Below are 57,671 nucleotides of genomic sequence, written 5' to 3'. Positions count from 1 at the left end.
CTGAATTTAATTACCAAAATTACAACAGAGTATTAGATAGGGTGTCAGCAGGGTACTCTTCAAGTTTTAAACTAAAAAATAATAAATACTCAACCTATAATCAAAGAGTACACTTTACTCCAATATGGTATCCAGACGGAACATATAACGTTTATGCACAGATTATTGATACATGGACACCAGATGGAATGCTGTCAATAAACTTAAATGATTATGTGAATATAAAAGGAAGTTTATATGACGATTGGCATATTGGTCCTAAAAATTAAAGGAGATGAAATAACATGAGAATATTAATAATTGAGCCACAAAAAGTACCTTATGAAGCAGAGATTAATAAGGAGTTACGTTCAATGCAAAAGATAGTTGGAGGATTAATTCAAGCTGTAGATTTAGATGAAAATACAAGCCTTGTATGTAATGAAGAAGGAAAATTAATAGGATTAGAAGGTAATAGACGTGTTGGCAGAGATATAATTGCTGGCACGTTTTTTCTTTGTGGATTTAATGAGGAAGGACAATTTACATCCTTAAATGATGAGCAGATAAAAAAGTGCTCAGAAAGATTTAAAGAGCCAGAACACTATGGCTTTTATGATGTGAAGGAAGCATCAACAATAGAAGTGATGCCTTGGGATGAAGCAGAATTTGAAATTTAGGAGGTACAACATGAAGTCTATTATACCCATTATTATGATTATAGTTTGTTTAATTGGAGGAGGAACTTTAGTTTTTCTTAAAAAAGATAAGAGAAAATCTAAAGAAACCATAAATAAAGATGAGCAGACAGCTAATGAGTTTGTAAATGTAAAAGATATTAAAGACCGTTTCCTTTATACAAGGGACGGTCAAATTATTATGTACATCAAAATTAATCCTATAAGTATAGATTTATTTTCAGAGAGAGAAAAGAAACAATTAAACAAAACACTTACAGCAGAACTTTCCAGTGAGCAGAAGCCTTTTAAATTTCTTGCTATTTCAAGACCAGTAGATATATCACCACTTATCAATGAATATACACAAATTATTGCAAGTACATCAGACCAAAGGCAAAAAGATTTATTAAGAAATGAAATGCTTGTAATGAGCAATTATGCTTTATCAGGAGATGTGGTTGAAAGACAGTTTTATATTATGATCTGGGAGAAATATGAAGAGGGAATAGAAAGAGATTTAGTTAAAAGATGCTATGAATTTGTATCAAAGTTTGAAAGTGGCAGTATACGCTGTGAAATATTAAAAGAGCAAGATATAGTAAGGCTTTGTAACCTAGTAAATAATCCTGCTTATTCAAATCTTGAAGATACAGAATTTGAAGCAACAATACCTATTTTATCAAATTAGATGAGGAGAAAACACATGAAAAGAAAACAACAAATAGAAACAATGCCAATTAATAATGCATTGTTAAATATAATAACTCCAATGGGGCTAGAAATTAAAAGAAACAGTCTTATTATTGGAGAAAATACAGGAAAGGTTTATGGAATAGTAAAGTATCCTCAGAAAGTTGACTACGGTTGGCTTTCTAAAATAACAAATATACCAAGTACCATTGTCAGTGTATCATTCACACCTATTGACAATGGTTCTTTTATTGAGAGCCTGTCACGAAGTGTTATTCAGAATCGTGGAGCTGCTGAAAGTGCAAAAGATCCTTTAGCACAAAAAAGAGCAGAAAGGGCAGCATTAGATGGTGAAAAAATAATGGTTCAAATAGATCAAAATGGTGAAACAGTAGGATTGCTTGGAATAACTATTATGCCAATATCTAAAGATGAAGAAACTTTTAATAAAGTTTGCAGAAAGACAGAAAGTACTTGTGCAATGAATAAATGCAAACCAAGAACCCTTGCAAATTTGCAAGAACAAGCTTTTAAAACACTTTCACCATTTTATACAGCAGATGAAAACATAGAACAAATAGTGTCAAGAATTATTCCCCTATCAACTTTTGTAGGGGGATTTCCTTTTTCATCAAGTGGATACAATGATGGAACAGGTTATTACTTTGGGCGTGATACCAGTGGTGGATTAATTGTTCTTGATACTTGGAAAAGAGGTAATGACAGAACCAATACAAATATGGTTATTATGGGTGTTGCAGGTGTTGGTAAAAGTACAGCAGTAAAGCACATAGCACTTGCTGAATATATGAAAGGTACCAAAATAATTTTTGTAGATCCAGAAAGAGAGTACAAAGAATTATGTGAAGCTCTTGAGGGAGATTGGATTAATGCAGGTGGTGGAAGTAATGGAAGAATAAATCCATTGCAAATAAGACCTACTCCTATAGATGATGATGATGAGGTATACAAGGATGAAGGCTTTGGTATGGGTGATATGGCAATCTACATTAAGAATTTAGAAATATTCTTTAACTTATACCTTCCTTCAATTACTGACAGAGAAAGGGCTATATTAAAAGACTGCATTATTGAGTTGTATAATAACTTTAATATAACTTGGGATACTGATATTACAAAATTAAATAATGAAGATTTCCCTATATTTTCTGATCTATATGAGTTAGTAAACAAGAAAGCAAATACAAAAGAAAAAACACGCAAGGAAAGTGAACAAAATATATTCGCTGACCTTGCGTTATTGCTTAAAGATATTGCTATGGGTAGTGATTCTTTTTTATGGAATGGTAAAAGTTCAATTAAAACAAATACTAGATGTATATGCCTAGATACCCATGATTTACAAAATACCAGTGATAATATAAAGAGAACTCAATATTTTAATATTCTTACCTGGTGTTGGCAGGAAATGAGCAAGGATAGAAATGAGAGAGTTTTACTTATTTGTGATGAAGCCTATTTAATGATTGATCCTAGTGTACCTCAAAGCTTAGTATTTCTTAGAAATGTAGAAAAAAGAGCAAGAAAGTATGAAGCAGGAGTTGCTATTATTAGCCACTCAGTTGTAGATTTTCTTGACCCACAGATTAAAATGTATGGTCAAGCTTTATTAGATATACCATGCTTTAAGATAATAATGGGTACTGATGGTAGAAACCTTCATGAAACAAAGGAGCTTTATAACCTAACAGATGCAGAAGAAGAGCTACTTGCAAGTAAAAAAAGAGGAAATGCTTTAGTTATGATTGGTTCAAAGAGATTACATGTAGTTTTTGAAATACCTGAATATAAATTTAAGTATATGGGGAAAGCTGGTGGAAGATAAGATAAATTGGGTTATTTTACAGTTTATTGTGATTTATATTTGAAATAGTGGTATAATTTAGGTGGATAAGTTTGTTAAGAGAGATGGATATTAAGTAAATTATGTCTATAATGGAAAGCTAGGATTAAGATAATTAGGAGTGTTAAGGATTACGAAAATAATGAATATTTGATATAGTTAACGATGCATATTTTATTTTTCTATATGAAATGAATTGCTGCACAAAATAGATATATTTTGCATAATAATATCGAAATAGTATATATAAAATTTAGGAGGTGGCTTTATGAATTACTTTAAAACTGAAAATTACATTAAAACAACTTTTGGCAAAACTGATGCTTATATATTCCTAATGGATATAAATAGTATTATGCCAATTTATTATGTTGCAGTAAGAGGAAGAGATAAAATTGAAGGTGCAGTGCAAAGAGTTTTAAATAAGCGTAGACTTACTTCAATTTCTGACTTTGTGTTACAAGGTAATATGTTCTTTAATACCTTTATATTAAATTGGACTGATACAAATTACTCTCCAGAAATAACAGAGAGGTATATAAAGATACCAATTGTAAGTGCTTCTGCTCAAGTTATTGATGGGCAACATAGATTAGAAGGTCTAAAGATGGCATGTGAAAAAGATAAAAGTATAGGTAATAACAAAATAATAGTAGTTATGACCAATAAAATTACTACCCAAGAAGCTGCAAATATTTTCTTAAATATTAATACAGAGCAAAAGCCAGTACCAAAAACCCTTGTGTATGATTTATTTGCAGAACTGAAGCCGAAAGATTACTATTTAGTACGAGCTAATGATATAGCTGAAAAAATGCATACCGAAAAGGATTCACCATATTATCAATCAATTAAGGTAGCAGGTGCTGCCCAAGGAATAGGAAAGGTTGACTTTTCTACGGTAGTAAATGCTTTTAAGCAATATACTACAGATGAGGGAATATTTCAACAATACAACTTAAGCGACCTAGAATCTCAATATAAAGTAGTAAATAATTTTTTTCAGACCATTAAATTTTACTATGAATCAGAAGGAATTTGGTTAAAATCTCAAAATCCATTTATGATGAATGCTGGATTTCATGCTGCTATTAAGTTTTTGTGTGAAGATTTAATACCTAAATGTGCTATTTTAAAATCTTTTGAAATTACTACAATGAAAGCCATTATGGCCATGGATGAGCAGGGATTGATATACCGAGATGATATTAAGAATTTACAAGGTAAAGAACAACGCAATGAGATTTATAAATTCCTCAAAAAATTAGTTCTTAGGGAAGTGCCAAATACAAATGAGTATAAATTTTGATAGAAATCGAACACAAAAAGCATATGAACGCATTGTAGGTATTTTCAGTCCTGAAGAGTTGAGTTTAAAAGCAGATGATTTTAAAAGTCATGTTCTAACAAAGGGAGAGGTTAGTGTTCTTAAGAGTTTCTTAAATGATGATGCCCTTGACTATTTCTATAATGGAATTATTAGTTTTTCGGAAGGTATTGATTCAATTTTTTTAAAACGGTTTTCATGGGCAACAATAAAATTATATTATTCGGTATATTATATGATAAGGGCTTCCTTGGCCTGCAGAGGACATGCTTTATTGCAGTTCAATGGTATGTATAGACTACATTTAAAAGAAAATGAACTTCCTTATAAAACTAGAAATAAAAAATATAATGCAACACATGGAGGTACCATAAGTCATTATATTGATTTATTTAGTAATGATGATAAATTATTATCAAATACAATAGATACCAAAATTTCTTATGAATGGTTGCAAGATGCTAGAGAGATTGTAAACTATAGAGCGGTTTCTTTCCAAGAACCTATGTGGTTAGACATATGGGATAAGTTTGCTGAAGCTTTAGATGGTGGTAATCTGAATGAATTACTTTTAAAAATTCAAGATGATGGAGACTACATATATTGTTTTCAAGAGGAATATGCTGTTGTTGGAGTACCTATAAAGAGAGTTTCTATTACAATTAAAGATTTTATAGACTATGGACTACTTAATAAGTTTGATTTAAGCAAAAGATTTTATACAAAACAATTAGTTAAATACGATGAAAGGAATATGAATATATTAAATGAATTTTTTGACACAACAGCTATATGAATCATTATGAAGTTTATTATAAAAAATATACTATACTTTGTATTTTTCGTGTATAGTGATTATGACCTTCCCTCATATTATATTTACTACCAATAGGAACTTTCTTCAACTACTTATTATCCATAAAACTGGACAGAATATGCCTATAATGAGTAGTTTCAAAAATGAACTAGTAGAATTTTTAACAAAGCCTTTTAGGTATTTACTAAAATATTAGAATATATAAATTATATGCAGATATTAAATGTTAAAGAGATTATTGTCATAAATAACTATTAATTGGAATAAAAAACGAACCCTAAAAATACCGTAATCATACGGAATACGGGTTAACATATAATTTAAATAAAAAATTAAAAAAGTGGGGAAACATAATGAAATTTTTACAAGAACATCCAAATTTTAAGAGCTACGATGATAGTAAATATCATACTAAAGATATGCCTAGAGAGATAATACGTGCATTAGAAGGAGTAATACCGGGAATGTGTTGTGAAGTATCTTTAAATGAAATAGTAAATATATTGTTTAAAAATATACCACATCCTCTTACCAGTGAGAATGCATATCCTTTCTTAATTGATCAATTAGATTACGGTTTTAGAGAACTTCAGCAGAATAAGTTTAATAAATTGATGGATGCTATTTTGGAAATAAGTGAGCAATTAGGTATCATAGAAGAGTTTAATGAGATTTTTGAAGAAAATGATTTTGGCTATTATATTGAAAAAAATTTTTTATATTATAGCTGGGTTCTTAGAGAGGAAGTTGATAATTCAGTTCAGGAAGATATAACTAATGCTATTCAAGTTACAAAAGGAATATGTGAACAAACACAGCAACATTTATATGAATTAATTAATGGTGTAAGAGAAGGGGCATTAGATGGTCTGAGAAGCAGAAAAGATGCTATTAGAGATGCAGTTTCAGCTATGGAGTCGTTTATGAAAAGTATTACAAATGAAGCTGATATAAAATCTGCTGATAAAAAATTAAGAGGAGATCAGAAATGGGGAGATACACACATATTAAAAGATGGAATCTTAATTTGGAAGAGAATTCATGAAGGTTTTCCAGATGTTAGACATGGTAACCCTGATATAACTGATATATCTATCGAAGACGCTGTATATTGGATTGAAAGAATAATGACATTTATTAGTTATTTAGCTAAAAAGTATAATCAGGTTTGATGAAAAAATTAATATATTTCACAACTATGATTTCTATTTAGCAGACATGCCTTAGTTAAGTGGAGTAACACCAAAGTTTAGGTACGTAGCCAATCCAAAACATTAGAGGATACTTTGATATTGGACATGAATTTTAGAAGCTAATTTTAGTAGTTAGTCTTTATATTCTTGTAGTATATAATTAACGAATATATCTATAATGGGAGCCTGATAAAAGTATGTTACTGTTTAGTTTCGTGACAAAGTTAATATGAAATCATAAATTGAAAGTATATTTATGAAGGTAGATTAGACTAAAATAATTGTATGTTTAATTTATAAGAAATAATAATAAGTGGTAAAAATGGAATGTATATATTTTTACAATAACAATAAATATAGAATATTTTTCATGTGTAAATAAATGGTTTCATAGTATACAATTTTAAAGAAGTTGGCAAAACTCATTGGGGATGATGTATCAACAAGTAGGTACAATATACGAGAGGATGATGAAAAATGAGCAAAGTTAAAACAATATTCACATTAACTATGGTTATTATATTTGTATTGAGTACTTATTTTATGATAATTTGCTACAGTTCACTTAATATCAATGTACTATCAATTTTTGAAGATAGCATAATAATATTATGTATTCCAACTCTTATTATCGTAGTATTTAAAAGTATATTCAATTTTAAAGATAATATAAATATGGATAACTTGCGTCAAGCAGCATTTAGATATATATACATAATTGTTGTCTACTTTTATACAAAATGTGGTTTGAAAATGTTCGACTTAGAAAAGTTATCGATAAACAATGTTGTATATATATGTATTTGGATGTGTTTTTTAACTATTGGTACATTCTTTTTTTTGATAGATAGGAAAGGCTATAATAAAATTCAAATATCTAATGATGAAAGATTTAATGGCAAATTAAAGAAATTTGTTAAAAATAATAAGGATGCTACAAATTTATATTCATTTGTTATAAAGGAGCTGCCACTTATTTTATATAATATATTTTTATTATATTATTCTACTAAAATAGTGAGCAATTTGCATCTAGTTACAAGTAAGATTGATAGTAGTATTAAACCATCAAATTTCCAACTAATTTGCTTAGTGATTGCATTAAATGTAGTTCCATATGTATTTATAAAATTTGTTAAAATAGCATTACCAATATCAATGATGATATATAGTTCTATATTAATGATTTCATCATTTTTAAGTGATAAAAGTACCACATTTGAAAGAAAATTATATAGATTATTTGTTTTGATACTCGGAATAGTATTACTATGTGGTATATCATATTCATATCTATATATTGTTGATAGTGATTCTTTTAAGGATTTGATTATAAATTTTCAATTGACACCTTTCGGGATTATAAAATTGATATCACATTTCTTTTATTTTAGTTTGGTTACATTTACAACTACTGGATATGGAGATATTACGCCTACATCTCAAATGGCACAATGTATGGTACTAATTCAAATGATTATCGAAATAGTGACAATAACAATTTCCATAGGTATTTTTTTTTATTGGGAAAATGAAAATAAAATAAAAAGCGAAAAGTATGAAAGTATATTTACAAAAGTGATAATATTCATTTGGGAAAAAATAACTATATTAAAATTTAAATCTAAGTATACTGAAAGAATAGTTGCTCTATTAAGTATAATTGTATTTGAAGTTTTCTCCTTTGCAATAATATATAATTTGACCAGCAAGTGGTTCTTTGTAAAATCTGGTTCGAATAATCTTTTTACATTTTTATATTTTAGTGTAACGACGTTATCAACGATTGGGTTTGGTGACATATATCCTAGTAGCTTAATAACTAAGTTTTTGGTGTCACTACAAATGTTAACTCAGATGAGCTTAGTCTTATTTGGTATAAACATTATTAATTCTAATTTTAAAAAAAACAATACTGTAAATAAGTCAATGATTGTTAAAAATCTCAAACAAGATTTTGCGATTGTAGAACTAGAAAATAGAAAAGTCATTAATATACCAAAGCAATTATTACCAGAAGGTATAGGTAAGGGGGAGCTCATAGAGATTCAAATTGAAATTAAAAAGTAGAGCTTAAAGGATGAAAATGTAATTGATTGTTTGTAGCAAGATCATCTTCTTTTTATTAGTATCTCCGAGGTTAAAAGTGCACTTGTTATATTCAAACTATATTATAGGAATTTGGAGTAATGTACTGTGGTAATTTAAATTCTAATTATCTATCCATAGTATATTCATTTGAAATTTAAAACTAAATAATCAAGAAAATAGCATCTGTCAGAACTTAGGTGCTATTTTTATTCCTTCAAAATAAAAAACAGGAGGCGTTTATATGGCAATAGAACTTAAAACAGCAGCAACTCTTGCTAAAATAGCTGTACAAGCTGTAAAAGATGAAGAAGCAAGGTATAAAACAATACTTATTATTTTAGCACCGTTAATATCGGTGCTTTTTATTTTGACTTTTATGGTGTATATTCTGACCAATCCTTTTGAAGCAATAAAGCTTCATTTTTCAGGAGCTGAGATAGCTAAGGTTGAAAGTCTTGTAAATCAATATAGCTATGAGCAGTTAATAAATCCAAATGATAAAAGCTATATAGAAAGTAGTGGACTAGACTTTTCAGGTATATCTTTTAAAGATGGATCTACGGAAGTAGCTTATTATAACCAAGCAGACGCAAGATGGAAAGACAAACCATATGGTAGAACAGGAACTATAGGAAGAAGTGGCTGTGGTCCAACTTCCCTTTCAATAGCAATTTCAAGTCTTACAGATAAAAAAGTTGATCCAGTGCAGATGAGCCAGTGGGCTTATGATAATGGATATTATTGTGAAGGTGCAGGTTCTTACCATACTTTAATTCCAGATGGAGCAAAGCATTTTGGATTACAAGTAGAAGGTTGTACAGCAGATGAACCTCAAAGGCTAATAGATGCTCTTTCTAGTGGAAAGTTGGTTATAGCAATAATGGCTAAAGGACACTTTACAAGTTCAGGACATTTTATAGTGCTTAGAGGAGTAACCGGAAATAGAAAAATTCTTGTTGCTGATCCTGTAAGTAGAAAAAGAAGTGAACAAGAATGGGATTTGTCAATTATTTTAAATGAAGCTAACAAAGGTGCTGATGCAGGTGGTCCATTTTGGATAATAGGAAAATAAATTATAAAAAGGAGCATGGAGATGAAAAAGAAATCATTAATAGAACTTTTTATTTATATCATAATCGTTTTGGTAGGAATTATTCTTTTGTTTACTTTTAAACCACAAAATAAACCTATTAAAATACCCTCAGATTTTAAGATTGCAGCAAGGGGGGAGTACAATGCTTTTGTATATATCAAGTAATGAAAATATAGGAATATTTGATTTTCTAATGAATGAGAAAGGTTTTATTATAAAAAAGTTATCAGGAGAGTTTTATTTAAATAAGTTTGTTATCCATGACATGAGAAATTTAAGTCATTATAGTTATGTAGCAATTGATTTGAAAGCATTAAAGGATACAAATAAAGAAATTATTGAGGCTTTGAGGGCTTTTAAAGTTATGTATGATTCAAGAATTATAGTGTTTGCTGAAGGAAAGGAAAAAGAAGAATCTTTAATAAAGGATTTAATTGATGAAAAAATTTACAATATTATAACAGCTACTAATATAGCAGAAATTAAGGAACAAATTCTAAAATGCATAAGTGATGAAGGAATGACATATGAAGAACATTTTACAAGAGATAGTAATACTTCAGACGGAATTTCACAACATATATTTAAGCATAAAGATATAAAAATTGCAGTTGCAGGAGTATCAAGAAAAGTTGGTACAACTACAACTGCTTTTAATTTAAACAATTATCTGTATGAATTAGGGGCTAAGGTTAGTTATACAGAAGCCAATTGTAACAATCATCTAAAGAATATTGCTGATTATTATGAGTTCATAAAAGATGATGGAGAGAGCTTTAAATACAAAGGGGTAGAATATTATCCAGATAAGCAATTTCCTAATGAATATAATTTTAATGTTTTTGATATAGGAGTATTAAATGCTGCAACAATATCTATATTTAAGACTTGTGAAGTAAGGATTCTTTGCAGCACAGCTAAACCTTATGAGTTAGAAGGTCTTAAAGAAGCATTAAATATAAAAGAAGGAATTAATACTTGCACATTATTATCATTTGTACCTGAGGCTGCTAGAACAAATTTGAAGAAATTAATAGAAAGTGAAAATAATGAAGTGTTTTTCTCAGGATATTCGCCAAGTTTATTTGATGGAAAAGTAAATGAAAAGATATTTAAGGAAATATTAAAGGATTATATTATTGAAATTTAAGAGTATGAAGGAGGCTGTTTTTCAATGAAAAAGTATGAATTATTAGATAGAGTATATAAATCAGATTTACCAAGTAGAGCAAAGCAAGTGATCTTCTATCTTATAAATAGAGCTAATGGTGAGGGAACTTGTTTTCCCTCAATTAAAACCATAGCTAGTGATTGTGGAGTATCTACAAGAACTATTCAAAGAACTATGATAATTCTTTTAGAAGCTGGCTTTGTAAAGAAGGACAGCCGATTTAGAGAGAAAGGAGGACAAACTTCAAACCTTTACACATTAGATTACCCTTCAAAAAATAATGAGGATGATAATAAAGAAGAGTTTAACAAAGAAGAAATAAAAGTTGAAGATAATAAAAAATCAAATGACTATGAAGAAATAGAAAAAGTAAGTTTCTTAGATTATAAGAAAAGTGATGATAGCATAAATGATAATATTAATTATGAATTGTTAGAGGACAATGAAGAATCAATTAGTGATATACCAGAAGTAAGTTATAAGGGTGACAGATCTTCTATACTGAAAAAATGTCACTCTATTTTTATGCAATTTAATAATGATATTGATAAGAAAAATTATATAGATTCAATGATTAATATCCAATGTCATTGGGAGGGCGACAATTTGTATCCTCCATGAATTGTACAGTCTAAGATATATAGGGTTATTGAAAAATAAGTATATATATCTTTAACTAAACTTATATATATTTAGTTAAAGATAATAGATTGTTATAATAGGAGGAGTTCTAATACTTTTACAAAACCCATGCTAAGACATAAAATTTAAATTTGTTTAAGAACTCAAATGAATATACATTGAGTTGGTAATGCAATAATGTCTCTAGTGGGATCAAGGACTCACCAAATTGCAAAAACTTTGAAATGCTTAATACTAGAAGTTAAAGAAGAGTTCTATAACACAATAAGATGTCATTATATTCTGTTAGTTTTACAAAAAATAATACAACAGCTTGAAGGAAAGAAATGAATGGTAGCAAAGGATTTGATAATGACTTTTAAAACTGAGATTATTACAAAGAATGTGGATGAGTTTCAGGTAGTATATTTTAAAGAGAAATATAGCTGCTGTTTAATGTGAGAATTAGAGATTGTAGCTATTATTTTATATGTTTTTATGATTATTTAATAAAAATATACACTTAGAGTTTTACAACTATCTTGTATTTTATGGAATTTTAAACTTTTATTGAAAGTTTACATTGTAGAATTATGATTAAAATTATATAATTTAATGAAAGACTATATAGCTTTTAAGCATGGATATATGAAGATTATTTGTGAGTTAAGATATTTTATATGATGTTATTAATTTACATGGAATTAGTGGAGTTAGGTAACAATTAATAATAAAAGGAATTATGAAGAAACTGAAAAATAATAAAACTATATATTATTTACTATTTTTATATTCTAATTTTGTATTGAATATTTAACATTACAATATAAAGACATCTAGGAGGATATTATGCAAGAGTATTCAGGTGGGTTTACATCAGAAAGACTTATACAGAATGAAATGAGGCAGGTTATTGAATTATATCTTGAAGGTAAGACTAAGGATGAAATTAGAGATATTGTAATAGATAGTAATCTTTTTAATATGAGAAGTGTTGCAGCTATCAAAGAAAATTTAGGTAAAATTAATAGAAGGATAACTTTTTTAGATGAAGAGATGATGACGTTTTATGTAAAAGGAAACATTAATGATAGTTTGGTAATTTTATTTTACACATTTTTAAGATCATTTAGAATAGCAAGGGAATTTGTATTAGAAGTCATTCGTTATAATTGGATAAACCGTAAAAAAGAAATCAGTATAATTGATATAAATACTTTTTTTGATGAAAAAGCAAAACAAAGTGATGTTGTAGCTGGATGGACTGTGAACACATCAAAAAAGGTACGAAGTAGAGTGTTAGAATTTTGTACTCAATGTGGGTTGGTAGAAAAGCGAAATAAAGAATTCTTAATAACTCCAATTCAAATAAGTTATGATTTAAAGATGTATATAAAAGATCATAAAGAGTACAGAAAGATTTTAATTTATATTCTTAATGAATAGGGGTACTAATATGAAGGAATTATATAATTTTATACATAGTGATAGGTTTTTAAAAAGTGATGGTTTGGCTAATGAAGTACCTTATTATATATACGACTATAATCCTAAAGAAGAATTGATAATGAGGGAAAAGATAGAATTAATTATAGCAAAGTCTAAAGTGAAAATAATAAATATTAACTTACTGGTACTTATTCTTGAATATTTTGAGGATGAAGGTCAAGAGGCATTATTTGAATGTGAAGAATACGATGGAACAAAATTATTTATTAGGGATGTTATATCTCCAATAATTGAAGACGGAAGCTTAATGGAGCTGTTAGTAAGTAAAATAGAAGGATATGATGTTCTTTTTATAACAGGGGTGGGAAGTGTATTTCAGTTTATAGGGTTGCACGAAGTTTTCAGTAAGCTAGGTGACAAAAAAGTAAGTATTCCAGTAATAGGCTTTTATCCAGGTACATATACCATGGAGACACTAAGTCTTTTTAATATTTTTGAAAGTAAAAATTATTATAGAGCATTTAAGATAAATAGATAATATGGAGAGTGAGATGGAATGGATTCGAAGATTTTTATTGGAAATTTATTTAAAAAAGATATAAATAGGAATATTCAGGGAGTAATTCAAGCAGGTCAGCAACAAGATGATATCGTTTTTGAAGAACTAAGTGAATATGTTATGACTAAAGAGGGAACAAGAAGGCTAGAAGAATTTTATGAACATTATGTGTCAACTTTAAATAAGAATACAGATAAGATGGGTGTATGGATATCGGGTTTTTTTGGATCAGGTAAATCACATTTTTTGAAGATATTGTCATATATTTTAGGTCATAAAATAGCTAATGGTAAAAGTGCTTATTCTTTTTTTGAAGAAAAGACAGATAATAAATACCTATTGGATTTAATGAAGAAAGTAGATGAATCTCCAAGTGATGCAATACTATTTAATGTTGAGTCCAAAACCACTACAAATGCTAATGATCAAGAAAAAATACTTGATGTATTTTTAAAGGTTTTTAATAGTTATCTTGGATATTCAACAACACCTTGGATAGCAGATTTGGAAAGGAAATTAGATGAAGAGGGTAAATATGAGGATTTTAAAGGAGAGTTTAGAGAAGCTACTGATTCAAGTTGGGAAGAAAGTAGAAGTAAGATAGCTTTAAAAAGAAAAGTATTTGCAGATTCTTTAATACGGATAGGGTATGATGAGGATACAGCTAGAACTTTCTTAGATACTATTAGACAAACATTTTCTATTGATTCAGAAAGCTTTGCAAAATTAGTAGCAGCTTACTGTAAATCAAAAGGAAAAGACTATAGGTTAATTTTTCTTATTGATGAAATTGGACAGTATATTGGTGGAAATACAGGATTAATGCTTAATTTACAAACAGTTATTGAGGATTTAGGTAACTATACAAAGGGTCAAGCTTGGGTAATTGTAACTTCTCAAGAAAAGATTGATGCTGTAAAAGGCGATGATTTTTCAAAAATTCAAGGAAGATTTGCAACAAGGTTATTGTTATCTGGTTCAAATGCAGATGAAGTTATAAAAAAGAGATTATTAAAGAAAAAAGGACCAGAATTTGATTTTTTAAAAGCAAAATATGAAACTCAAGAGCAATCCATTAAAAATATGCTAACCTTCGATAATAAGAGTGATAGGCTTATTTCTGGGTATTCTACAAGTGATGAGTTTGCAGAGAGCTATCCTTTTGTTCCGTATCAATTCTTATTGTTACAGGATGTTTTTGAGAAGGTTAGAATAAAAGGAGAAGCGGGAAAGCATCTAGCTTATGGAGAGCGTTCATTATTAAATGCCTTTCAAGAAATAGCAAAGAAAATGCAAAAAGAAGATACTGATAGAATATCTATATTTGCAGAATTTTATGATACTATAGAAAAATTTCTAGACAGTAGTGTAGTTAAGACAATTAATAGATCCGCAAGAACTGAAATAAGTGATTTTGACGTTAAAGTATTAAAGACCCTATATATGATAAAAGACCTTGATTATATAAAATCAAGCATTGAAAATATAACAACACTATTTATAAATAACATAAATTCAGTTAGGAACAATATTCAACAAGAAGTTGTTAAAGCACTTAATCATTTAGAAAGTAAGATGTTTATTGAGAAGTTAGCTGATGGTACATATAGATTTTTAAGTGATGAAGAGCAAGAAATGAATAATGAAATTAAAAGAATCTATATAGAGGATGACAAAATAAAAGCAAAGATAGCCAATGTATTATTTGGAGGCATTTACTCTAAAACGAGTATAAGAGTAGAGGGAGGCTATGATTTTTCTTTTAATAGAAAATTTAATGATTATGGAAAGGGAAATGCAATTTATAATATCACTCTTCAAGTTTATAGTAGTGATATACAGGAATCCAAGGCTAAGATGGATTCAACAACTGGTAATATAGTAATGTTACTTCCTACTAACTGTGAAGATTATGAAGAAGCATTCACATATTCAGAACAATTAACTCAATATAGTAGAAAAGTTAGTTCTAATATTACATCTTCTCAGCGAAAAATACTTGATCAAAAATTAGAACAAACTAGTGAATTCGATAAAAAGGGGCAGCAGGCATTAGAAAAAGCATGTAAGAATGCAAGGTTTTATATTCAAGGTAAGGAGTTTAGTTACTCTGGAGAAGTAGTAAATCAAATAGATAAAGCACTTGAGGAATTAATTAGAAACACATTTACTAAGTTATACTATATTAATGATAATATACCACTTAAAATTGCTAAACAGACTATTTTAGATTATGTGAAAAATGGCAAAGTTGAACAGGTTGATATAAGTGGACAGAGAAGCAACTATCTTGCACTTGAAGAAGTTAAGGAGTTCTTAATTTCATCAAACTCATATGAAAAAAAGACTGTAAGAGATGTAATTAATAATTTTTCAGGAATACCATTTGGATGGAATGAAAATGATACTTTAGGACTTTTAGCATTACTTATAAATGAAAATAAAATTAAACTAAAATATTTAGGAGAAAATTTTAATATTAATCATCCACAATTTATAGATCGATTAATGAAAATTGCAGAGCAAGAAAAAATCATTGTGGAATTAGAGGTTGAAATACCAAGAGAGATAAAAAATAAAATTACAAGAGTAATGAAAAACTTATTTAGCATATTTGAAGTAGGGGAAACTTATGATAGAATTGCACAGATAATAAAAGATAATGTAATTGAACAAATGAGCAACCCAATTAAAGTAATAAAGGAAAGACAGAAAAAGCAAAATAATAATTATCCTTATCCAGGTAATATGTTGATGATGAAACTTGAAAATGAAGTGGAAGAATTAAAATATATTACAGATCCAGAGCAGCTAGTAAAAGAATTAATTGAGCGTGAAGAAACTTTAGAGGATTGGTTTGATAAGCTGGAAGATCTTAATAGTTTCTATAACAAAACACCTATTGAGTTATTCGATAATGCAGTAGATTTTTTAATTAATAATAAAGAAGAAATAGCTATTCTTTCTTCAAGAAATAGTAATATTCATAATTTTAAAGTAAATATTGAATCAATATTGAAGGATGAAAAATCCTTCAACAGAATACCAGAAACTAGAATTTCAATAAGTAATATGAAAATAGAAATGGATCAAGAAAAAGAAAATGAACGAATAAATCAAAGAAAATATATAGACGAAGTTATTCATGAGATAAAATCAATTGAGGATTTCTATTCCAATGTTGAAGGTATATTAGATATAATTCAAGAAAAAAAGAAACCTTTGTTAGCTACTATTGGTGGATTTGATAAGTTAAATAGCTTTGCAACCATATTAGCTACATCTTCATTGTTAAAGAGTCAATTAGAGACATTCAAGAAAGCTATAGATGATTATGTTAGCAATTTAAATAATCAACCAGAGGTAAAGGACCCTTCTGGAGATACTTATAAAGCAAAACCTAAAAAAGAAATATCTATATCAGAAATACTTGCAAATATAAAAATGGATGAAATAGAAGTTGATTCATTACAAAAGCTTGATGGATATTTTAATACACTCAAAGAGAAGTTGAAGAATCAATTAATTTCTGTATTGAAAGATAATGATTTGATTATAAAAAAATAAACTAGAGGTGATAGCGTGGATAAAAAGGCACTGAGGGATTTTTCAGTATTTGCAAGAACCGAACTGATTAATCAAGTTGAAGTTAAAATTAATAATTTTGGTATTTTTAAAGATAAAAATGGGGAATTAAAAATAGGAGAAGATTTTGTACTCATTAGTGGTAAACAATATCCGAAAGGTTATGAAAAGTCATATAAAAAACTTATAGCAGAACAAGATAGAATCGGATATGAAATGCTAATTGAACAAGTTGCTTATACTTGGTTTAATAGATTTATTGCTTTAAGGTATATGGAGATTAATGACTATTTACCTTCTCATATCAGGGTTTTATCTAGCGAAGTTGAAGGAAAATCAGAGCCTGATATTATTAAGTATTATAATGAATCTGGATTAGATATCGATACAGTAGAAATAGAGAGTTTATTGAGAGATAAGAAAGAGGAAGAAGCCTTCAAAAAGCTTTTAATTGCTCAATGTAATGAGTTAAGCACAATGCTTCCATTCCTTTTTGAAAAAATAAATGATTATACAGAAATGCTATTACCAGATAATTTGTTATCACCAACTTCTGTTTTAAGCAAACTTGTTTCTGATTTAGGAGAAGATAACTTTACTGATGTAGAAGTAGTAGGCTGGTTATATCAATATTACATTTCTGAGAAAAAGGATGAGGTAATAAAGGCTAAAAAGAAATATAAAAAAGAGGAGATACCCTTTGCAACTCAGCTTTTTACTCCTGATTGGATAGTAAGATATATGGTGCAAAACTCATTAGGAAGGTACTGGATAGAATCACATCCAGAACATGAAGATTTAAAAAAAGAGTGGGAATTTTATCTTGAAAATCCTAATCCAGAGCCAGATTTTGAGGAGAAGCTTACACCATATATAAATAAAGAGTTGAGAGTCGAGCATATTAAATGTTTTGATCCGGCATGTGGATCAGGTCATATATTAGTTTATATGTTTGATGTGTTATATCAGATATATGAGAAATGTGGGTATATGAGTAAGAATATACCTAAGCTTATTATTGAAAATAATCTTTATGGTTTAGACATAGACGATAGAGCATATCAGCTAGCTTGTTTTTCAATAATAATGAAAGGTATGCAATATAATAATAGGCTATTAAGAAATATAGAAAGAGAAGCTGAAAAAACAGAAGAGGAAGGAATAAAGCTTAATATAGCTTCTATTCAAGAGACTAATGAATTTAATAATGATGATATTATTTATTTAGCAGGTGAATCATTAGGTGAAAATTATGAAAAAACTAAATCTTTCATAAAACATTTTAATAATAGTAAAATTTATGGTTCATTAATAAACATAGATGAATTTGACGTCAAATTTTTTAATAATAGGCTTCAATACATAAAAAGAAATCCTGGAAGAGATTTATTTGAGCACAAAAGTAGAGAAAAAATTGAACAAAAGTTAGATAACTTAATAAAGCAAGCCGAAATAATGGTGAATGTTTATGATGTAATAGTTACTAATCCTCCGTATTTATCAAATAAATATATGAATACAGAATTAAAAGAATTTATAAATAAACTGTATACAGAAGTAAATACAGATTTATTTGCAGCTTTTGTAAGTTTCAGTATGTGTAAGATTATACAGAATGGTCAAATTGGTTTTATTACTCCTTATGTTTGGATGTACTTATCATCATATGAAAGTTTGCGTAAAAACCTAATTACAAATAAAAATATTACATCTTTAGTACAACTTGAATATAATGCATTTGAGGTTGCTTGTGTACCTGTATGTACATTCACATTGAGAAATTATAATAGTAATACAAAAGGTGAATATATCAGGTTATCAGATTTTAAAGGTAGCGAAAATCAATCAATAAAACTTTTGGAGGCAATTAATAATAATGTAAACTATAGATTTTCAATTGAAAGTGAGAAGTTCGCCCTAATACCTGAATATACTATAGCTTATCAAGCTAGTGATAAAATACTCAGTCTTTTTAATAAATGTACATCACTTGGTGAATTATATAATATCAAGAAGGGAATTGATACCGGAGAGAATGATGTGTTTGTAAGGTTTTGGTTTGAAGTTAATAAAGATAATATATTCTTAGAGTTTAATAAACATAGTAAAGATATATATAATTTTAAATGGTATCCATACTTAAAAGGTGGAAAGGCAAGAAAATGGTATGGAAATTTTGATTTTATTGTAGACTATGAAAACAACGGATCTAGGATTAAGCAACATAAAAAATCAACTATAAGAAATGAGCAGTATAATTTTCGAAAAGGAATTACTTGGTCAGATATAACAACAAATTATTTTTCTGCGAGATTTTTTCCTGAAGGTTTTATTAGGGATAATAGGGGACCAGCGATATTTGGAACTAAAGACAACTTATATATCATTCTTTCGTTTTTATGTAGTAAATTGTCTATGGTTTTTCAAGATGCTATAAATCAAACAATGTGCTTTCAAGTTGGTAATTTAAAACAATTACCTGTAGTGGAATCTCTATTTTCTCATAGAGAACTTGAGGTGTTAGCTAAAGAAAATATTGAGATAAGTAGAAGTGAGTGGGATTCTTTTGAAGTATCATGGGATTTTAGGAGAAATCCATTATTGAATTTCAATGAGAGTAAAAAGACGATAAGAGAAGCTTTTGAAGAATGGAAGATACTAAGTGAAAATAGGTTTAATCAAATTAAACATAATGAAGAAAAAATCAATGAAATAATTATAGAAAGTTATGGTTTAAGCTGTGAATTAAGTGCTGAGGTAAATAAGGAAGAAATTACGATAACTATGGCAGATAAATTAAGGGATATAAAATCTTTTATTTCCTATGCTGTTGGTTGTATCTTAGGTAGATACTCATTAGATCAAGAAGGTATTGTATTCGCTGGTGGTAAATTTGACCTATCAAAATACACCACGTTTAAAGCTGATAAAGATAATATAATGCCAATTCTTCAAGATAGCTACTTTGAATATGATATAGTTGATAGATTCTCTGAATTTGTTAAAGTTACGTTTGGTGAGGATACCATATCAGAAAATCTTGATTTCATTGCAGAAACTCTAGGGAAGAAAGAAGATGAATCGTCTAAAGATACTATAAGAAGATATTTCTTAAATGAATTCTATAATGATCATGTTCAAACGTATAAGAAAAGACCTATATATTGGCTAATAGTATCAGGTAAGCTTAAAGCATTTAGTTGTTTAATTTATTTGCATAGATATAATTCTGAAACTTTGGCGACAATTAGGTTAAGCTATTTACATGAATTACAGGTTAAATATGCTAATGAAGAAAAACAAATTTTAAGGCTTTTAGATAACCCTTCATTAACTACAGCTGAAAGGAAAAAAATGAATAAGAAACTGCAGCTTTTGAAACAAATGCAGAATGAATTATTAGTATTTGATAAAACTTTAGCTGAACTTGCTAGTGAAAAAATCGAATTAGATTTAGATGATGGTGTAGTTGAAAATTATAAGAAACTTCAACCTATACTTGCAAAAATTAAATAAGAGTTATAGCATAGGATTAGCGTCCTATGCTTTTTAAAAACTAGAATTTTTAAAGAAGGTGTGAAAGTGGATTATATAGATAAACTAAAAGAAAAGTTTAGTGTTAAGGACAATAGAAATATAGTATTTTGGTATGATACAAATTCTTCTAGAGATATAGATCTAGTTATAAATGAACTGTTTGAACTCGGTGTGAAGTTGTGGGAGATTAAAGAAAATAATACTTTTCAAACTAGGTGCCAACTGGAAATTATAGATAAAAGTAGTGACTATCTATTATATGCAAACTTTCAAAAGCCAAATAATAGAGAGAATCCTCTTATAGATATTTTATTGTATTCACAGGAATTTAGTGCTGATGATATAGCTCTTATAATAAATAGATATGGATTAGAACATTTAAATGTAAGGGAATTTATTAGCAATAATATTAGGTTCTTTAATGATAAAAAAAGATGTAAAAAGCTTGAGGAAATACTTACAACTAATCCTTCAATGGATCAATTGGCTTTAGGTATGTTATGTGTTCTTACCGGTACAAATTCATTGAGAATTGAAGAAGTAGTTAAAGTTACTTTAACCAAAGAATTAGATGAAACTAATGATGCTATTAAAAATATATCAAAGTTATATGACATTGATAGTTTCTGGGATGTAGTGTATAACCATTTTGGAATAAAATATAAAGATAGATCATTAGAGATCCTTTTAAACACACTAATATATTGCAACTTGAATTCAAATATAGGATTTACTCTTCCAGCAGATTTTAAATATATATATGAGTCTAGTGCAATAAATGTATGTAATATTTTTTTTGAAGATTTGATTAAATCTAATGACAAGAATAAATTTGTACTTAATTATTTAGCCAATATTGAAAGTAAGTGGCAGATTGAAGATATCTTTATTCAACAGTCATATTTAAATTTTTATAGATGCAGCACTTTTAAAGTTATTGATAAGTTGTTGATGAAAAGATTTATAGAGGAAATTGTAAATGAAACAGCAAATTATGATTCTTGGAAGAAGATATTAGATTATAGAAATCTATCTATATGGATTTTTGAAGAGAAGATTAATAATTATTATGAGATATTAAACTACTCACTAAAACTTTACAATGAAAAGCAAAAATTTAAAGGTACATATATGCCTAAAAATGCATCTGAATGGGTTAATTCTTATTTTAATCAGCAGTATAATATAGATAAAATATACAGAAATCTAGTAAGAGAATATACTAGTGCTGGTCAACCAGACTTTTTTTTCACTTTAGTACAACACTTTAGTGAATGGTATAGTAATTATTTTCTTGATAAATTGGCACAATGGACAGATACAATTATTAAAAATGAACTTTCTGAAAATTGGAATATAGATAAACTCTTAAATCAATTTGATTTTTATAATAAAAAAATTAAACCTTTAATTGATAAAACTTCTGAAAAAGTATTTGTTATAATATCTGATGCATTTAGGTATGAATGTGCTAAAGAACTAGAAGAGAAATTAAGAGATAGGATAAATTCTAAAGTAGAAGTTATGCCAGCTTTAGCTACCATACCTTCCTATACACAGCTTGGTATGGCAGCGTTACTTCCAGGAGTTAATATATCCATAGATGATAAAGGTGTAGTTTATAAAGATGATATCAGTACAAAGGGTTTAGAAAATAGGAATAAGATATTGAAAAAGAATATTGATGAAGCTATAGCTTTATCTTTACCTGAGTTTATGTCATTAAAAATAAGTGAAGGACAAGAACTCATTAAGGGGAAAAGGTTAGTTTACCTATATCATGACAGAATTGATGCTACAGGGGATAGCTTTAAGTCAGAGGGATATACGTATGAAGTTGTTAGTGATGCAATAGATGAACTTAAATCTTCACTTTTAAAACTTATAGGGAGCTATAGTGCTGTAAGAATATTTGTAACTAGTGATCATGGATTCATTTACCAGACAGAAAAGATAGACGAAAAATATAAAGCTATTTCTGTAGAGGGTACTGTAGTTGATGGAAATAAAAGATTTGCTATAGGAAAAGGATTATCAATACCAGAGGGATCTAATAAAGTAAATATGAATTATATTGGAATAAGTCTTGATACAGTTATCACATCTAGATTAAATAGATTTAAATCAAAAGGCGGAGGATTAAGATTTGTTCATGGAGGAGCGATGCCTCAAGAAGTAATAATCCCAGTATTGTCTTATAAGGAGATAAGGGGACAAAATAGAAAGAAAGAAGAGCAAAGAGTATCAATAATAATAACAAATGAAAGAATAATAACAAATTACAATTTTAAAGTAATATTCTTTCAAGAGCAAAAGGTAGATAGTAATTATGGAAAGAGATCTTTAAAGGCTGCCTTTTACCAAGGTGAAAATAGAATTTCCAATGAAATAAATATAACATTTGATTCAGATGAGGAAGCAAATAAAAGAGTAAATTATGTATCGTTTATAATTCAAGAGAAATCCTATAAAATTGGTGAGATAGTGGTATTGAGATTGGAAGATATAAAAGATAATTCAATATATAAAGATGTTGAATATGAAATGAGAATTTATGATTCTTTTTAAAATGTAAGGGGTAATAATTATGATAAATGTAGGTGATATAGTCAGAGGGAGTAGCTGGCCTGAAACTGTTGAAATTAAGAAAGTGCAATCTATTGACGAAAACTTTTTTATTATTGAAGCTTTAGGAAGAAGCAGCAATAAATATTATGAAACAATGATGGAAAGCTTTCAGCTACAGTCGATGGAAAAATTAAACATACCAGAGGTTATGAGTGATTATATTTCTGGCAGTGAATTTCAAAGATATCTAGAATACTTCTACTTTAAAATAGATGAAAAATATTCAATGGTTAGAGCTCTAGGTAGTAAAAAAGTTATACCATTACCACATCAAATAGAGGCAGTTTATGGAAACATGCTTCAAGTACCACAAGTAAGATATTTACTAGCTGATGACCCAGGAGCAGGTAAAACTATTATGACAGGTATGCTTATTAGAGAATTAAAGGCTAGAAATTGTGCTGAAAGAATATTAATACTGGTTCCCCCTTTAGTTTTAAAGCAATGGCAGGAAGAGCTTAAAACAAAATTTGATGAAGAGTTTAAAATTATTACAAGAACAACATTAAATGATTTTGATAGTAGGAATCCATTTGATGAATACCCCCTTTGTTTGGCCTCATTATATTGGGCATCCAGAAGTGATGTTAAGGATCTTATTATTGAGGCTAATTATGATATGGTAATTGTAGACGAAGCTCATAAAATGGCAGCATATACACAAGGAAGCAAAGTAAAAAAGACAAAAAAAACAAAGATATATCAATTAGGAGAATCTTTGCTGAAAAATACAGAGCATAGATTATTGCTTACAGCAACTCCTCATAAAGGTGATGTAGAAAACTATAGACATTTATTAAAATTAGTTGATGAAGATATATTCGCCAATATATCTTCAGATGAAACAATAAAAGAGAAAAGTAATCCTTTTGTAATTAGAAGACTAAAAGAGCAAATGGTTAACTTCGATGGTACTCCAATATTCCCAGAACGAAAAACTAAAACCATAGAATTTGATTTAAGCTTAGAAGAGTTGCAACTATATAGAGATGTTACAAATTATGTGAGTGAACATTTTAATCGAGCGGAACAAAGAGGAAATAAGGGTACAAGTTTTGCAATGATGCTACTGCAAAGGCGATTAAGCTCTTCTGTGGAAGCAATTTATCACTCTTTAGAAAGAAGAGAAGAGGGGTTGCGGGAGCTATTAGATAAAACAATTATAGAACAAGAAGATATAATACGAAGGTTAGATGAATTAGGTTTTGAAGATTATGAAGACGAGGACTATGATGAACAGGATGAAATTGAAGATTTATTAGAAAAAAGTGCTGATTCACTAGATATTGATGAACTTAAGAAGGAAATGGAAATAGTAGATGATCTTGTATTAAAGGCGGATGTTATAAGAAAGAGAGCAGTAGATAGAAAATATAATGAGTTGGAGAAAACCCTATTTGGTCCTCAGGGATTGATCGAAAAGGGAGAAAAAATATTAATATTTACAGAGGCAGTTGATACTTTAAATTTTCTAGAAGCAAAATTGAAAGAAAATGTTTCTGTTATAGCTAAGATTATTGGTAAGTATTCTATGGATGAGAGAAGAACTCAAGTTGAACTATTTAGAAACAGTGCTCCAATTATGCTTGCTACTGATGCAGGGGGGGAATCTATAAATCTACAATTTTGTAATCAGATGATTAATTACGATATTCCATGGAATCCAAATAAGCTAGAACAGCGAATGGGTCGTATTCATAGAATAGGGCAAAAAAATAATGTAGTTGTCTTCAACTTAGTAGCAAAAAATACTAGAGAAGGAGATGTAATGTCTAGACTTCTTTCAAAAATGGAGCAAATGAAGGAGGATATTGGTAGGGACTTGGTATTTGACTTTATAGGGGATGTTTTGGAAGATAATAATATTAGCTTAGCAACTCTTATGGAGGAAGCTGTAAGAAATAGAACAAACTTGGATGAGTTGATAAGTAAAATGGAAAGAGTGTTATCAGAAGAACATGTAAAGCTAATAGCCCTTGCTAAATCCGAGAGGCTTGACGACAATAGTTTTGATTTACCAGGAATAAGGAGTACTCATAATCAACTAGTGTTAAATACCCCATCTCCAAGAATGTATTCTCAATTTGCTAATTCTACATTAGCTAATAAGAATGTTAAAATCTATGATACTGAAAAAGTAACACGTATTGAAAGATTACCTAAGTCAATTAGAGATTTTGCAAAAAGAAAATTAAATATAAACATGAAAGAATCATTTCTAAAATATTCAAAGTATGATATTGACTTTGAACAAGATCCATTAAAACATGTTGTAATTATGCAAAACGATCATCCTATTTTTAGGCTTTCAATAGCGTTAACAGAAAAAGAACTTGAAGCTATTGCAATTGAAAAAGTAGAGTTACCTTACTCAACAAGAGAGAAATTGGAAGTGGAAATATATGAATTAAATATTGTAGATGGTACAGGAAGGGAGCTTCTTAAAGAGCTTGTTTACCTAGCTAGAAATAATGAGAATGAAGTATTTGAACTTGATAGTTATTTTATTCAAGGAATAAATACTGAAAATAAAGTTAGAGTATTGAAAGATAATAACAATAGTACACTTTTATCAAATGCTATTAAGTATTCTCATAGAAAATTGATAAATGAGAAAAATAGTAGAAACATTAAGCTAGATAAGAAAAGTGAATTTCTTAAGAGAACCTTTGAAGCTCAATACAAAGATACTTTAGAAAAACTATCAAAATATAGGGCAACAAATATTGATACTAATAACTCTGCATTAATCAATCAAATGAATGCACGGCTCATAGAGATTGAAGAAAAGCAAGAACTAAGAATGGAGGAAATAGAAAGAGAAAGAACTATTCAAATGAAACCTCCTAAATGTATTCTCAGAATGAGCTTGATTCCAGATAACTCACCAAACAAAAGATTGATGATTAAAGATTATAGACATGTAGTTGAGCAATATGAACTAGAGAAAAGAAGTCAAAATATAAAAGAACAGAAACTATTTGGATTAGTGGATTTTTATGCTGAAACTGTTGATGGAGATCCTAAATATATAATTCTAATTGATAATTTATCTTTTAAGCTTTCTGAAGAACATAAGATTGATTTGATTCCTATAGTAGATAATCTTTACTTTTACTTTATTAATAGTAATAATAGAATTTCTGAGATAGATAAACGTTTGTATATTAACAATTCATAACTAGGATTATAATATGATGCTGGTATCAAGCTGTAGTTTTGTGAAAACATTACATATTATATCAAAGGTTATAAGGAATATAGATGGAATTCAATTTGAAAGAGAGGGGTAATAGAAATGGCAGATATTAAATGAAGTGATAGTTTTGAATATAGATTTTCCTAAAAGTTAACTTCAAATATTGAGACAAACTTATTATCACCATTAGGAATAATTATTGATAAACCTCAGAAAAAAGGCAATAAAGTTGTTTTAATATTAAGAAATGATGAGTGAAATCAACTTCTAATTATCCATAGAATTAGGATTATTCCAATACTAAGAAATAAGTTAATCAGTTTGATAAGAATCGGCTATGTCCAATTACTACTTCTAAAACATATAAAAAGAAAATTTAAAAATGCTTACTATGCAAAATCGCATAGTGAGTATTTTTTTATCTATGTTAAAAACTTTTCTAAAATAACAAATAAAAATTTTTATTGCAATTAATAATTATAGACTTTAAATCTAAGCTAGTTTTCAATGAGCACTTGACCTAATATTAGATTAGCATAAACAGGAAATTCTACAACCATTCCCTTTGATGTAGAGGATAAAGAAGCGGCACATAAGGTATTACTATCTTTATGTGAAACAGTAAGTATGAGATTAAGAGATTCTAAGAACTGCTGCAAGGTGGTTTCAATATCAATAAGAGGTAGTGATTTTATATCTTATTCACGCCAAAAGAAGCTAAATACAGCTACAGACTCCACTAGAAAAATATATGAAGTAGCTTGCTATCTATTTGATAATGTATGGAAAGGTAACCGAATAAGACATCTAGGAGTTCATGTAACAGATTTCTGTAATAATGACTTTTATCAATATACTTTATTAGATTCTTTTGATTACCATATGGATAAAAAGCTAAACAAGGTAGTTGATGAAATTAGATTAAAGTATGGTAATAAAGCTATCTTAAGGTCATGTTTTTTACATTCAGGTTTAAGTCCAATGTGTGGAGTGGCAGGAGAAGAGGATTATCCTTTAATAAGTTCTATGTTATAGGGGGAGGTGGGCATTATGAAAATTATAGCACAACCCATTGAAGTAGTTTCTTATACAGATATGAGGGGTATATAAGACCTTTAAGATTTAGACTGCAAACAGAAGATGAGATTATGAAGGTAATAAAAGTAGATAAGGTTATTGTAAAAGAAACTGAAAAACTAGCAGGTAACCTATGTTTGTATTAAAGTGCCAAAGCCTAATTAATAATGTAGTGAAACCATTTGAAATTAAGTATGACTTAAGAACCTGTAGGTGGATGCTATATAAAATTTAGTAGATAATTAATGATAAATTTGTGGGAGAAATTTTAATTTCAGTGTAAAAGTTCAAGTGATTTGATATAATTAAAGTAAGTAACATAGGGAGTGATAAAGTGAAGAAGAATAAAATATATCATGAACATGATGTAGGTTATAAACATATATTTTCTCATAAGAGTACATTTTTAGAACTCATAAGAAGCTTTAGTAGAAAAGAATGGTCAAATCAAATAAATGAAGAAGATCTGATTTTAGTAGATAAATCCTATGTACTTTCAGATTTTGAAGAAGAGGAATCAGATATATTATATAAAGCTAACATAGATGATAAGGAAGTTATATTTTATCTTTTACTAGAATTTCAGTCCAAAGTGGATTTTCAAATGCCTATGAGATTATTATTCTATATGACAGAAATATGGAGAGATGTACTAAAAAATGCTGATAAAAAGGAAAGAAGAAGGAAGAATTTTAAACTACCAGCAATTATTCCTATAGTGTTATATAATGGTAAAAATAAATGGACAGCGCATACAAGTTTTAAAGAAATATTAAGTGGCTATGAATTATTTGAAGATAATATACTAGATTTCAATTATATCTTATTTGATATAAATGGGCATTTAGAAAAAGAATTATATGAAATGTCAAATTTAGTATCAGCAGTGTTTTTGTTAGATCAAGAAATGAGTGAAGAAGAATTAATAAAAAGACTAAGAAAGATTATATATATTTTAAAGAAGATATCACCAGAGCAATTTAGTGTATTTAAACAATGGCTTAAAAAAATAGTAAAACCTAGATTAACAGGAGAAGTGCAAAAAGAAGTAGATGAAGTGCTTGATAAATCTAATCAAGAGGAGGTTGAAATTATGGTGCATAAGCTAGAAAAGACCTTAGATAACATAGAAAAAAGAGGAATAGAAAAGGGAATAGAGAAAGGAATAGAAAAGGGAATAGAGAAAGGTAAAATTGAAGTGGCAAAGAACTTTCTGAAGATGGGGTTAAGTGTAGAACAAGTAGCTGCAGGTACAGGATTAACAATAGAAGAAGTCAGAAAGCTAAAAAGTGATACAGTTATGTAACAAGCTGGGATAGACGTATGTTCTAGCAAGTGTATTAAGTGAAAAAATATCTACTACTATTTAAATAGCAGTAGATATTTTTTGTGTTTTTATTTATGTATATTAACTGTAAATAATAGTTATATGATTAGTATAATATAGTTTAATATAGTTCAATATAAATTATGGGATGTGATACTTTGCGAAAAATAATATCAAATATAGCAGATAGATACGGTTTACATAGTCTTCATAGAGAATATAGTGAAAATGATCAGTTTAAATATGTGAAAGAGGAAGTTTGTGAACTTAATAGTGATTTCTTAAAATTTTATAATAAGCCAATTTTGCCAAAAATACATTTTGAAAAACTTAAGCTTGAAAATAGTTATGAGACGGGTAAATTAAAATTTTTAAGTCAAGTTGATAATGGAATCAGCAATAAGGATGCTGTATTTCACTATAGTAAGTGTACAGTTAAAAATAGAAATATAAATATTATTTTTGTACATGGTTGGAGAGCGAAGATTTTAAATAGATTGGAGAAAGTGTTTTTAGATAGTTTTATTGAAAGGAGCTATAACGTTTATAGCTATGTCCTACCCTTTCACATGGAAAGATCACCAAATACATCTCTTTATAGCGGGGAATATTTTGTAAGTGCAGATGTAAGCAGAACTTTAAAATCTGTGCAGCAATCTGTAAGTGATATTAGAGCTTTAATTAGTTATATTAAAGCTGTAAAAAAAGGAAAAATAATAATTATAGGCTTGAGTTTAGGAGGAATAATTACTAATTTATTATGTGAAGTTGAAGAGAATATTGATGCACTAATATCCTTGTTTTATGCTAATAATTTATCATTTACTGTGTTTGAAACAGAAGCAGGGAAGTATATAAAAAAAGATTTTTTGAAAAACAATTTTAGTTATAGTTTATTAAGTAAGAGTTGGGAAGTCATCAATCCGAGCTTAAGGAAGCCAATACTAGATATTAATAAAATACTTCTTATATCAGGTAAGCACGATAAATATGTTTTAAATAAGGATACAGATATCTTATGGGAAAATTGGGGAAAACCAGAAAGATATATGTATAGTTGTGGTCATTCTGGAATTGTACTTTCTAAAAATAAAATTAAAAGAGATGTTATAAAATTTATAGATAAGAGAGTGTAGCTTTATGGCAATTGTATGGATATTATTATGGATATGGGCGTTTATCATGATTATAAAAGACTATAAAACTGAATCAACTGTATGGATGTCAGTGGTAGCTTTTTTTTCAGGGTTAGGGGCATTCTCTGTAGTTTTTGAAGAAACTATTATTAAATATTTTATAGTACAATATGGAATAAGCAAAAGAACTATAAATTTAATGCATTTCATAGATGCCATTATTATGGCTATTGTATATAGTATAGTACCTTATTGTATGCTACTTTATGGCTTATCTTATGTAAAGATAAGCCATAAAGATAAAAAGAAGATGGTATATGCTATATTATTTATACCACCAGTTTTAAATTTTATATTCTTACCAATAAAGAGTAACTATTTGAAAACATCTGAGGAATTGATGTTATATTTTAGACAATTAGCAATATGGGTTGTGCCATATGTAATGGGAGCAATTTTTTTATTAGTTTACTCCTATTTTAAAGAAAAATCTTATTTGATGAAAAAGTATAAGCTATTAACTATAATTATTGTTGTGCCATGTTTTAGTTATACAGTTTTATCTAATATTATATTTAGGGCTTTTGGGTTACAGAATAATTGGAGATATTTTGCTCTATTAATTCCTGTACAGTTTATAGGTTTTTTATATTTCGCATTTAAATATGGTATATTGGGCGTTAGACTAAAATTTCATAGATATAAGTTTGCATTTGAAAATATAATGGAATTTGTATCAGATTCAATTATTACTTTGGATGAAAGTCTTGATGTTGTAGAATTTAACAAAGAATTTAAAAAAAATTTTTTAATAGACAATAAAAAATATAAAAATTTCAATGAAACCATAGGTTTTAGTAAAATATCTGAATATAAAGATAGCTTAATAAATATAATAAATGACTCAAAAAAAAATAATACTAAAGCTATGGAAATATTAATAAATACTAATGTTGAGACAAAATATTTTGAAGTACACGCCAATCCCATAATATTAAATTGTGAATATCTTGGTTCTGTACTTGTATTTAAAGATATTACTGTTCATAAAAAAAATTTGGAGCTTATAAAACAAAATCAATTTCAACTTATTGAAAAAGAACGACTTTTATCTTTAAGTCAATTAATAGGGGGAGTAGCACACAATCTCAAAACACCTTTAATGAGTTCATCTGGAGGTATACAGATAATTAAGAGAGATATAGGAAAGATATACGAATATATACATAAAGATTACAAAGATGCTGCTGAAACAACAAAATTAATAAGTGAAATTAATGATTGGGGACAAAGAATAACAGAATATTTAGTATACATGTCTAATGTAATAACTGCAGTAAAAGGGCAAGTAACTGAATATAGTGAAACAGAAGAATGTTATTTTTCTATACAAGAACTTGAAGAAAAAGTTACCTTATTAATGGCTTTTGAAATTAAAAAAAGTAAATGTGAATTTGTAAAAGAAATAATCATAGATCCTAAACAAAATATTAAAGGTGATGTTAACTCGCTTATACAAGTTTTGAATAATCTTATAACTAATGCCATAGAAGCAAGTAAAGAGGGAAATAGAATAACTTTTGGTGCCTATAAAATAGATCATAATGTTGTTTTCTTTGTAAAAAATTTCGGAAATAAAATTTCTGAGAAAATTCAAAGCAAAATATTTAATAAGATGGTTACCACAAAAGGTAAAAATGGAACTGGACTTGGGCTATACATATCTAAATCAATAATAAAGGTTAGATTTAATGGTGAAATATACTTTGAGACTAACGATAAAGAAACAACTTTTTTTGTAAAGATACCATTAACGGAGGAAATATAATATGGAGAACAGTGGGATAAAGATAATAATTGTTGATGATGATTCTGGAATAGTTGATTCAATAAAAAGTTTTTTAGGAGATAAATATTATATTCAGGGCTTTACAAGTTCTAGGGAAGGTCTGAAACAACTACAAAAGGAAAAGTTTGATATCTTAATCTTGGACTATTATATAGATGAGCTTAACGGCAATGATGTAATAGATGAAATAAGAAAATATGATAACGATTTATATATACTACTTCTTACTGGTTTTGGTGAAAAAGTACCTGGTATGAAATCATTAGAAACCTTAAAAATACAAAATTATTATGAAAAAAGTGGTGATTTTGAAAAATTAATAATATTTATAGAAGGTATTATTAAGTCAATAGAATTTTTTAATAGAGTAAAGTATACAATAGGTGAAAGGCTAAAAGCATTAAGAAAGTTAAATAATTTAAGTCAGGATGATGTTGCTAAATATTTAGAAATACAAAGAACAACTATATCACAGTATGAATCTGGTGACTTGATTCCACCAACTTTAAATGTTATAAAATTAGCTAGGTTATATAATGTTACTACTGATTATATTCTTTGTTATGAACTTAATATTGAAAAAATTAATATTCAAGTTTCAAAAAAATAGATTGTTGGCGATACAGTTTATTTTTTTGTTATGTTAGGTATTATTGATTATATATGCACATAAAATTGGTTGGGTACTCGAGGCAAGACAATTATCCTTATATGGATTTATTTTTTAGATAATAGAAAAGATGATGTTTTTTTAATGGGATAAGATTATTGTAACTCTACTTGATAGTAGTGATATTGAGTTCCCAATTGAATAAAGCATTTTAAAGAGCCAGCTGGAGTGATATATAGTCACTTTGACTGGCTTTTTTAAAATTTATATTTTATTAATAGATTTATTAATCTCTATTTGAATTGTATAGGATATGATTGGCATAGAAAGTATAGCATTTTTATAAAGTTTAGTATAAATTCTAGCAAACAATCTTGATAGTAATGTTTTTTGTGGCCATATTCTAAAAGTATTTTTATTTGGATTAATTAAAATATCATACTGCAGTTTATTATGAGTGATTCTAATATAATGTGATAAATTTTCAACTTTCATATTTAATTGAGTTAAAGATAAAGTAATTATATCAATAAGTTGATCTTTTGACATTGAAGCTGATAGATTAAATTCCATAGCTCTAAGTTTATCAACTTTAAAAGCTGCAATAATATTTATAATTAAGAAAGAGGCACATATTGCCATTAAAATTGAAAGAACTGAACCAACATCTTTGCTTAGAAAAATAACAAAAATAGCTGATAAAAGAATATATAATATGTTGAATTTTTTAAGTTCATTTTTAAAAGGACTAGGAGATGATAAATTGAGTCCATTAACATTTTTAAATTCAGTGCTGCAGTCTATATTAAATTTTGATTTACTGTTAAGTGATTGTTTTTTTAATTTATTAAATATCATGAAATAACCCCCTTATCTAAGAAAAATATTTATTTTCTTCCTACACCAAATAAAGATAGTACAATCCATAGAGGAATAGTAAGCCATCCAAGAAATAAAGCCCAGAATACATTTCTGAATATAAAGTTTGAAGACGATTCTATGTAAACGTAATTTAGTCCTAATACTTTTGTCTTAACAAAAGTTATTGATTTAGAGCCTAACCATAAATAAAGTATTAGTAACAATATTGCCACTTTTTACACCCCTTTTAAAGTTATTTTTGTTTACAGCATATTAATGTTAATAAAACTTAATATTGTAATATTGCTTACGATAGTATTATTTATCCAGTATCAAATCTGAAAAAAAACATTAATTCACATCCTTTGTTATTCATATTTGTTTAGCAACTTGAGTAGATTTTACAATTCATGAAAGAGTAGGTAAATACATTTGAGTTCCGAATTTTATATAAAAAATCGGAACTCATTTGATTGAATAACTGTTGTATAGTGAATATAATTTGAATTATAAAGTAATGGTAAAAAATATGAAGAAAAAGGTGGAGATAATACTGTGAATTCTAGGGATAATGATAAAAACTTATATGATATTATGGACATGAGTGAGGATGAATTCGCTGACTATATGATTGAAGAATATAATAAGAAACCCTCTGACAGTGAAATTATTATGAATAGCGGAAAAACCATAGAAAATCTTATTACAGAAATAAATGCTTATCAAGATAAACTTGTATTTTTAGCTTATAAGTATGAGCTTTCTTTAAATAATAAGGCTGCCTTTATACTAAAGCTTTGTGACCAAAAGGAGAATATACAAGAACTTATGCCATTGTTATCTTGTTTTATATGCAAGCCAGACTATTTATTTGAGTTAAAAAATAAAAAAGTATCAATTAAGAATGAAGGAAGATTAGCTGAATATTTGCTATTGAAAGAAGACATAGATACTTTTGAAAAACGAATCTATGAAATACATTCAAGTACAGAAAAATATAACAATATTTTAAAGAGAGTTAAAGAGGATAGTAGTAATATAAGTGAAGCTGTGTCTTCGGAAGACAAAAAATTACTTATAAAATTATATAAGCAGTATATACAAGTAAAGAAAAAGCACAAGGAGAAAAGCCTAATAGAGTATGAGAATAAATGTATAGATGAAAACATAGAGCAGATACATAATTTTGCTATGGAAACAGTTGAAAAGCAAAAATTATATTCACTTATAGTGTTTCAGCTACTTACCCGTTATAGATCAAAAATAAGTAAAAAAATGGAACTGGTAAACTGCAGTAATATTATGAATTATAAAAAATATGTCATAGATAAGAATAATGGTAAGAATTTTAACACCTACGGGAATTATATTTCATTATTTCTAGAACTTGTAGACAATTTCTCTGATATATGTGATATATCACTTTGTATGTACGGCTTTGAAAAAACATCAAATCTTGTAGAATGGTTATTTAGAAATACATTATATAGAGATATTTTTCATTACAGTATTTATTCACTTATTGAATCTACTTATGGATCAATTTTTTATGAAGAATCAATATTTTGGAGTGATAATAATTTGAAAGTTAAAAGCTACTTTGATTTTGAAGCACAAGATGATGATAACAAGAGTAATAAGGGAGAGTATTTATCAGAACTAATAGAAAGTAAACTATCAGATAATGAAGTAGTTGATTATCTTAATGAATATGCTAAAAGTCAAAGGCATGCTGCCAAATATATAAAGAAGTTTGTTTATGAATTTCTTGAAATAAATAATTGTACATTGACAAGTATGGGAGATGAAGGCTATATTTTTTTGACATTTGAAAGGGAGTTGCAAGAAAAGGCAGATTATATTATAAAACAAAAAATAATGGAAGTATTAAAATAGGCAATAAACTTTATTACTAGAGTTTTATGAGAAATATGGTAAAATGATGTATTTTTATGTATAATTAAATAAGTGTTATTGTATATATTTCATTATAGAGTAAGATTAATAAAAGTTTATATTTTAATACTACATAGATATTGTGTAATTATCGAAAAGAACTTATTGGTAAGAAGAGATATAATGATTATATTAAAGATGATGTACTTACAAAGGAAAATATCCTTGTTATAACAAAAATATTACTCAAAAGGAAAGCATTTAACTAATTTTATATTAGGACAAGTAGATTAACCAACAAAAAGAATAGCATTAAATTAGATGTAATTGGCAATGAGTATTTTCTTTTTGTTTTCCTAATTTTGTATTACTATTTATTGCTATACACGGACGACAATAATTATTTAGTTTACAATCTATGCACGGTTTTACTCGTAAATTATTAGGCTCTCTAAGTTTTGCTAAAATTAAAGATTTTGTCCAATAATCTATTATGCTATTGTATCTTTCAGGAATAAACAAATGTCTACATGGTGAAAAATTACCGTCAACATTTAAAGTAAATGAATCTAGTCCAGCAGTACAACCTTTATAAAGACCTTGATTTGTATTTGAAAAAATATTTCTTCCCATATAGGCTTTTAATTGAGAAAAGCATTTATCTATGACTATTTGAATGTTGCCAGAATATTTTTTTATAAAAACTGAAATTTTTTCAATTTGTTCTTTATAAGGAAAAGTTTTAAGGTGACCATTACTATCAGGTTTTATAGCCATTACAACTACTGCTTTCACATTATATTTTTCGGCAATTTTGATTATATTTGGAAAATCATCTGAGTTGTTTGATTGCATAACCCAATTAATAATGGTTTTATTAAATTTTGATTTTGCTAGAATTTTTAAAGCGTTTATAGCTAAATTATATCCGTTTCTTGAAAAAGAATTAATTCTTTCAGTAGAACCATTTAGAGAAACAAATATGCAATTTATTCCGTTTTTAATTAAGTGATTTAAAACTAATTCATTAAAACCCCATCCTGATATAGCAATATTGGGTAAAATTTCATTTTCAGAACAAGTGGAAATTAATTCAAATAAGTGTGGATACAATAGAGTTTCACCACCACTAATATTTACATATTCTATATTTAATTTAGAAGCTTGTTCAATAATATTAATAGCAATATCCTTATTTATTTCTTTTCCAATATTTAATTGGCAATAACATTGAGGGCATTGTAAAGGACACTTGTCAGTAACTTCAATATTCATTAATTTTGGGATTTTTAAGAATTCAATCATAAGTGTTCATTTTCTCCTATTAAAAAATATAATACTTAAAATCATTATAACATCAAAAAATCAAATTAAGTACAATAAATTTATACGCATTAGTATAACTAATTCTGATTTAAATATAATAAAAGGAAGGTGTATTAATATGAAGTCAGGAGATAACAAAAGCAACATTTTTGAAGAGATGCAAGAAGATATATATGCATCTAATTTACCAGAGTTTGAAAAGCAGAAGATTTTAAAGAATATACTGAAATTGAAAGAACAAAAAATTAATATTATGATTACGGGAGCAACCGGGTGTGGTAAAAGTTCAACAATAAATGCATTATTTAATACACAGGTTGCAAAAGTTGGAGTTGGAGTTGACCCTGAAACGATGGAAATCACAAAATATGATCTTGATAATATGGTTTTATGGGATAGTCCTGGGCTAGGAGATGGGAAAGAGGCAGATAATAGACATTCTAAAAATATTATAAAGAAATTAGCTGAGCATGATGAACATGGTAATGCTTTAATTGATTTAGTGCTTGTTATTTTAGATGGAGGCACAAGGGATTTAGGTACATCATATGAACTTATTAATCAAGTTATAATTCCCAACCTTGGAGATAATAAAAAAGATAGAATTCTTGTTGCTATTAATCAATGTGATGTAGCAATGAAAGGGCGATATTGGAATTTTGAAGAGAATAAACCTGAGCAAACATTAATTAAATTCTTGGATGATAAAGTTCAATCAATAAGAAAAAGAATAAAAGAAGGAACAGGGGTTGATATTACTCCAATTTATTATTCAGCTGGTTTTAAAGAAGAAGGCGAAGAACAACGTCCTTATAATTTATCTAAGTTATTATATTTCATTATTCAACATACTCCAAAAGAAAAGCGATTAGCATATGTAAATAATATTTCACAGGATGATGAAATGTGGAAAGATAATGATGACTTAAAAGATTATCAAACTGAAATTAAACAAAGCTTTGCAGATACAGTTGCAGAGTGTGCAGCAGATGGAGCAGACATTGGTGGAGAGATTGGTGTTGTTTTTGGTAAAACAGGAGAAACTATTGGTAGAGTTGTTGGTGGGCTTGGTGGTGCAGTTGTTGGAACAGTAAAAGCAGTTTGGAATATTGTAACAAGTTGGTGATATAATGTTTGTTGATTATAGAATTCATGATATAAGAAAAAAATTAGAAATAGCTCGTTTCCGTCCACTTGATGTAATGGTAACAGGTGTAACAGGTGCAGGAAAATCCACAACATTAAATTCTTTATTTGAAAAAGAAGTTGCTAAAGTTGGGACTGGTGTTGACCCAGAAACTATGGAGTTAGATAGTTATGCACTTAGCGATTTAGTAAGATTTTGGGATACACCTGGTTTAGGCGATGGAGTTGAGATGGATAGAATACATTCGAAAAAATTAATAGACTTATTGTACAAGACTTATGTGTTAGATAATACTACATACGGATGGGTTGATTTGGTATTAGTAATTATTGAAGGAGCCAATAGAGATATGGGAACAACATATAACTTGCTTAATAATATTATTGTACCAAATTTTCAAAAGGACAGAATTTTAGTTGCGATTAATCAAGCTGATGTCGCGATGAAAGGAAGACATTGGAATAATAATACTAACCAGCCTGAACCGATTTTAAAAAAGTTTTTAGATGAACAAGCAGAATCTATAAAAAGAAGAGTTAAAGAAGCTACTAATGTTGATATAATAAAGCCTATATACTATTCAGCTGAATATAACTACAACATTACAAAACTATTTGACACGATTATTGAAAATATGCCAACAAGGCGTAGAAATTTAATGTAGAAAAGGAGGTCTTAATGTGGAAAGTGTTCTAGATAAAGTTAAAAATGAATTGAACAAAGTTAATTTAGATGAAGAAACTAAACAAGCTATTAAACAAAAAATTAATGAATTAGAAAAAAATGAACTTAATATCATGATTACAGGAGCAACAGGAAGCGGTAAAAGCTCAACTATAAATGCATTATTTAATGATGATGTAGCAAAAGTTGGACAAGATGTTGACCCTGAAACAATGACAATTAAAAAGTATGAATTAGATAATATTATATTATGGGATACTCCAGGATTAGGAGATAGTCCAGAACAAGATAAGTACTATGCTAAAAATATTGTTGAGTTACTTAATAAAAAAGATGATAGGGGTAAGGCAGTGGTAGATTTAGTATTAGTTGTTGTTGATGGTTCTGCTAAAGACATGAGGACTTCCTTTGAACTTATAAATGAGGTCATTATACCTAACATTTCAGATAAAAATAGAATTTTAGTTGCTATAAATCAATGTGATATGGCTATGAAAGGGCGAGAATGGGATAGTAATTTAAATATTCCTAAAGAAGATTTGATAAAATTTTTGGATAAAAAGGTTGAATCTGTTAAAAACCGAATATATGATTCTACAGGTGTTGAAATTAAACCAATTTATTACTCTGCATTATATAAATATAATATTTCAAAGTTGTTATGTTATATAATTAAATCTACACCAGATGAAAAAAGAATTATATATATTGATAAGATTAACAAAAATCCAGAAGTTTGGAAAAATAATGATGCTCTTATGAATTATAATTATGAAATACAAAATGAAATGAAGGGATCATTGACTAATGCATTAGATTGTGCTGCAAAAGGTGCACTTGCTGGTGCAGCTGTTGGAACACTAGTTCCAGTAATTGGACCAATTGTTGGAGCTGGTATTGGTGCAGCTTTAGGATTTATTGGAGGATTATTTGGTATTTGATAATAATTTTATTACAGCAATAAAATTTAGAAACTAATTCTAATTTTTAAAATATGATAATTACATTTCATAGATTGGTAGACTTGTGACCAATCTATGTTTTTATTGATACTAAAAATGATAGGAAATTGAAAGAAAGATGGGGGATAATTATGATGGATATTACTAGTCAAATTCAAGAACAATTTACACCTCAAAGCATGTCTTTAAGTGAGATATTTACTGATAAAGATCCAATATATCAAATTCCAGATTACCAACGTCAGTATAGCTGGAAAGATGAACAAGTAATACAATTGTGGGATGATATTTATGAAGCTTATCAAAATAATAAGGATGAAAGTACAACGGATGCCAACTATTTCCTTGGTTCATTAATAGTTATAGCTAAAGGAAATGGAATTGAAGATATTGTAGATGGTCAACAAAGAATAACTACACTTATGATTTTATTATGTGTATTAAGAAGGGTGTATCCTAAAATAAATAAAAATGTTGATCCGATTAAAAATCCTAAAGTTATAAAAATGCCTAAAATAAAAAACTGTATCGCTAATTTTAATGAGGTTCAAAGATTAAGATTACAATCAGATCCTTCACATGCAAGTGATTTTGAAGAATTAATTTTTGAAAGAGAAGATTTTTCAGATATAAAAAAACCAAGTAAAAAAGAAATTGAAACTGAAGCAAGAAATAGGTATATTAATACAGCGTATATTTTTAATGAATATTTAACAAATTTAGGAGAAGCTGAAGCAGGAAATTTTATAAATTATCTTCTTAACCAAGTAAAATTGATAAAAATAACATGCTATGATGAAGGATTTGCTATAAAGCTTTTCCAAGTATTAAATGATAGGGGAATGGACTTATCTGCAGCAGATATAATTAAAGGATATCTGTTAGCACCAATAAGTAGAGATTCACATAAGCATGCTACCTTTATGAATGATTGGAGAGTCATAGAACAATGGATATCTGACATGGATGCTGATAATTTAACAGATATGTTTACATATTATCAATACTATTTATTAGCAAGCAATCCTAAACATTCTTTGGTTGAAGAATTAAAAAGACAGTTTAGAGATAAGGATTCTAATGAAATATTGAGAGATTTTAAGAAATTTGTAAGTGAATATAAAAACATTTATGAATCCTCAAATAAAATTATAAATAGCTTTTGGTATTTACCATGGGGAAATTATTGGTTAACTGCACTGATTACTGCTGAACATATAAAATATTCTGAAATTGATAAGTTAAGGAAAGTGCTAAGACGATTTTATTATTTATGTTTAATTTCAGGAAAAACACTAAATGGTATTAAGCAGACTTGTTTTAATATTTTAGCAGCAATAAAAGAAAATAAGCCTATAGAAAAAATTAATGAAATTATAGATGAAAAACTTGATAAAGATAATGTGATAAAAATTGCTTTAGAAAGGCTTAATGGGGATGTTTATTTTGAAGGGTGGCTGAGAGCAGTTCTTTTAATAGTAGAATATAACCAAACGGATGAGGACGATGCAAACTTTATATTTATTGATTCAAATCTACAGTCAGAGCATATTCTACCTAAAAACTATTTAAATGTAGAAGAATGGAAGTACTTTGGTAAGGAATTGGGTGAAAAATATTTAAATACCCTCGGAAACATGACATTACTTAGTGGTAAGAAAAATAAACAAGCACAAGACTATCCTTTTAATGAGAAAATAAAAGTGTATACTGGCATAGGGAAAAATGGTAACAAATCAGAAGGTATTACTAGTTTCAGAGTAACTCAAAAGATTGTTGATGACTATAATTCAAATAAGTATCAAAAAACATGGAATGAAGAATCAATAATAGATAGGCATAATTGGTTAATTGCTGAAATTGGGAAAATTCTTGAAATAGATATTAGTAGTATAAAGAGATAAATAATAGGGAGTACATTATAATTGTACAATCGATATTTCTGCGTAACAGTATCATCTTTCTATCAAAACACACTAAGTGTGTAATAAAGTTATATAGAAAGTAGTAAGGGTTGACCATTGAACTTAAAGGATTTAAAAGGGGTATCGCCAACATTTACGACCAAAACCATGTTAAACTAATAATAACAGAAATTTTTTACAGGCTCCAGGCTCGCTATATTAGAGGTCCTTTGACACTTTTATTTTTAGAACTATATTTCTTAACATGGGGTTTTGGGTTTTGTTAATCGCACCACTAAAAGCAAAAGTAGAGCGTTAGCTCTACTTCATTGTTATAGTTTTTTATTTTTATATTTGTTTAATACATATCCAGCATAACGTGCTTTTTCTTTTTCATAAAATTCAATACTTTCACGATTGTATTGTTCTTCATTTTTTAAGTGGATATTTGCATTTTCATGTCTCCAATCATATTCTTCATCTTTTGATTCAAAACATGGAATTATAGGTTTAAATATAATTTTACTTCTATTAAGATCGGTATTAATTGCCTCATAGTATGACTTTGCCATTAATAATGACTCCTTTCTCTGATTTTTTCTATTATAGCTTTGAAAAAATTTTTTTGTCAATCTTCATTAAAAATTTAGAGAGGTGTGTTGTTTGCTTTGCCATTTATAACACCATTACTGGTATCGTTGATTGTTGATTTATAATGAAAATTGCCCACTATCGTTAAGGAATATAGGTGCAGAAACATTCGTTTTAGTACTATTTTTAAGGTCTTTAAACTAGCTGATTTATAAGCAATTTTCCTTATTACAACATATATCGAGAAATTTGTATACTATATCACCATTTATGTCTAGCATAGCCATTTATTAATCGTTGATATGTCATTTTAACTAACATATAATATGAATATGTTAGTTATAACGACATATATTTAGATTTATTAATTGATAAAACCATAATGTTAAATTAAGAGAACAAAGCAAAAATAGAAAGAAATTTAAAATAAGAAATGCTACCTAAACTAACATATTAATAAGAAAAAGGAGTTAAGGAAATATGGAAAGAAAATTAAGTTTTGACAAAGAAAAAGCTTATCATAAAGCAAAGCTGCTTCTTAAAATATATAGAGATGTAATATGGAGTGTTGAAGGCAGGGTAGCAGAGCTTGAAGAGGAATATTATGAAATGGGCAGTAATAATTTAGCAGAAGCATTAGATTATTTAAATGATTATGACCCTAATATAAATAGAAAAGAACTTGAAGCTGAATTGTGTTCTATTTTTAAAAGTAAATTGCTCATTGAAATTGTGGACAAAGCTTTGTTAAAAGTTAAGAATTACCCTGACTATGGCGATATTTACTTTGATATTCTTCATAAACAATATATTGAAAAATATAAGTATTCTGAAAAGAATATTATTGAAGTTTTAAATTGTGAAAGAACAACCTTTTATAAGAGAAAGAAAGAAGCTATAAATTTAATGGGTATTGCATTATGGGGATATGTTTTACCTGAACTTAAAGGAATATGGTAAACTTAATGTGAACTAAAAACGAATAAAATATCTACATAAAGAGTACTGTATGTGAATTGTCAAGATGTTAATATATTTATACTGGGAAGTTGCGTACTGTAAAACCCTCGATTGTCTGCCAATAAGGTTAGATGATCGAGGGTTTTTTATTATGACAATTCTCAGATAATTATTGAATAACATAACAGGCTTCCAAAAAGGGTCGCAAGATTTATCTTGCGGCCCTTTTTGTCGTTGTCGGAAAGGGTATTCACATGCAGTATTGGTTTTGGTATTACATCCGTTATCCTTGATTTTCTCTGTTTTGAAAATTTTAACAAACAAAACGGAGGGGATCAAATATGAAGGAATTTAAAATTAGAATTAATAATGAATTTATAACAGTTAATGAAGAAATATATATTACTTATTATAAAATGGGAAGACGTGAAAGATACTTAGAGGAGGTAAGTGTAGAAAAAAATTTATCATATAACCAATTGGTAGAGAAGGATTATCCAATTGAGAATAAAATGTGTAAACCACAGTATTTACTTGAAGATGCAATTATTGAAAAAATTATGCTTGAGAAAATGATGAAAGCTCTGGATATGTTGACAGAGTATGAAAGAATAATTATTGATGAGTTATTCTTTAAGGGTACAAGCATTAGAGAATTATCATTACATTTAAATGTACCTAAAAGCACTTTACATGAGCAGAAAGAAAAGGTTATAAAAAGACTTAGAAAAATAATAAATAAAATTTAAAAAAATTCCGGACACCCCTTCACTTTTTCGGCTTAAGAAGTGAAGGGGTATTTTTTATATCTCATAGATCTTTGAAAATTTAATATTCATTATTTTAGGTACGTTACTTCTGTGGCTATGAAATGGGAAGCGACTTGAGCAAAAGCGCCAAGACTACTGATATTTATATAACTATGAATATGAGGCATGAGCGAGAAACTTTTGGCTCTAAATCAATTTATGATGGATTGATTGCCATGACCCACAGAAGGAATAATGATACTTCCACTCAGTCCTAAGAATCCTATGGAGAGTGGCTCGCACATTGTGGGAGAGGTTTAAATCCTATGATACTTGCTAATCACAAGTAGCCTGAAATATGGAAATTTGAAGTTTAATAAGGTTTATAAGATTAGCTAAAGAAAGTCGTTATCGATTTTCTTTAGCTAATTAATTAATAGCAGAGCAAAGCATTAAAGGGATGTTTAATGCTTTGCTCTGCTATTGAGAATAAATGAATATTCTTCGCATTAATCCTATTTACTTATAAATTCGTAACATTTTATGGAATTAAGGAATAAAATATACTAGAACTCATGGGGGTATGTTATTTTTATGAGAATAAAAGAATTAAAATATAATAATAGAGATAGCTTAATAATTTATATAACAGAAGAAGAGAAGAATGATGCAATCTTAAGGAAAAAAATAAATGATTATAAGAAATTATATAGAGATGTTTCTATTTTTATAAGTGGAAATAATAAAATTGAAGATGTTTTACTAAAGATGGTTCAAGAAAAAATGTAAAGATAAGAGTTTATCTTTATTTTTTATAGGTAATTTGGTATCATTGAACTATCATAATATAAGAATGTGATAGTGAGGTATTATTTATGAACATTGTAGGGTATGTAAGATTAAGCAGAGATGAGGACAAAGAGAATTATTCATCAATAATTTCACAGCAGGACATTATCAATGAATATGCAAAAGAAAGAAATTGGACAATATCGAAAATTTATATTGATGATAATTGTAGTGGTTATTCTCTTGATAGACCTGCATTTAGTGAAATGATTAATGAAGTTGAAAAAGGTAATATTGATACTGTACTTACAAAAGATTTATCTAGGATAGGAAGAAATAATGGTAAAGTATTAGTATTAATAGATAGATTTAAAGAACTAAATAAAAGACTTATCTTAATTACAGAGGGTAATGGCGGTCTTGATTTATCAAAAGATGAACATGATATTCTTGGTATTAAAACTTGGTATAATGAAATGTATATTAAAGACATATCAAGAAAGATAAGAGCAAATATGTATGCAAAACAAAAAAAAGGTGAGCTTATTATGGGAAATTACTATGGATATAAAAAAATTAAAATAAATGATAAGTTTAACTTGGTAGTTGATGAGGATATCAAGCCAATTATAGAATTGATTTTTAAAGAATATATAAATGGAGCTGGATACAAAAAGATATGTGACATACTAGATGAAAAAAAATATCCTACACCTAGTGAGTATATAAGCAAAAGGCACGAAGAAAATGGAAGAGTATTTAAAAATGCTGTAACGAAGAAATGGCAAACTCATATGATACAAAGAATTATACAGAATGATATATATATAGGTACTCTTCGAACTAAGAAAAAACAGGCAAGATTAATAAAAGGTAAACAAGAAAATATTGCAAAGGAAGAACAATATATTTTCCCTAAACATCATGAGCCTATGATTGATGAAGAGATATTCAAATTAGCACAAGAAATAAATCATAAGAGAAATGAAAAGGCGTATAGAAAGAATAAAGAAAAGTACAGTTACATATTCGGAAGCTTTATGGAATGTGGTGATTGTGGATATACTGTTGCAGGTTTAAATTTAAGAAAAGCACCAGTAATAACAAGGGGTTATAATTGCACAATGTATATGAAATATGGTAAGAAACAATGTACTAATCATTCTGTAAAAGAAGAAAAAGTTCTTTTCTTTTTCAAAGAGTTTCTTAAAGATGTTAAGGCAAAGTATGAAGAATATATTAATTCAATTAGCAGTAAGGAAAAGAAAAATAATATACAAACTGCATTAAATAAATACAAGAAAGCCTTAAACATTGCAAATGAGGAAATGAAGTTATTATTAACTCAAAAAATTAAGGACATAATGAAAGAAAGTAATATTGAATATAGGGAAATTATAGAAAATTCCTATACTGAAATGGAAGCAGAGAAGAAAAGAATAATATTAGAATTGAATGAAAAAGTCAATGAATTGGAGAGGGCAAGTAGTGACAAGGTTGAGAAAAGTATAAAATCAAATATAGAAATTTTTGATTGTATTATTAATTCAGAGAAACCTGAAAGAAAATATCTTGAAATGATTTTAGATAAAATAATTGTTCATAGTGATAGAAACCTAGAATTTAAATTAAAGGTAAATATTGATAAGTTGACATTTAATGATATATATAAAACCTCATTGAAATAACACACTCACCTGATAGTGCTACGGTGTTATCCTTTCTTATCTCCTTACAGAAAAGGTAAAGTGAAGAATCAATATCAGCCATTCCAGGCAAATCACTAGCTTTAACTGCAGAATACAATGCCTCTGCTAAATCTTTACTAGTATTGATTATACCGCTGTGATTACTCTTTATATATTTAGACATTTTGAGAGCCCATACTTTATCTGGAGTAGGCTCAAAGTCGTTAGCTTTAAAATATTTATCATTATCCTCATAATCAATAGAATAGGTATTTAATATTTTACCTTGTTTTTCAAATTCAGCAGCTGCAACTGCAGCTATTGCACTTGAATCTAATCCTCCTGAAAGGAAGGTGCAAACAGGAACATCTGCCACAAGTTGTCTTTTTATAGCGTCTACTAAAAGGCTTTGAACATGTTCTGCTGTGGTTTCAGCATCTTCTTCATGAACTTTGCACTCAGGTTTCCAGTATTCTTTTAATTTTAAACCGTATTTATCATATACTAAATAGTTAGCTGGTGGTACTTCATATACGCCTTTAAATATACCACCGCCTAAAGATCTTGCAGGTCCAAGGGCAAATATTTCTGTTAACCCTTCTTTAGTCATTACAGGTTCAACAAAAGGGTGAGCTAGTAGAGTTTTAATCTCTGAACCAAAGATAAGAGAATCATTTTTTAGTGTATAGAATAATGGTTTTACGCCTAGCGGATCTCTTGCCATAAATAATTTACTTTCCTCATCACTCCAAACAGCAAAAGCATATATACCGTTTATATGCTTAACACAATCTATTCCCCAATGGATATAGCTGGTAAGAAGTACTTCTGTATCGGAGTAAGAGTTAAAGGAATATCCTTCTTCTATAAGTATTTTTCTTAAATCTTCAGTATTATATAGTTCTCCATTGTATACAATTATATATTTTTTACTATTTATGGTTTTTAACATTGGTTGAGTTCCGCCAGTGGGATCTACAACTACAAGTCGTCTATGGCCTAAAAGTGCATTTTGAGAAAAGTAATATCCTTCATCATCAGGACCTCTTAGTTTTAATGTTTTTGTCATTTTTTCAATAATGAATCCTTTTTCAGAAATGTTTTTATTTAAATCAACCCATCCTGCAATTCCGCACATAGTAGTCGCCTCCGATATAATTATTTTTCATAAACAGAATTCTTGACTTCAGGTGGAGTGTTTACTTCATCTGAAGCTTAGAAGTCGTTATCCAGAGACGTATCCGCTCTTTACTCCCAGTTAAGCAGAGAACCCAAATCTATGATTTGGTGTGAATCGCTTACTCCTCTGAAGAGGAGTTTCCTATAAAGATGGGAGTATTAGAGCGGGTAGTCATCGGATAAAGTATAATTTATGCATATTTATATTTTATGCATATTATATTGATGTGTTACAGTTTAATTTTTCTTTATTCAATTTACTTCCTATTTTGTCAAACCAACAACTTCAACGTTATTTAATGCCTCTAGATAATTTCCACCTTTAACAAGTATACCATTTCTTGAAGCACCGCCTATGCCTCCGAAAAAACTAAGTGGTATTGATACGACTAATGCACAAGAACAAGATATAACTAAAAATGCTAAGGCTCTATATATCCACTGTGAAAAGATTGCGCCATCTATAACAAATTGTATATAAAAACATCTTTTCCAGATGTTTTAAACTTGTCATATTTTATAATACAAATCTAAAATAGGCTATTAATTAGTCCTCAAATACCAACTGATCTTCCTTGTTAAAAAATGTCTTATATCCCAACTGTACAAATATTATTACAGTCAGGCCTACACTCCCTAGTATACCTAACATTATTGCAATTTGGTATTCGATAGCAGTAATTGGTGAGGTTCCAGATAGAATCTGCCCGGTCATCATTCCAGGTAGAAAAACTATACCCATTCCTACCATAGAATTTATAGTAGGAAGTATTGCAGAGTCAAAGGCATTATCAACTATTTGTTTAGATGCCATCTTTGGGGTAGCTCCAAGCATTAACGCTGCTTCCACTAAGTATCTTTGCGAGTTCATTCCATCAACTAATCTTGTCACACCCAATGAGATTCCTGTCATTGAGTTCCCTATAAGCATTCCTACAATTGGTACAAGGTATCTTGGATCATACCATGGTTTTAAATTGAGCACTACAAAAATGAAGAACAATAAACTTACTAAAGTTCCTAGAATCATTGATGTTGCAATAAGCCTTTTGATATCCTTAGAAACCTTAAATTTTATACTTTTAATAATAGAATAGATTGAAAACACTTCCATAGTTGCAATGGCTATTATCGTATAAATCGGATTAGGATTATCAAATAGATAAACAAGGATATAACCAGTTAAAATTAATTGTAAACTCATCCTAATGGAAGATATAATAATTTCCTTTTCTCTATTTATTCCTTTAGCCCTCACTATCAATAGCAGGATTAGCACAAATATGTAAGCTGCAGCAATCTGCCATATCTGTAAGTCTATTACCTTCTCCATTACTATACCTCCTTTACAACCTTACCTGAATTTATTTTGACAATATAATCCCCAAAAGTATTAGCAAGCTTTTTAGAGTGGGTAACTATAATTAGTGTTTTACTATTCTTCCTTGAGAAATCTGCAAGTTTTTCTATTAATATGTGTTCTGTATCTTCATCTAATGCGGAAGACGGCTCATCCAGTAGAAAGACTTCTGGATCTATCAAAAGAGCTCTACCTAGTGCTAGTCTTTGTTTTTCCCCTCCGGATAATTTATCTACTACTTCATTTAAGTCTTTTTTTAAATACACTAAGCTTAAAACTTCAAGCAATTTATCATCAGATACTGGTGGTTTTTCAGCAAATTTTAAACCAATAAGTAAATTATCTTTTATATTTCCACTGAATATGGCTGGAGTTTGAGGTAGCATAATTACCTTTCGTCTTAAGTCAACAGACTTTATATGCTTTAAATCTTGTCCGTCAAATAATATTTCACCAGCATCAGGACTTATAAGCTTATTAAATAGTCTTAAAAGAGTGGTTTTTCCACCTCCACTCTCTCCTAAAATACATGTAATTTTAAACTTTGGTATGTGAAGTTCTTTAATGTCAAGTATGTTCTTATACTTTATATTCTTAAAATGAAACAATATAATCCCCTCCAGTTAGTCATTAATTTCTTGAATAAGTTCTTAAGCCTTTCTTCAGGCCTCTTCTAAAACTTCTATAACTTGAATAAATTCCCCTGTAAATAACAAGTAAAAAGTCATGCTCTAAAGTTCAAATTCAGAGCATGACCTTAAATATTAAGTATATCTATACAGCATCACTTATATACTGATATGGTATACAGGTAGGGGTATTAAATACAGGGCAAGGCACTACTTTAGAATTTATATCAAATACATCGCTAATAAGCTTTTCTGTAATTATTTCTTCTGGTGCACCCTCTGAATATACCTTTCCATCTTTAATTGCAATTATATTATCTGCATATCTACATGCTAAGTTTATATCATGAAGAACAATAACTATTGTTCTTTTTTCTTGATTGTTTAGGTTTTTAAGAAGATCTAAAACTTCGATTTTATATTTAATATCAAGGTGATTTGTAGGCTCATCAAGAAGAATAATATCAGTTTGCTGGGCTAAGGTCATTGCTATCCATACCCTTTGCTTTTGACCGCCGGAAAGATCAGAAATCTTCTTGTGTTTTATATCAGTTAATCCAGTTTTCTCAAGGGCATAGTCTACAATCTTTTCATCCTCCTTGCTCCACTGGTTAAACCAAGTTTGGTAAGGATAACGTCCTTGCTTTACTAGGTTAAAGACTGTTAAATCAGAAGGTGCCACTGGCGCTTGTGTAAGTATTGCTAACTTCTTTGCAATTTCCTTTGAAGACTTTTCAAATATGTTACTATCCTCTAAAAGAACGCTACCTTGAACTGGCTTTAAGAGTCTAGAGATAGTTTTTAAAAGAGTAGACTTACCACAGCCATTACTTCCAACTAAGATGGTTATTTCATTTTTTGGTATGGTTATATTTATATCTTTTAGCACTATGTAGTCACCGTAGGCTAAAGTTAAGTTTTTTGATGATATACTCATATTATGCACCTCTCCTAAGGGATTTCTGATTTTTAATTAAAAGATAAATAAAAAATGGAGCACCTATTCCAGCAGTAAATATTCCAACTGGCAGATCCAGAGGAAAGAATAAGGTTCTTGCAGCTATATCAGATAAAACTACTATTATTCCACCAATTAATGCAGAAAGTGGAGTCATATACTCAAAGGAAGAGTTTGTAAGTTTTCTGCAGATGTGAGGAGCAATAAGCCCTACAAAGCCAATTCCACCACCTACTGCAACAGCTCCACTGGCTAGTGCTGCACTTAAAATCATCAGTATAAATCTATTCTTTTCAACAGCACTTCCAAGTCCTGTTGAAATACTATCATCTAGATTTTGAGCGTTTAATTCACGAATATATATTAGAGTAATTATATAAACACATATAAACCAAATAGCTAAAAGTTTTACGTGCGTCCAGTTAGTACCATACACAGTACCAGTAATCCAAAGCTGAGCTTCTTTTATAAATATTACTGGTCCATTTATTATCAATATAGAAGTTAAGGCTTTAGCCGAACCAGATATAGCTATTCCTATGAGTATTAACCTATAAGGTGTAACCCCTTTCTTATATGCAAGGAAATATACCAAAAGCACAGATAAAAAAGCTCCAGCGAATGCGAACAGCGGCATATAAAATATACTTGTAGTCAATGAATTGTTTTTAGGATCTGTAAACAAAGTTAGGAATACTAATGCTCCCGCAGAGCCACTATCTGTAATTCCAATGATATTCGGAGCAGCTAGCGGATTTTTAACAACTCCCTGAAGTATAGCACCGGAAATTCCCAAGGACGCTCCTACTAAGAATGCCACAAATGTTCTTGGTAATCGAATTGTATTAATAATTAATGAGTCCCCGCCTTGACCATTTCCGAACAAAACTTCGATTACTTTATAAACGGGTATATACCTTTGTCCTACACTTGCACTAAGCAGTATTGATGCAACAGAAACAATTAATGCAAGTGCAACTATAAGAGCACTTCTTCTTTCATATATTAAAGAAAACTTTCCTTTTCTAAAAATTATAAATCTATTCATCACTGATTCTCCGCCTTTCTAGCAATGTATATGAAGAATGGAGCACCAATTATTGCTGTAACCGCACCTACTGGTATATCTTTCGGATACACTATAAATCTTGAACCTATATCTGCTAGAAGTAAAAACACTGAGCCTAATACTATACTAAAAGGAACTACCCATTTAAATTCAGACCCAACTAAAGCCCGGGTTAAATGAGGAATTATTAGACCAACTAAGGCTATAGGCCCTGCAACAGCAACTGAGGCGCCCGCTAGAACAACTACTAATAGTAGAATTTGCAGTTTAATAAATTCAATATTTAATCCTAGTCCCTTCGCAATCTCTTCACCAAGAGAAAATATATTTAATTTACCTGAAATTAGATAACATATAATCCACGAAATTATCATGTATGGGATAACTATCTTAAGAGATTCCATAGACCTACCTTCTACAGAACCGGTGAGCCAATACAATACTTCTTCCATAGTTTTCTGATCTTTATAAAGCACTACTTGAGTAAGAGAAATAAAAAATGCAGAAATTGCAGCTCCTGCAAGGGTTAAATCAAAAGTGTTAATTGAACCTCTTATTCCTCCAGCTAAGGCGTAGACTAACACCACAGCCATGGCAGCACCAATAAAAGAAAAAAGTATTAAATAATTTTGAGAAAGACTTGGAAAAAAGCTATATGCAAAAACCATAAAGAAAGCAGCTCCTGAATTCACCCCAAGAAGTCCCGGGGAAGCCATCGGATTTTTAGTAAGAGTTTGCATTAGCACTCCTGAAAGACTCAAGCTTGCCCCTATAAATAGAGCAGTTAAAGCCCTAGGCATTCTCGCAGTCTTTAGAACGATCTGTTCCATGCTATTATCATAATTTCTATATGTATTTAATAAGTCTGCATAGGAAGTTTTAATATAGCCCAGAAGCAGACTTGCCATAAAAGATACAATTAATAAAGTGATAAGAATAATTAGTGCAATAGTCTTTGATCTATTACTTTCCAGGGTTAGTTTTCTTAAAGTACTCAACTAGCAATTCATCCTTTCGTTAGCAGCGTTACAATTCTATTCTTAAATGTACACCTAGATTTAGACAGACAAATTTATATATGCATATATAAGTCTAGCTACATATTCTGAGTATAAACTATGTATAAAACAGTGTCAATGATATTCACTATCAAAACTAATTGAAAATCACTTGCATTTGAAATTGATATGTGTTATCATTTAACTTGTCACATTAAGTTAACGAAGGAGAAGATTACATATGAATATTAAAAGATTAGTTTGTACAATTTCAGCATTGGCCTTAACACTAACAGTTACGGCCTGCTCACCTGCTAAAAAAGAGGCAGATAAAGCAAGTAGTACTGTAAGAACTATTGAACATGCAATGGGTAAAACAGATATTAAAGGAAAACCATCTAAGATTGTAATTCTTACAAACGAAGGTACAGAAGCACTTCTTGCTTTAGGCGTTAAGCCAGTTGGAGCAGCTAAATCTTGGACAGGCAATCCATGGTATAAGCATATCGAAAAAGATATGGATGGAGTAAAAAGTTTAGGTGATGAAAGTCAAATTAACATAGAGGCAGTAGCAGCTTTAAACCCAGATTTAATTATTGGAAACAAAATGAGACATGAAAAAATATATGATCAGCTTTCAAAAATTGCACCAACAGTTTATTCTAATACTTTAAGAGGAGAATGGAAGACAAACTTTGAATTCTATGCGAAAGTATTAGATAAAGAAAGAGAAGGTGCAGAAATAATTAAAAAGTTTGATACTCGCGTAACTGATATAGCAAAATTAGCTGGTGATAAGCTTAAAACAGAAGTTTCTTTAGTCAGATTTATGCCTGGTAAAACTAGAATATATCTTGGTGATACCTTCTCCGGAATGATCTTTAAGCAAATAGGTTTTGCTAGACCAGAAACTCAAAGAAGTACAGAGTTTACTCTTGAAATAGGTAAAGAAAGATTAAAAGAAGCAGATGGACAGGTTATGTTCTACTTTACTTATGAAACTGGAAACGGTGAAGGTTCTACAAGAGAAAAAGAATGGATAGAAGATCCGCTATTTAAATCTTTAAATGCAATTAAGAATAATAAGGCATTTAGAGTTGATGATGCTATCTGGAATACGGCAGGCGGTGTAAAAGCTGCGAACCTTATGCTTGATGATATAGAGAAATTTTTAAAAGATAATAAGTTTTAATATATTTGAGGGAGCCATTCTTGGCTTCCTTTTATCATATTATGAAATAATGCGTATTTATTTATATTAGGAATCTACTCTATATATGATATGATTCTCCGTATCACAACTAAGTGTAGCTTTTCTTTTTATATGTTTTACAGTTATTATCATTTATGGCCTATTTTTCACCTATTATACTGAGTTTTTATTATATTTGCACCTATTACTTTATATTTCTTCATAACTAATACTCCAAACTTCTTATACTTTTTCTTATAAATTTCCATAACTGAATCTTTATGTAGTTTATACCATGAGCAAGGGCAATAGATATAATTAATAGTCTTAAGAATTACGCTTGTACAACCGAGGAGTAAGGTCTGCAGGATACTGGATGAGTTGTAATAAAAAATAAGATCAAAAACTATTATGTAATCTAGTGTGTCACAACACGGTGTAAATCCAGATAAATTACAAAATTGTTATTAATCTTATTTTCTAAAGTAAATATTATTTGATATTTTTTAATATTTCTAACAAGTAATCCCACGTTCTATGAACTGAGGATATACTCATGTGTTCATCAGGAGTGTGCACATCATACATATTTGGTCCAAAGGAAATCATATCTATATCTCCTTTGAGCTTTTCTTCAAATAATCCACATTCTAAACCAGCATGAATTGCAGTTATATGTGGCATTTTCCCATACATTTTGTTGTATACATCTTCAAAAATTGTTCTTAGTTTTGAATCTGGGTTATATCTCCATTCAGGATAGTCAGATTCAGTAGTAACTTCTGCACCAATTAGTTTAGATATAGTAACTATTCTATCATATATTTCTTGCTTTAAGCTTTTTATGGAACTTCTTATAGAGGTAATAAACTCTATTTCTGTTTCATTTGTAGCCACAACACCAAGGTTAGCTGAACTTTCTACTAAGCCTTTAATGTCCATATTCATAGAATTAACCCCATTTGGAACTAGATATAAAAAGTTTATTACATCTGCAGTTGTTTGTTTTGAGAGCATTTTATCAGGTACTTCCGTAAGAGCTTCAAATTCTAACCTAATATCAGGATCTGGAGTCCTAAATTCATTTTTAAATATTTTTTCCAGTTCAGCTATTTTATTTTTAACTAAAGTCTTATCAGCAGAATTTATCAATATTATAGTATCCATTTCACGTGGAATAGCATTATGCTTTGATCCTCCATTTAGGGAACTAATTCTGAAATCTACTTCCGATGAAAGAGCTAATAATATACGTGCCATTAATTTATTTGAGTTTGCTCTTCCTTTGTCTATCTCCATACCAGAGTGACCACCTTTTAAGCCTCTTACTCTTATAGCACATGGAGTTAAATTTTTATCTGTCTCTTCCCAAATTGCAGGAATAACTGTTCTAGTTGTAACTCCACCAGCGCAGCTTACAAGAAGGGTGCCTTCTTCTTCTGAATCTATATTGATAAGCATTCTTCCTTGAATATTTTTAGAATCTAATTTTATAGCTCCACCCATTCCTGTCTCTTCTTCAGTAGTAACAACTAATTCTAAAGCAGGATGAACAATGTCATTTGAAGCTAGAATTGCAAGCCCCATGGCAACAGCAATGCCGTTATCTGCTCCTAGAGTTGTACCTGTAGCATAAATCATATCGTCAACAACTCTTAAGTTCAATGGGTCTTTAGTGAAATCATGTTCTGTTCCAACATTCTTTTCGCATACCATATCCATATGTCCTTGAATAATAACAGTGGGACTATTTTCGTATTCAGGAGTTGCTTTTTTTCTTATAACAACATTCAGAGCTTCGTCTTGAATAACTTCCAAATTGTTATTCTTAGCAAAAGACACTAAATAATCACTAACCTCTTTTTCATTACCAGAACCCCTTGGAATTTCAGAAAGCTTTTCAAAATATTTAAATACCTCAGCAGGTTGCAAATCTTTTAATACATAACTCATTATGATAACCGTCCTTTCTTTACGTGTAATAATTTATAATTAGAAAATGCTAAAATTTGTTATATAACTATATTTCATCACAAAAACTAGAAAAAATCAACATTTCTAACTTTAGAGATTTTATGCGGATAGAATGAGACTTACTTTAACATCCCTACGTGGATTCTTAAATTCTTCAGCTAAAGGAGTAATCATTTCCCAACCTGCAAATGCAAATTTGAATAAACTGAATATTTATTTAAGAACCTATTTATAATTGGTTTCTAAATAAATAATTTAGTAAAATTTTAAAATGATGGTATATTATTTATTTAAAGGAGTAATATTAAAGTGTGAGACTATAGAAATTCACTTTATATGTTAGTAAAATTTTTTGTTAACATATAGTTGTATTATTTAATATGTTTATATTTTATTAATAATATAAAAAATAAAATTAATGAGGTGATGAAAATGGCAGTTAAAAATGCAATGACAGCAGATTTTCTAAGATCAGCATATGGTGGAGAAAGTATGGCTCATATGAGGTACTTAATATGGGGTGAAGCTGCAGAAAAGGATGGATTTCCTAACATAGCAAGACTTTTTAAGGCAGTAGCTTATGCTGAATGGGCTCATGCAAAAAATCATTTTAATGTTTTAAAGGATCAGGTTGGAGATTTTACAGTTCCCGCTGGTGCTGTGTTTGGTAAAACAAATATAGTTGAAAATCTTCAAGGTGCAATAAATGGAGAACTTCATGAAATCAATCAAATGTATCCTGTATATTTGAATACTGCTAAATATCAAGAAGAAAAAGAAGCAGAAAGATCTTTTTACTTTGCTGTTGAAGCAGAAAAACAACATGCAACACTTTTCCAAAACGCACAAAATGTAGCTAAGCAAGGAAAAGATATAGAAGCAGGAACATTTTATGTATGTCCAGTATGTGGATATACTGTTTTAGATGATTTACCAGAGAACTGCCCAGTCTGTGGAGCTAAGAAAGACATATTTGAACAATTTTAAAACATAATAAAGTTGCAGGAAGACCATAAGCAAATTAGGGGTTTCTGCAGCTTTTTTTTTATATATGAATTGAAACTTACATCAGATAGCCGTGGAATAAAGTAAAGGTTGTAACATTTTTTTATCAGCAACAATATAGTAATAATTAGAAGCAAAAACTTAATGCCTCCTATTATTAATACTACATAATTCAATAGGAGGGATTTGTTTATGGAATATATAGATTTAAATAAATGCAAATATCTAGGTCACGGTAGATGTGGCAAGGTTTACTTAACTCCAGATGGTCGAGCTATGAAGATATGCAAAACAGAAGAAGAATGTAATGAAGAATATAAAGTTTTAAAGCTTGCACAGGGCAGCGAGTTTTTTCCAATAGTTTATGAAAAGACAAATAATATAATAATAAGACAGTATGTTGAAGGAGAAAATCTTAAAAAATATGTGAAAAAGCATGGTCTTAGTAAAAAGCTAGCTACAAACTTAATTAATCTTATAGAAGAATTTAGAAGATTAGGATTTAGAAGACTAGATATGAGAGGAGAGCACATATTAGTAAGAAAAGATGAAAGTGTAATGGTAATTGATCCTTCAACTCACCTAAAGATCATCGAAAAGAAGCCAAGGAGAATGTTAAGAGATTTAAAAAGGTGTAAGGTAGAAAAAAAGTTTTATCATGTATTAAAAAATTTAAGGCCAGATTTATATAAAAGATGGAAATAAACTAATAGTGCACTCTATATTTTATAATAGAGTGCATTATTGTAGGTTTACTCCTATGCATTCATATCTTCTAATAGCTTTTCAATCTTAGGAGTGCAGCGTCTTCCACAGCAAGACCCAGAACCTGCACCAGTAGCTTTTCTAACCTCTTCTACTGTTTTAGCACCATTTGATATAGCTTTTTTCATAGTAGCTCTAGATATACCTTTACATAAGCATACCTTTGTAAGTTTATCTAAAATTTCTGGATTTATATTCTGTTCCATATTTTCACCTCAATACTATTATTAATAAATTATCTATTTGATTATCAGCCCTAAGACTTCCGTTTTTATAAGCAACGGTCAAGGGAGCTACATTTCAATTTATCTTTACATATATAATAACTGAACTTATATATAAAATCAATATTTAATGTTAATTGATAGTAATTATTCATACTAAGATTAAATATAGATAACCAAAACTTAAATTTAACTTATACGCAGGAATATGATGCCAAAACTGAAGGCACTTTTAAAAACTTTTTTATCAGTCTTAGTGAAGTGTTTTTAGAAAATCTT

44 protein-coding genes and 3 pseudogenes (1 of these 47 running past the window's edge) are annotated in these 57,671 nt (G+C 28.8%); 34 read left to right on the top strand and 13 right to left on the bottom strand.

Features of this window, described 5'->3' with window-relative positions:
* From HGI79_RS03510 to HGI79_RS03405, 22 genes and pseudogenes are all read left to right on the top strand, one after another.
* Positions 1-269, top strand: the 3' portion of a protein-coding gene (locus HGI79_RS03510; protein WP_185649276.1) for a hypothetical protein. The gene continues 1,459 nt to the left of window position 1, outside the view; only the last 269 of its 1,728 coding nucleotides appear in the window; the start codon falls outside the window, past its left edge; the stop codon is at positions 267-269.
* Between the two features lie 15 nt (positions 270-284).
* Positions 285-659 (top strand): DUF3846 domain-containing protein, encoded by a 375-nt coding sequence (locus tag HGI79_RS03505; protein WP_185649275.1) that lies wholly within the window; start codon positions 285-287, stop codon positions 657-659.
* 10 nt (positions 660-669) lie between these two features.
* The gene (locus HGI79_RS03500; protein WP_185649274.1) at positions 670-1,347 is read left to right on the top strand and encodes a hypothetical protein; all 678 of its coding nucleotides are present in this window, start codon (positions 670-672) and stop codon (positions 1,345-1,347) included.
* A gap of 15 nt (positions 1,348-1,362) precedes the next feature.
* Complete coding sequence (locus tag HGI79_RS03495; protein WP_185649273.1) at positions 1,363-3,195, top strand: VirB4 family type IV secretion system protein; 1,833 nt, start codon at positions 1,363-1,365, stop codon at positions 3,193-3,195.
* Positions 3,196-3,481: 286 nt separating this feature from the next.
* Positions 3,482-4,522, top strand: a complete 1,041-nt coding sequence (locus tag HGI79_RS03490; protein WP_185649272.1) for a DGQHR domain-containing protein — start codon at positions 3,482-3,484, stop codon at positions 4,520-4,522.
* Positions 4,506-5,336 carry a hypothetical protein gene (locus HGI79_RS03485; RefSeq protein WP_185649271.1) on the top strand — a complete coding sequence of 277 codons (831 nt, stop codon included), beginning with the start codon at positions 4,506-4,508 and terminating at the stop codon, positions 5,334-5,336. The genes HGI79_RS03490 and HGI79_RS03485 overlap by 17 nt, the downstream gene beginning before the upstream one ends.
* 374 nt (positions 5,337-5,710) lie before the next feature.
* Positions 5,711-6,529 carry a hypothetical protein gene (locus HGI79_RS03480; RefSeq protein WP_185649270.1) on the top strand — a complete coding sequence of 273 codons (819 nt, stop codon included), beginning with the start codon at positions 5,711-5,713 and terminating at the stop codon, positions 6,527-6,529.
* Positions 6,530-7,027: 498 nt separating this feature from the next.
* Positions 7,028-8,620: an ion channel gene (locus HGI79_RS03475; RefSeq protein ID WP_185649269.1), complete on the top strand. Its 1,593-nt coding sequence runs from the start codon at positions 7,028-7,030 to the stop codon at positions 8,618-8,620.
* A 262-nt stretch (positions 8,621-8,882) separates the two neighbouring features.
* Positions 8,883-9,713, top strand: coding sequence for a C39 family peptidase (locus HGI79_RS03470; RefSeq protein ID WP_185649268.1), 831 nt, complete (start codon positions 8,883-8,885; stop codon positions 9,711-9,713).
* A 163-nt stretch (positions 9,714-9,876) separates the two neighbouring features.
* Entirely contained in the window at positions 9,877-10,884 is a 1,008-nt protein-coding gene (locus HGI79_RS03465) for a hypothetical protein (RefSeq protein ID WP_185649267.1), read from the top strand.
* Positions 10,885-10,908: 24 nt separating this feature from the next.
* Positions 10,909-11,526: a helix-turn-helix domain-containing protein gene (locus tag HGI79_RS03460; RefSeq protein ID WP_185649266.1), complete on the top strand. Its 618-nt coding sequence runs from the start codon at positions 10,909-10,911 to the stop codon at positions 11,524-11,526.
* Between the two features lie 849 nt (positions 11,527-12,375).
* Positions 12,376-12,972, top strand: a complete 597-nt coding sequence (locus HGI79_RS03455; protein ID WP_185649265.1) for a DUF1819 family protein — start codon at positions 12,376-12,378, stop codon at positions 12,970-12,972.
* Positions 12,973-12,982: 10 nt separating this feature from the next.
* Positions 12,983-13,513 (top strand): BREX protein BrxB domain-containing protein, encoded by a 531-nt coding sequence (locus HGI79_RS03450; protein ID WP_185649264.1) that lies wholly within the window; start codon positions 12,983-12,985, stop codon positions 13,511-13,513.
* Positions 13,514-13,531: 18 nt separating this feature from the next.
* Positions 13,532-17,101: a BREX system P-loop protein BrxC gene (gene brxC / locus HGI79_RS03445; protein WP_185649263.1), complete on the top strand. Its 3,570-nt coding sequence runs from the start codon at positions 13,532-13,534 to the stop codon at positions 17,099-17,101.
* Between the two features lie 15 nt (positions 17,102-17,116).
* Positions 17,117-20,635 carry a BREX-1 system adenine-specific DNA-methyltransferase PglX gene (gene pglX / locus HGI79_RS03440; RefSeq protein ID WP_185649262.1) on the top strand — a complete coding sequence of 1,173 codons (3,519 nt, stop codon included), beginning with the start codon at positions 17,117-17,119 and terminating at the stop codon, positions 20,633-20,635.
* A 66-nt stretch (positions 20,636-20,701) separates the two neighbouring features.
* The gene (pglZ, locus tag HGI79_RS03435) at positions 20,702-23,224 is read left to right on the top strand and encodes a BREX-1 system phosphatase PglZ type A (protein ID WP_185649261.1); all 2,523 of its coding nucleotides are present in this window, start codon (positions 20,702-20,704) and stop codon (positions 23,222-23,224) included.
* A gap of 19 nt (positions 23,225-23,243) precedes the next feature.
* Entirely contained in the window at positions 23,244-26,465 is a 3,222-nt protein-coding gene (locus HGI79_RS03430; protein ID WP_185649260.1) for a DEAD/DEAH box helicase, read from the top strand.
* A gap of 573 nt (positions 26,466-27,038) precedes the next feature.
* Positions 27,039-27,518 (top strand): annotated as a pseudogene (locus tag HGI79_RS03425) (DNA polymerase IV); the annotation flags it as partial.
* Positions 27,519-27,894: 376 nt separating this feature from the next.
* Entirely contained in the window at positions 27,895-28,866 is a 972-nt protein-coding gene (locus HGI79_RS03420) for an Rpn family recombination-promoting nuclease/putative transposase (protein WP_185649259.1), read from the top strand.
* 179 nt (positions 28,867-29,045) lie between these two features.
* The gene (locus HGI79_RS03415; RefSeq protein WP_241428133.1) at positions 29,046-30,023 is read left to right on the top strand and encodes an alpha/beta hydrolase; all 978 of its coding nucleotides are present in this window, start codon (positions 29,046-29,048) and stop codon (positions 30,021-30,023) included.
* A gap of 4 nt (positions 30,024-30,027) precedes the next feature.
* Positions 30,028-31,851 (top strand): ATP-binding protein, encoded by a 1,824-nt coding sequence (locus tag HGI79_RS03410; protein ID WP_185649257.1) that lies wholly within the window; start codon positions 30,028-30,030, stop codon positions 31,849-31,851.
* Position 31,852: 1 nt separating this feature from the next.
* Entirely contained in the window at positions 31,853-32,482 is a 630-nt protein-coding gene (locus HGI79_RS03405) for a response regulator (protein WP_185649256.1), read from the top strand.
* Between the two features lie 264 nt (positions 32,483-32,746).
* Here HGI79_RS03405 and HGI79_RS03400 read toward each other — a convergent pair whose 3' ends face one another.
* Both HGI79_RS03400 and HGI79_RS03395 read right to left on the bottom strand, forming a co-directional pair.
* Positions 32,747-33,340: a hypothetical protein gene (locus tag HGI79_RS03400; protein WP_185649255.1), complete on the bottom strand. Its 594-nt coding sequence runs from the start codon at positions 33,338-33,340 to the stop codon at positions 32,747-32,749.
* Positions 33,341-33,369: 29 nt separating this feature from the next.
* Positions 33,370-33,576: a hypothetical protein gene (locus HGI79_RS03395; RefSeq protein ID WP_185649254.1), complete on the bottom strand. Its 207-nt coding sequence runs from the start codon at positions 33,574-33,576 to the stop codon at positions 33,370-33,372.
* A 322-nt stretch (positions 33,577-33,898) separates the two neighbouring features.
* Between HGI79_RS03395 and HGI79_RS03390 the strand changes: the two genes are divergently transcribed.
* Positions 33,899-35,239 (top strand): hypothetical protein, encoded by a 1,341-nt coding sequence (locus tag HGI79_RS03390; protein WP_185649253.1) that lies wholly within the window; start codon positions 33,899-33,901, stop codon positions 35,237-35,239.
* 312 nt (positions 35,240-35,551) lie between these two features.
* Here the strand turns inward: HGI79_RS03390 and HGI79_RS03385 are convergent, their stop codons facing one another.
* Positions 35,552-36,544: a radical SAM protein gene (locus tag HGI79_RS03385; RefSeq protein ID WP_185649252.1), complete on the bottom strand. Its 993-nt coding sequence runs from the start codon at positions 36,542-36,544 to the stop codon at positions 35,552-35,554.
* A gap of 139 nt (positions 36,545-36,683) precedes the next feature.
* Between HGI79_RS03385 and HGI79_RS03380 the strand changes: the two genes are divergently transcribed.
* From HGI79_RS03380 to HGI79_RS03365, 4 genes are all read left to right on the top strand, one after another.
* Positions 36,684-37,691, top strand: a complete 1,008-nt coding sequence (locus HGI79_RS03380; RefSeq protein ID WP_185649251.1) for a GTPase family protein — start codon at positions 36,684-36,686, stop codon at positions 37,689-37,691.
* 4 nt (positions 37,692-37,695) lie between these two features.
* The gene (locus HGI79_RS03375; protein ID WP_185649250.1) at positions 37,696-38,376 is read left to right on the top strand and encodes a GTPase family protein; all 681 of its coding nucleotides are present in this window, start codon (positions 37,696-37,698) and stop codon (positions 38,374-38,376) included.
* Between the two features lie 16 nt (positions 38,377-38,392).
* Entirely contained in the window at positions 38,393-39,337 is a 945-nt protein-coding gene (locus tag HGI79_RS03370) for a GTPase (protein ID WP_185649249.1), read from the top strand.
* 152 nt (positions 39,338-39,489) lie between these two features.
* Complete coding sequence (locus HGI79_RS03365) at positions 39,490-41,262, top strand: DUF262 domain-containing protein (protein WP_185649248.1); 1,773 nt, start codon at positions 39,490-39,492, stop codon at positions 41,260-41,262.
* Between the two features lie 332 nt (positions 41,263-41,594).
* On the opposite strand, the gene HGI79_RS03360 is transcribed toward HGI79_RS03365, so the two are convergent.
* Complete coding sequence (locus HGI79_RS03360) at positions 41,595-41,834, bottom strand: hypothetical protein (RefSeq protein ID WP_185649247.1); 240 nt, start codon at positions 41,832-41,834, stop codon at positions 41,595-41,597.
* Between the two features lie 499 nt (positions 41,835-42,333).
* Between HGI79_RS03360 and HGI79_RS03355 the strand changes: the two genes are divergently transcribed.
* From HGI79_RS03355 to HGI79_RS03340, 4 genes are all read left to right on the top strand, one after another.
* Positions 42,334-42,813, top strand: a complete 480-nt coding sequence (locus HGI79_RS03355) for a hypothetical protein (RefSeq protein ID WP_185649246.1) — start codon at positions 42,334-42,336, stop codon at positions 42,811-42,813.
* A 341-nt stretch (positions 42,814-43,154) separates the two neighbouring features.
* On the top strand, positions 43,155-43,562 hold the full coding sequence (locus tag HGI79_RS03350; RefSeq protein ID WP_185649245.1) for a sigma-70 family RNA polymerase sigma factor: 408 nt from the start codon (positions 43,155-43,157) through the stop codon (positions 43,560-43,562).
* Positions 43,563-44,156: 594 nt separating this feature from the next.
* Complete coding sequence (locus HGI79_RS03345; RefSeq protein WP_185649244.1) at positions 44,157-44,351, top strand: hypothetical protein; 195 nt, start codon at positions 44,157-44,159, stop codon at positions 44,349-44,351.
* A gap of 86 nt (positions 44,352-44,437) precedes the next feature.
* Entirely contained in the window at positions 44,438-46,039 is a 1,602-nt protein-coding gene (locus HGI79_RS03340; protein ID WP_185649243.1) for a recombinase family protein, read from the top strand.
* A gap of 1 nt (position 46,040) precedes the next feature.
* Here the strand turns inward: HGI79_RS03340 and asnB are convergent.
* From asnB to HGI79_RS03305, 7 genes and pseudogenes are all read right to left on the bottom strand, one after another.
* Positions 46,041-47,177, bottom strand: a pseudogene (gene asnB, locus HGI79_RS03335) (asparagine synthase (glutamine-hydrolyzing)); the annotation flags it as partial.
* Between the two features lie 308 nt (positions 47,178-47,485).
* Positions 47,486-47,686: pseudogene (locus HGI79_RS03330) on the bottom strand (hypothetical protein); the annotation flags it as partial.
* A 79-nt stretch (positions 47,687-47,765) separates the two neighbouring features.
* A complete protein-coding gene (locus HGI79_RS03325; RefSeq protein ID WP_185649241.1) occupies positions 47,766-48,551 on the bottom strand; it encodes an ABC transporter permease in 786 nt (261 codons plus the stop codon).
* Positions 48,552-48,553: 2 nt separating this feature from the next.
* Positions 48,554-49,186 (bottom strand): ATP-binding cassette domain-containing protein, encoded by a 633-nt coding sequence (locus tag HGI79_RS03320; RefSeq protein ID WP_185649240.1) that lies wholly within the window; start codon positions 49,184-49,186, stop codon positions 48,554-48,556.
* Between the two features lie 166 nt (positions 49,187-49,352).
* On the bottom strand, positions 49,353-50,144 hold the full coding sequence (locus HGI79_RS03315; protein WP_185649239.1) for an ABC transporter ATP-binding protein: 792 nt from the start codon (positions 50,142-50,144) through the stop codon (positions 49,353-49,355).
* A gap of 1 nt (position 50,145) precedes the next feature.
* Positions 50,146-51,213 carry an iron chelate uptake ABC transporter family permease subunit gene (locus tag HGI79_RS03310; protein WP_185649238.1) on the bottom strand — a complete coding sequence of 356 codons (1,068 nt, stop codon included), beginning with the start codon at positions 51,211-51,213 and terminating at the stop codon, positions 50,146-50,148.
* A complete protein-coding gene (locus HGI79_RS03305) occupies positions 51,213-52,232 on the bottom strand; it encodes an iron ABC transporter permease (RefSeq protein ID WP_241428131.1) in 1,020 nt (339 codons plus the stop codon). The genes HGI79_RS03310 and HGI79_RS03305 overlap by 1 nt, the downstream gene beginning before the upstream one ends.
* 241 nt (positions 52,233-52,473) lie before the next feature.
* Between HGI79_RS03305 and HGI79_RS03300 the strand changes: the two genes are divergently transcribed.
* Complete coding sequence (locus HGI79_RS03300; protein ID WP_185649237.1) at positions 52,474-53,424, top strand: ABC transporter substrate-binding protein; 951 nt, start codon at positions 52,474-52,476, stop codon at positions 53,422-53,424.
* Between the two features lie 492 nt (positions 53,425-53,916).
* Here HGI79_RS03300 and HGI79_RS03295 read toward each other — a convergent pair whose 3' ends face one another.
* Positions 53,917-55,377, bottom strand: coding sequence for an aminoacyl-histidine dipeptidase (locus tag HGI79_RS03295; protein WP_185649236.1), 1,461 nt, complete (start codon positions 55,375-55,377; stop codon positions 53,917-53,919).
* Between the two features lie 453 nt (positions 55,378-55,830).
* On the opposite strand from HGI79_RS03295, the gene HGI79_RS03290 reads away from it, so the two are divergent.
* Together HGI79_RS03290 and HGI79_RS03285 are read left to right on the top strand one after the other, a co-directional pair.
* A complete protein-coding gene (locus HGI79_RS03290; RefSeq protein WP_185649235.1) occupies positions 55,831-56,385 on the top strand; it encodes a rubrerythrin family protein in 555 nt (184 codons plus the stop codon).
* A gap of 210 nt (positions 56,386-56,595) precedes the next feature.
* On the top strand, positions 56,596-57,108 hold the full coding sequence (locus tag HGI79_RS03285) for a serine/threonine protein kinase (RefSeq protein ID WP_185649234.1): 513 nt from the start codon (positions 56,596-56,598) through the stop codon (positions 57,106-57,108).
* Between the two features lie 53 nt (positions 57,109-57,161).
* Here HGI79_RS03285 and HGI79_RS03280 read toward each other — a convergent pair whose 3' ends face one another.
* Entirely contained in the window at positions 57,162-57,374 is a 213-nt protein-coding gene (locus HGI79_RS03280) for a (2Fe-2S)-binding protein (RefSeq protein WP_185649233.1), read from the bottom strand.
* Positions 57,375-57,671 lie beyond the last annotated feature (297 nt).

Source organism: Clostridium sp. DJ247, from assembly GCF_014231265.1.
The sequence above is the reverse complement of the archived record's forward strand: the minus strand, read 5'-3'. Positions and strand labels throughout refer to the sequence as shown.

What these genes read in the sequence shown, in the direction of transcription:
- HGI79_RS03280 (WP_185649233.1), bottom strand. Translation starts at nt 57,374, where the DNA reads ATGGAACAGAATATAAATCCAGAAATTTTAGATAAACTTACAAAGGTA.
- HGI79_RS03290 (WP_185649235.1), top strand. Translation starts at nt 55,831, where the DNA reads ATGGCAGTTAAAAATGCAATGACAGCAGATTTTCTAAGATCAGCATAT.
- HGI79_RS03455 (WP_185649265.1), top strand. Translation starts at nt 12,376, where the DNA reads ATGCAAGAGTATTCAGGTGGGTTTACATCAGAAAGACTTATACAGAAT.
- HGI79_RS03345 (WP_185649244.1), top strand. Translation starts at nt 44,157, where the DNA reads ATGAGAATAAAAGAATTAAAATATAATAATAGAGATAGCTTAATAATT.
- HGI79_RS03295 (WP_185649236.1), bottom strand. Translation starts at nt 55,377, where the DNA reads ATGAGTTATGTATTAAAAGATTTGCAACCTGCTGAGGTATTTAAATAT.
- HGI79_RS03475 (WP_185649269.1), top strand. Translation starts at nt 7,028, where the DNA reads ATGAGCAAAGTTAAAACAATATTCACATTAACTATGGTTATTATATTT.
- HGI79_RS03375 (WP_185649250.1), top strand. Translation starts at nt 37,696, where the DNA reads ATGTTTGTTGATTATAGAATTCATGATATAAGAAAAAAATTAGAAATA.
- HGI79_RS03380 (WP_185649251.1), top strand. Translation starts at nt 36,684, where the DNA reads ATGAAGTCAGGAGATAACAAAAGCAACATTTTTGAAGAGATGCAAGAA.
- HGI79_RS03480 (WP_185649270.1), top strand. Translation starts at nt 5,711, where the DNA reads ATGAAATTTTTACAAGAACATCCAAATTTTAAGAGCTACGATGATAGT.
- HGI79_RS03315 (WP_185649239.1), bottom strand. Translation starts at nt 50,144, where the DNA reads ATGAGTATATCATCAAAAAACTTAACTTTAGCCTACGGTGACTACATA.
- brxC (WP_185649263.1), top strand. Translation starts at nt 13,532, where the DNA reads ATGGATTCGAAGATTTTTATTGGAAATTTATTTAAAAAAGATATAAAT.
- HGI79_RS03355 (WP_185649246.1), top strand. Translation starts at nt 42,334, where the DNA reads ATGGAAAGAAAATTAAGTTTTGACAAAGAAAAAGCTTATCATAAAGCA.
- HGI79_RS03285 (WP_185649234.1), top strand. Translation starts at nt 56,596, where the DNA reads ATGGAATATATAGATTTAAATAAATGCAAATATCTAGGTCACGGTAGA.
- HGI79_RS03410 (WP_185649257.1), top strand. Translation starts at nt 30,028, where the DNA reads ATGGCAATTGTATGGATATTATTATGGATATGGGCGTTTATCATGATT.
- HGI79_RS03325 (WP_185649241.1), bottom strand. Translation starts at nt 48,551, where the DNA reads ATGGAGAAGGTAATAGACTTACAGATATGGCAGATTGCTGCAGCTTAC.
- HGI79_RS03490 (WP_185649272.1), top strand. Translation starts at nt 3,482, where the DNA reads ATGAATTACTTTAAAACTGAAAATTACATTAAAACAACTTTTGGCAAA.
- HGI79_RS03460 (WP_185649266.1), top strand. Translation starts at nt 10,909, where the DNA reads ATGAAAAAGTATGAATTATTAGATAGAGTATATAAATCAGATTTACCA.
- HGI79_RS03505 (WP_185649275.1), top strand. Translation starts at nt 285, where the DNA reads ATGAGAATATTAATAATTGAGCCACAAAAAGTACCTTATGAAGCAGAG.
- HGI79_RS03500 (WP_185649274.1), top strand. Translation starts at nt 670, where the DNA reads ATGAAGTCTATTATACCCATTATTATGATTATAGTTTGTTTAATTGGA.
- HGI79_RS03365 (WP_185649248.1), top strand. Translation starts at nt 39,490, where the DNA reads ATGATGGATATTACTAGTCAAATTCAAGAACAATTTACACCTCAAAGC.
- HGI79_RS03310 (WP_185649238.1), bottom strand. Translation starts at nt 51,213, where the DNA reads ATGAATAGATTTATAATTTTTAGAAAAGGAAAGTTTTCTTTAATATAT.
- HGI79_RS03430 (WP_185649260.1), top strand. Translation starts at nt 23,244, where the DNA reads ATGATAAATGTAGGTGATATAGTCAGAGGGAGTAGCTGGCCTGAAACT.
- HGI79_RS03300 (WP_185649237.1), top strand. Translation starts at nt 52,474, where the DNA reads ATGAATATTAAAAGATTAGTTTGTACAATTTCAGCATTGGCCTTAACA.
- HGI79_RS03340 (WP_185649243.1), top strand. Translation starts at nt 44,438, where the DNA reads ATGAACATTGTAGGGTATGTAAGATTAAGCAGAGATGAGGACAAAGAG.
- HGI79_RS03350 (WP_185649245.1), top strand. Translation starts at nt 43,155, where the DNA reads ATGAAGGAATTTAAAATTAGAATTAATAATGAATTTATAACAGTTAAT.
- HGI79_RS03360 (WP_185649247.1), bottom strand. Translation starts at nt 41,834, where the DNA reads ATGGCAAAGTCATACTATGAGGCAATTAATACCGATCTTAATAGAAGT.
- HGI79_RS03405 (WP_185649256.1), top strand. Translation starts at nt 31,853, where the DNA reads ATGGAGAACAGTGGGATAAAGATAATAATTGTTGATGATGATTCTGGA.
- HGI79_RS03495 (WP_185649273.1), top strand. Translation starts at nt 1,363, where the DNA reads ATGAAAAGAAAACAACAAATAGAAACAATGCCAATTAATAATGCATTG.
- HGI79_RS03470 (WP_185649268.1), top strand. Translation starts at nt 8,883, where the DNA reads ATGGCAATAGAACTTAAAACAGCAGCAACTCTTGCTAAAATAGCTGTA.
- HGI79_RS03400 (WP_185649255.1), bottom strand. Translation starts at nt 33,340, where the DNA reads ATGATATTTAATAAATTAAAAAAACAATCACTTAACAGTAAATCAAAA.
- HGI79_RS03385 (WP_185649252.1), bottom strand. Translation starts at nt 36,544, where the DNA reads ATGATTGAATTCTTAAAAATCCCAAAATTAATGAATATTGAAGTTACT.
- HGI79_RS03450 (WP_185649264.1), top strand. Translation starts at nt 12,983, where the DNA reads ATGAAGGAATTATATAATTTTATACATAGTGATAGGTTTTTAAAAAGT.
- HGI79_RS03485 (WP_185649271.1), top strand. Translation starts at nt 4,506, where the DNA reads ATGAGTATAAATTTTGATAGAAATCGAACACAAAAAGCATATGAACGC.
- HGI79_RS03465 (WP_185649267.1), top strand. Translation starts at nt 9,877, where the DNA reads ATGCTTTTGTATATATCAAGTAATGAAAATATAGGAATATTTGATTTT.